The sequence below is a fragment of the Halorubrum sp. F4 genome (assembly GCF_027257195.1).
Lineage (GTDB): Archaea > Halobacteriota > Halobacteria > Halobacteriales > Haloferacaceae > Halorubrum.
Genome location: NZ_JAPDFS010000002.1, coordinates 566,454 through 621,408, shown reverse-complemented (window position 1 = coordinate 621,408; position 54,955 = coordinate 566,454). Strand labels below are relative to the sequence as shown.

Annotated in this window: 55 protein-coding genes (2 of these 55 only partly in view); 21 read left to right on the top strand and 34 right to left on the bottom strand. The window is 70.1% G+C overall.

Annotated features, from left to right (window positions below; all coding sequences use genetic code 11):
- Positions 1–791, bottom strand: partial view of a molybdopterin-dependent oxidoreductase gene (locus OKW78_RS07915; protein ID WP_281194646.1) — the start only. The gene continues 823 nt to the left of window position 1, outside the view; the window shows 791 of its 1,614 coding nt (coding positions 1–791); it begins with the start codon at positions 789–791; its stop codon lies off the left edge, out of view.
- A 164-nt stretch (positions 792–955) separates the two neighbouring features.
- Between OKW78_RS07915 and OKW78_RS07910 the strand changes: the two genes are divergently transcribed.
- The 6 genes from OKW78_RS07910 (at position 956) to hisH (ending at position 6,898) form a co-directional block, all read left to right on the top strand.
- Positions 956–2,344 carry a glycerate kinase gene (locus OKW78_RS07910; protein ID WP_281194645.1) on the top strand — a complete coding sequence of 463 codons (1,389 nt, stop codon included), beginning with the start codon at positions 956–958 and terminating at the stop codon, positions 2,342–2,344.
- Between the two features lie 49 nt (positions 2,345–2,393).
- Positions 2,394–3,053, top strand: a complete 660-nt coding sequence (locus OKW78_RS07905) for a uracil-DNA glycosylase family protein (RefSeq protein ID WP_281194644.1) — start codon at positions 2,394–2,396, stop codon at positions 3,051–3,053.
- A gap of 107 nt (positions 3,054–3,160) precedes the next feature.
- The gene (locus OKW78_RS07900) at positions 3,161–4,246 is read left to right on the top strand and encodes a PhnD/SsuA/transferrin family substrate-binding protein (protein ID WP_281194643.1); all 1,086 of its coding nucleotides are present in this window, start codon (positions 3,161–3,163) and stop codon (positions 4,244–4,246) included.
- A 25-nt stretch (positions 4,247–4,271) separates the two neighbouring features.
- Positions 4,272–5,063, top strand: a complete 792-nt coding sequence (locus OKW78_RS07895; protein WP_281194642.1) for a phosphonate ABC transporter ATP-binding protein — start codon at positions 4,272–4,274, stop codon at positions 5,061–5,063.
- A gap of 22 nt (positions 5,064–5,085) precedes the next feature.
- Positions 5,086–6,162 (top strand): phosphonate ABC transporter, permease protein PhnE, encoded by a 1,077-nt coding sequence (gene phnE, locus OKW78_RS07890; protein ID WP_281194641.1) that lies wholly within the window; start codon positions 5,086–5,088, stop codon positions 6,160–6,162.
- Between the two features lie 76 nt (positions 6,163–6,238).
- A complete protein-coding gene (gene hisH, locus OKW78_RS07885) occupies positions 6,239–6,898 on the top strand; it encodes an imidazole glycerol phosphate synthase subunit HisH (protein WP_281194640.1) in 660 nt (219 codons plus the stop codon).
- A gap of 15 nt (positions 6,899–6,913) precedes the next feature.
- Here hisH and OKW78_RS07880 read toward each other — a convergent pair whose 3' ends face one another.
- The 6 genes from OKW78_RS07880 to OKW78_RS07855 all read right to left on the bottom strand — a co-directional run bounded on the left by OKW78_RS07880 (position 6,914) and on the right by OKW78_RS07855 (position 14,420).
- Complete coding sequence (locus OKW78_RS07880) at positions 6,914–7,927, bottom strand: aldo/keto reductase (protein WP_281194638.1); 1,014 nt, start codon at positions 7,925–7,927, stop codon at positions 6,914–6,916.
- An 80-nt stretch (positions 7,928–8,007) separates the two neighbouring features.
- Positions 8,008–8,979, bottom strand: a complete 972-nt coding sequence (locus OKW78_RS07875) for a permease (protein WP_281194637.1) — start codon at positions 8,977–8,979, stop codon at positions 8,008–8,010.
- The gene (locus OKW78_RS07870; protein ID WP_281194636.1) at positions 8,976–9,371 is read right to left on the bottom strand and encodes a metalloregulator ArsR/SmtB family transcription factor; all 396 of its coding nucleotides are present in this window, start codon (positions 9,369–9,371) and stop codon (positions 8,976–8,978) included. The genes OKW78_RS07875 and OKW78_RS07870 overlap by 4 nt, the downstream gene beginning before the upstream one ends.
- Before the next feature lie 398 nt (positions 9,372–9,769).
- On the bottom strand, positions 9,770–10,216 hold the full coding sequence (locus OKW78_RS07865) for an acyl-CoA thioesterase (RefSeq protein WP_281194635.1): 447 nt from the start codon (positions 10,214–10,216) through the stop codon (positions 9,770–9,772).
- A 106-nt stretch (positions 10,217–10,322) separates the two neighbouring features.
- Complete coding sequence (locus tag OKW78_RS07860; protein ID WP_281194634.1) at positions 10,323–13,388, bottom strand: FAD-binding and (Fe-S)-binding domain-containing protein; 3,066 nt, start codon at positions 13,386–13,388, stop codon at positions 10,323–10,325.
- 123 nt (positions 13,389–13,511) lie between these two features.
- Positions 13,512–14,420, bottom strand: coding sequence for a zinc finger domain-containing protein (locus OKW78_RS07855; RefSeq protein ID WP_281194633.1), 909 nt, complete (start codon positions 14,418–14,420; stop codon positions 13,512–13,514).
- A gap of 165 nt (positions 14,421–14,585) precedes the next feature.
- On the opposite strand from OKW78_RS07855, the gene OKW78_RS07850 reads away from it, so the two are divergent.
- Together OKW78_RS07850 and OKW78_RS07845 are read left to right on the top strand one after the other, a co-directional pair.
- Complete coding sequence (locus tag OKW78_RS07850; protein ID WP_281194632.1) at positions 14,586–17,075, top strand: ATPase, T2SS/T4P/T4SS family; 2,490 nt, start codon at positions 14,586–14,588, stop codon at positions 17,073–17,075.
- Complete coding sequence (locus OKW78_RS07845; RefSeq protein ID WP_281194631.1) at positions 17,072–19,081, top strand: type II secretion system F family protein; 2,010 nt, start codon at positions 17,072–17,074, stop codon at positions 19,079–19,081. Before OKW78_RS07850 ends, OKW78_RS07845 begins: the two co-directional genes overlap by 4 nt.
- A gap of 45 nt (positions 19,082–19,126) precedes the next feature.
- Here OKW78_RS07845 and OKW78_RS07840 read toward each other — a convergent pair whose 3' ends face one another.
- Positions 19,127–19,579: a pyridoxamine 5'-phosphate oxidase family protein gene (locus OKW78_RS07840; RefSeq protein ID WP_281194630.1), complete on the bottom strand. Its 453-nt coding sequence runs from the start codon at positions 19,577–19,579 to the stop codon at positions 19,127–19,129.
- Positions 19,580–19,670: 91 nt separating this feature from the next.
- Here OKW78_RS07840 and OKW78_RS07835 point away from each other — a divergent pair, with 91 nt between their 5' ends.
- Positions 19,671–20,138 carry a co-chaperone YbbN gene (locus tag OKW78_RS07835; RefSeq protein ID WP_281194629.1) on the top strand — a complete coding sequence of 156 codons (468 nt, stop codon included), beginning with the start codon at positions 19,671–19,673 and terminating at the stop codon, positions 20,136–20,138.
- Between the two features lie 21 nt (positions 20,139–20,159).
- Here the strand turns inward: OKW78_RS07835 and OKW78_RS07830 are convergent, their stop codons facing one another.
- Both OKW78_RS07830 and OKW78_RS07825 read right to left on the bottom strand, forming a co-directional pair.
- Entirely contained in the window at positions 20,160–21,368 is a 1,209-nt protein-coding gene (locus OKW78_RS07830) for a hypothetical protein (RefSeq protein ID WP_281194628.1), read from the bottom strand.
- Positions 21,369–21,493: 125 nt separating this feature from the next.
- The gene (locus OKW78_RS07825; protein ID WP_281194627.1) at positions 21,494–22,549 is read right to left on the bottom strand and encodes an asparaginase; all 1,056 of its coding nucleotides are present in this window, start codon (positions 22,547–22,549) and stop codon (positions 21,494–21,496) included.
- 294 nt (positions 22,550–22,843) lie between these two features.
- Here OKW78_RS07825 and OKW78_RS07820 point away from each other — a divergent pair, with 294 nt between their 5' ends.
- The 3 genes from OKW78_RS07820 (at position 22,844) to OKW78_RS07810 (ending at position 25,926) form a co-directional block, all read left to right on the top strand.
- Positions 22,844–23,161, top strand: coding sequence for a hypothetical protein (locus tag OKW78_RS07820; protein ID WP_281194626.1), 318 nt, complete (start codon positions 22,844–22,846; stop codon positions 23,159–23,161).
- Between the two features lie 159 nt (positions 23,162–23,320).
- Positions 23,321–24,997 carry a DUF255 domain-containing protein gene (locus tag OKW78_RS07815; RefSeq protein WP_281194625.1) on the top strand — a complete coding sequence of 559 codons (1,677 nt, stop codon included), beginning with the start codon at positions 23,321–23,323 and terminating at the stop codon, positions 24,995–24,997.
- Between the two features lie 122 nt (positions 24,998–25,119).
- A complete protein-coding gene (locus OKW78_RS07810) occupies positions 25,120–25,926 on the top strand; it encodes a TrmB family transcriptional regulator (RefSeq protein WP_281194624.1) in 807 nt (268 codons plus the stop codon).
- Between the two features lie 36 nt (positions 25,927–25,962).
- Here OKW78_RS07810 and OKW78_RS07805 read toward each other — a convergent pair whose 3' ends face one another.
- From OKW78_RS07805 to OKW78_RS07785, 5 genes are all read right to left on the bottom strand, one after another.
- Positions 25,963–26,208, bottom strand: coding sequence for a hypothetical protein (locus OKW78_RS07805; RefSeq protein WP_281194623.1), 246 nt, complete (start codon positions 26,206–26,208; stop codon positions 25,963–25,965).
- A gap of 126 nt (positions 26,209–26,334) precedes the next feature.
- On the bottom strand, positions 26,335–26,544 hold the full coding sequence (locus tag OKW78_RS07800; protein ID WP_281194622.1) for a CbaC protein: 210 nt from the start codon (positions 26,542–26,544) through the stop codon (positions 26,335–26,337).
- Positions 26,541–28,361 carry a b(o/a)3-type cytochrome-c oxidase subunit 1 gene (locus OKW78_RS07795; protein WP_281194620.1) on the bottom strand — a complete coding sequence of 607 codons (1,821 nt, stop codon included), beginning with the start codon at positions 28,359–28,361 and terminating at the stop codon, positions 26,541–26,543. The genes OKW78_RS07800 and OKW78_RS07795 overlap by 4 nt, the downstream gene beginning before the upstream one ends.
- Positions 28,358–28,864, bottom strand: coding sequence for a cytochrome c oxidase subunit II (locus OKW78_RS07790; RefSeq protein ID WP_281194619.1), 507 nt, complete (start codon positions 28,862–28,864; stop codon positions 28,358–28,360). Before OKW78_RS07790 ends, OKW78_RS07795 begins: the two co-directional genes overlap by 4 nt.
- A gap of 6 nt (positions 28,865–28,870) precedes the next feature.
- On the bottom strand, positions 28,871–29,044 hold the full coding sequence (locus tag OKW78_RS07785; protein ID WP_281194618.1) for a hypothetical protein: 174 nt from the start codon (positions 29,042–29,044) through the stop codon (positions 28,871–28,873).
- A 97-nt stretch (positions 29,045–29,141) separates the two neighbouring features.
- On the opposite strand from OKW78_RS07785, the gene OKW78_RS07780 reads away from it, so the two are divergent.
- Entirely contained in the window at positions 29,142–29,354 is a 213-nt protein-coding gene (locus tag OKW78_RS07780) for a hypothetical protein (RefSeq protein WP_281194617.1), read from the top strand.
- 66 nt (positions 29,355–29,420) lie between these two features.
- Positions 29,421–31,886: a cation-translocating P-type ATPase gene (locus OKW78_RS07775; protein WP_281194616.1), complete on the top strand. Its 2,466-nt coding sequence runs from the start codon at positions 29,421–29,423 to the stop codon at positions 31,884–31,886.
- A 21-nt stretch (positions 31,887–31,907) separates the two neighbouring features.
- Here the strand turns inward: OKW78_RS07775 and OKW78_RS07770 are convergent, their stop codons facing one another.
- From OKW78_RS07770 to OKW78_RS07750, 5 genes are all read right to left on the bottom strand, one after another.
- Positions 31,908–32,639, bottom strand: coding sequence for a hypothetical protein (locus tag OKW78_RS07770; RefSeq protein WP_281194615.1), 732 nt, complete (start codon positions 32,637–32,639; stop codon positions 31,908–31,910).
- A gap of 98 nt (positions 32,640–32,737) precedes the next feature.
- A complete protein-coding gene (locus OKW78_RS07765) occupies positions 32,738–32,980 on the bottom strand; it encodes a SelT/SelW/SelH family protein (protein ID WP_281194614.1) in 243 nt (80 codons plus the stop codon).
- A gap of 53 nt (positions 32,981–33,033) precedes the next feature.
- Positions 33,034–34,458 (bottom strand): heme o synthase, encoded by a 1,425-nt coding sequence (locus OKW78_RS07760; RefSeq protein WP_281194613.1) that lies wholly within the window; start codon positions 34,456–34,458, stop codon positions 33,034–33,036.
- 109 nt (positions 34,459–34,567) lie between these two features.
- Positions 34,568–34,996: an adenylyltransferase/cytidyltransferase family protein gene (locus tag OKW78_RS07755; protein ID WP_281194612.1), complete on the bottom strand. Its 429-nt coding sequence runs from the start codon at positions 34,994–34,996 to the stop codon at positions 34,568–34,570.
- Entirely contained in the window at positions 34,993–35,514 is a 522-nt protein-coding gene (locus OKW78_RS07750; RefSeq protein WP_281194611.1) for a Mov34/MPN/PAD-1 family protein, read from the bottom strand. The genes OKW78_RS07755 and OKW78_RS07750 overlap by 4 nt, the downstream gene beginning before the upstream one ends.
- Before the next feature lie 158 nt (positions 35,515–35,672).
- On the opposite strand from OKW78_RS07750, the gene OKW78_RS07745 reads away from it, so the two are divergent.
- Positions 35,673–37,643 carry a DHH family phosphoesterase gene (locus OKW78_RS07745; protein WP_281194610.1) on the top strand — a complete coding sequence of 657 codons (1,971 nt, stop codon included), beginning with the start codon at positions 35,673–35,675 and terminating at the stop codon, positions 37,641–37,643.
- A gap of 33 nt (positions 37,644–37,676) precedes the next feature.
- Here OKW78_RS07745 and OKW78_RS07740 read toward each other — a convergent pair whose 3' ends face one another.
- Positions 37,677–39,443 (bottom strand): phosphatidylserine/phosphatidylglycerophosphate/cardiolipin synthase family protein, encoded by a 1,767-nt coding sequence (locus OKW78_RS07740; RefSeq protein ID WP_281194609.1) that lies wholly within the window; start codon positions 39,441–39,443, stop codon positions 37,677–37,679.
- Between the two features lie 104 nt (positions 39,444–39,547).
- On the opposite strand from OKW78_RS07740, the gene OKW78_RS07735 reads away from it, so the two are divergent.
- A complete protein-coding gene (locus OKW78_RS07735) occupies positions 39,548–39,742 on the top strand; it encodes a cold-shock protein (protein ID WP_149785329.1) in 195 nt (64 codons plus the stop codon).
- 230 nt (positions 39,743–39,972) lie between these two features.
- On the opposite strand, the gene OKW78_RS07730 is transcribed toward OKW78_RS07735, so the two are convergent.
- From OKW78_RS07730 to OKW78_RS07720, 3 genes are all read right to left on the bottom strand, one after another.
- A complete protein-coding gene (locus OKW78_RS07730; protein WP_281194608.1) occupies positions 39,973–41,403 on the bottom strand; it encodes a HEAT repeat domain-containing protein in 1,431 nt (476 codons plus the stop codon).
- 157 nt (positions 41,404–41,560) lie between these two features.
- A complete protein-coding gene (locus OKW78_RS07725; protein ID WP_281194607.1) occupies positions 41,561–42,178 on the bottom strand; it encodes a hypothetical protein in 618 nt (205 codons plus the stop codon).
- Between the two features lie 49 nt (positions 42,179–42,227).
- Entirely contained in the window at positions 42,228–42,389 is a 162-nt protein-coding gene (locus tag OKW78_RS07720) for a hypothetical protein (protein ID WP_281194606.1), read from the bottom strand.
- A gap of 165 nt (positions 42,390–42,554) precedes the next feature.
- On the opposite strand from OKW78_RS07720, the gene OKW78_RS07715 reads away from it, so the two are divergent.
- Both OKW78_RS07715 and OKW78_RS07710 read left to right on the top strand, forming a co-directional pair.
- On the top strand, positions 42,555–43,640 hold the full coding sequence (locus OKW78_RS07715) for an NADH:flavin oxidoreductase/NADH oxidase (RefSeq protein WP_281194605.1): 1,086 nt from the start codon (positions 42,555–42,557) through the stop codon (positions 43,638–43,640).
- A 127-nt stretch (positions 43,641–43,767) separates the two neighbouring features.
- On the top strand, positions 43,768–44,586 hold the full coding sequence (locus OKW78_RS07710) for a hypothetical protein (protein WP_281194604.1): 819 nt from the start codon (positions 43,768–43,770) through the stop codon (positions 44,584–44,586).
- Between the two features lie 12 nt (positions 44,587–44,598).
- On the opposite strand, the gene OKW78_RS07705 is transcribed toward OKW78_RS07710, so the two are convergent.
- From OKW78_RS07705 to OKW78_RS07690, 4 genes are all read right to left on the bottom strand, one after another.
- The gene (locus OKW78_RS07705; RefSeq protein ID WP_281194603.1) at positions 44,599–45,348 is read right to left on the bottom strand and encodes a sugar phosphate isomerase/epimerase; all 750 of its coding nucleotides are present in this window, start codon (positions 45,346–45,348) and stop codon (positions 44,599–44,601) included.
- A gap of 268 nt (positions 45,349–45,616) precedes the next feature.
- A complete protein-coding gene (locus tag OKW78_RS07700; RefSeq protein WP_281194602.1) occupies positions 45,617–46,204 on the bottom strand; it encodes an NAD(P)/FAD-dependent oxidoreductase in 588 nt (195 codons plus the stop codon).
- 84 nt (positions 46,205–46,288) lie between these two features.
- Positions 46,289–47,362 carry a methionine synthase gene (locus OKW78_RS07695; protein ID WP_281194601.1) on the bottom strand — a complete coding sequence of 358 codons (1,074 nt, stop codon included), beginning with the start codon at positions 47,360–47,362 and terminating at the stop codon, positions 46,289–46,291.
- On the bottom strand, positions 47,362–48,375 hold the full coding sequence (locus OKW78_RS07690; RefSeq protein ID WP_281194600.1) for a 5-methyltetrahydropteroyltriglutamate--homocysteine methyltransferase: 1,014 nt from the start codon (positions 48,373–48,375) through the stop codon (positions 47,362–47,364). Before OKW78_RS07690 ends, OKW78_RS07695 begins: the two co-directional genes overlap by 1 nt.
- Positions 48,376–48,492: 117 nt before the next feature.
- On the opposite strand from OKW78_RS07690, the gene OKW78_RS07685 reads away from it, so the two are divergent.
- The gene (locus tag OKW78_RS07685) at positions 48,493–49,473 is read left to right on the top strand and encodes an ABC transporter substrate-binding protein (protein ID WP_281194599.1); all 981 of its coding nucleotides are present in this window, start codon (positions 48,493–48,495) and stop codon (positions 49,471–49,473) included.
- 14 nt (positions 49,474–49,487) lie between these two features.
- On the opposite strand, the gene OKW78_RS07680 is transcribed toward OKW78_RS07685, so the two are convergent.
- The 6 genes from OKW78_RS07680 to OKW78_RS07655 all read right to left on the bottom strand — a co-directional run bounded on the left by OKW78_RS07680 (position 49,488) and on the right by OKW78_RS07655 (position 53,556).
- On the bottom strand, positions 49,488–50,054 hold the full coding sequence (locus OKW78_RS07680) for a HemK2/MTQ2 family protein methyltransferase (RefSeq protein ID WP_281194598.1): 567 nt from the start codon (positions 50,052–50,054) through the stop codon (positions 49,488–49,490).
- Positions 50,051–51,235 carry a mechanosensitive ion channel family protein gene (locus tag OKW78_RS07675; protein ID WP_281194597.1) on the bottom strand — a complete coding sequence of 395 codons (1,185 nt, stop codon included), beginning with the start codon at positions 51,233–51,235 and terminating at the stop codon, positions 50,051–50,053. Before OKW78_RS07675 ends, OKW78_RS07680 begins: the two co-directional genes overlap by 4 nt.
- 4 nt (positions 51,236–51,239) lie before the next feature.
- A complete protein-coding gene (locus OKW78_RS07670) occupies positions 51,240–52,139 on the bottom strand; it encodes a 16S ribosomal RNA methyltransferase A (RefSeq protein ID WP_281194596.1) in 900 nt (299 codons plus the stop codon).
- A 44-nt stretch (positions 52,140–52,183) separates the two neighbouring features.
- Entirely contained in the window at positions 52,184–52,789 is a 606-nt protein-coding gene (locus OKW78_RS07665) for a DUF655 domain-containing protein (protein WP_281194595.1), read from the bottom strand.
- 118 nt (positions 52,790–52,907) lie between these two features.
- On the bottom strand, positions 52,908–53,264 hold the full coding sequence (locus tag OKW78_RS07660) for an RNA polymerase Rpb4 family protein (RefSeq protein WP_281194594.1): 357 nt from the start codon (positions 53,262–53,264) through the stop codon (positions 52,908–52,910).
- Position 53,265: 1 nt separating this feature from the next.
- Positions 53,266–53,556: a 50S ribosomal protein L21e gene (locus tag OKW78_RS07655; protein ID WP_281194593.1), complete on the bottom strand. Its 291-nt coding sequence runs from the start codon at positions 53,554–53,556 to the stop codon at positions 53,266–53,268.
- 149 nt (positions 53,557–53,705) lie between these two features.
- Between OKW78_RS07655 and mptA the strand changes: the two genes are divergently transcribed.
- Both mptA and OKW78_RS07645 read left to right on the top strand, forming a co-directional pair.
- Positions 53,706–54,632: a GTP cyclohydrolase MptA gene (gene mptA, locus OKW78_RS07650; protein WP_281194592.1), complete on the top strand. Its 927-nt coding sequence runs from the start codon at positions 53,706–53,708 to the stop codon at positions 54,630–54,632.
- 145 nt (positions 54,633–54,777) lie between these two features.
- Positions 54,778–54,955: the 5' portion of a sulfurtransferase TusA family protein gene (locus tag OKW78_RS07645; RefSeq protein WP_281194591.1), read on the top strand. 65 nt of this gene lie beyond the right edge of the window; 178 of the gene's 243 nt are visible here — the first part of the coding sequence; the start codon lies at positions 54,778–54,780; its stop codon lies off the right edge, out of view.

Below are 54,955 nucleotides of genomic sequence, written 5' to 3'. Positions count from 1 at the left end.
TCGAGTATCGGCGGGTTCACGTTGACGTCGACGACGTAGTGCTCGGCCGGCGAGGTGACCGCCGGCGGCATCCCGCCGAAGTCGAACGCGGGATCCCCCGTCGGGGGCGAGACCGATCGCTCCAGCGGCGCGCCCACGCGCTCGCTTTCCTCCGGCCCGCCCAGCCGGTCGAACACCAATCGGAGCCCAGCGAGCGGGACGCCCCCGGCGACCGACAGCCCGCCGACGCGCCGGAGGAACCCACGGCGCCCCCGGAGTCGGTCGGTCCGTGGGAGTCCGCGGGCGACGAGCGCCGGCGGTCCGACAGCGACGAGGGTCCCGACGACGAAACCGCCCGAGGGTGTCGCCCCGGCGGCGAGCAGTAGCGGTACGGTCGCGAGGACGGCGACCGCCGCGACCGCGGTGCCGGTCCTCGCCCGGAGTCGCTCCCCGATCGACGGCTTCCCCGCCCGTTCGACCGCGATCGGGACCAGGACCCCGACGGCCGCGCTCGCGGCGACGCCCCCGACGACCAGGGCGGCCACGAGCGTCGGCGTCGCGTAGAACCCGAGCAGATCGATCGCGATCGTCGAGAGCCAGCCGGGCGAGACGGCGATGACCGCCTCGGCGACCGGCTCGATCCCGAACCCGCCGACGAGCGGCGCGGCGGCGAACAGCCCCGCGAGCCACGCCGCGCCGACGACGGCCCCGCCCAACGCCCGGCGGACGACCGTCTCCCGGTCGGGGGCGTCGCTCCCCTCGTCGCGGTCGGCGGGTGTTCCTTCGGAAGGGGTCGGTGGCGGGTCCTCCATCTACCCTATGTTCGGCTGTTAGCACATAACGTGTCGGGTCCGGACACCGCTGAGGTCCGGAAGGAGAGACGTGTGGATCGGCGGATTCGGTCGTGTTCACGTCCATCCGGCGAGCCGTCCGACCAATGTACGGCTATTTGTGTCCCGCCGATCACGCCTTCGGCATGACCGACGTGACCTTCCGCGACCGCGAGCGGATCGCCCGGACCCCGGCTCACGGCGTCGCGCTCGACTGCCTCGCCGCGGGGATCGAGGCCGCGCTCCCGGAGAACGTCGTCGCCGACGCCGTCTCAGTGGCCGGCGGGACCCTCCGCGTCGCCGGCGTCGACGGAACGATTGGCGAGTACGACCTCGACGCGTACGAGACGGTCCGGCTCGTCGGGGCCGGCAAGGCCGCCGAAGGAACGGCGGCCGCGCTCGCGGACCGACTCGGCGACCGACTCGACGGCGGGGTGGTGATCGCCGACGAGCCGGGAGAATCGGAGGAGGAACGTCCGTTCGACGTCCTTCCCGGCGACCACCCGCTCCCGACGGAGCGTGGCGTCGAGCACGCACGACGCATCGTCGATGTCGCGGCGGCCGCCGGCCCCGACGACCTCGTCCTCGCGGTCGTCACGGGCGGCGCGAGCGCGCTCCTCGCCGCGCCGGCCGCCCCCATCGGCGTCGACGACCTCCGTGAACTCACCGACGCCCTGCTCGCCTGCGGCGCGTCGATCGATGAGATCAACGCCGTCAGGAAACACTGCTCGGCGGTCAAGGGCGGGCAGCTCGCCCGGATCGCGGCCCCTGCCACCGTCGTGACGCTCGCCGTGAGCGACGTGGTCGGCGACGACCCCGCCGTGATCGGCAGCGGCCCGACCGTCCCCGACACGTCGACGTACGACGACGCGCTCGCGACCCTGGAGCGCTACGGGATCGACGCGCCGGCGACGGTTCGCGATCGCCTCCGTGCGGGGGCCGACGGCGAGCGTCCCGAGACGCCGGCCGCGGGCGATCCGGCGTTCGACGGGACCCGGACGTTCGTGGTCGGCAACGCGCGGACCGCCCTCGACGCGGCCGCGACTGCCGCGGCCGACCGCGGATACGACGCGGTCGTCCTGGCGGACGACGTGGTCGGCGAGGCCCGTGACGCGGGTCGGGAGCACGCCGCGCTGGCCGAGGCGTGCGTCGTCGACGGCCGTCCGGTCGCCCCGCCCGCGGTGTTGCTCACGGGCGGGGAGACGACGGTGACGCTCACGGGGGGGACGGACGGCGACCCCATCGAGACCGGCTCCGGCGGACCGAACGCGGAGTTCGTCGCGAGCGCGGGGATCGAACTCGAACGCGAGGGGGTGGTCGTCGCGAGCGTCGACACCGACGGGATCGACGGGGCGAGCGACGCCGCCGGCGGGATCGTGGACGCCGCGACGCTCTCGACGCCGGCCGCGCGCGACGCGCTCTCCCGGCACGACGTGGCCCCGCTGTTGGCGGAGGCCGACGCGCTGCTCCGGACCGGCCCGACCGGGACGAACGTGAACGACCTCCGGGCGGTCGTCGTCACGAGGCGGGAGTGACCGCCGACGATCGTTCGGACTTATGTCTCCGGCACTCGCAGTCGAGGCCATGAGCGAGGACGGAGACGGGAACGTTGCGGGCGGCGGCGTCGACGCGGACGGCACGCTCGACGCGGACCTGCGTGTGGGGTCCTGCCAGCGGTGTCCGGCGCTGGTCGAGTCGCGGAGCCGGATCGTCGAGGGCGTCGGCCCGACTGACGCCGATCTGCTCCTCGTCGGCGAGGGGCCCGGCGCGAACGAGGACGAGCGGGGGGAGCCGTTCGTCGGGCGCTCCGGCGACGTCCTCGACGAGGCGTTGCGGGACGCGGGGCTCGCGCGCGCCGACGTTCGGATCACGAACTGCGTGCGGTGTCGTCCCCCGGAGAACCGCGACCCGACGACCGAGGAGTTGGCCAACTGTCGCGGCCATCTCGAGGCGGAGATCGGCGGGCTCGACCCCGAACTGATCGTCACGCTGGGAAAGGTGCCGAGCGAACACCTCCTCGACCGATCGGTGGGGATCACGTCCGAGTCGGGCGACGTCGTCGACGCCAGGATCGGCGGGACCTCCCGGCGAGTCCTGCTGTCGGTCCATCCGGCGGCGACGCTGTACGACCGGAGCCAGCGGGAGGGATTCTTCGAGACGATCGCCCGGGCGGGCGCACTGTGCGGGATCGTCTCGGACGACGACGGTGGCTCCGGCGGCCAGTCGCGGCTCGGCGAGTTCTGACGGTCCGTCGGTCGATCGGATCGAATCCGTGTGAGTATGGTTTTCAGGGGCGATATCGGTGGAAAACATAGAAAACGATTAGTCACGAGAGCGAAACACCCGCCTGTATGTCCGACAACAGGTGGTCGGCGAACCGGCGGACGTTTGTCAAGACAGCGGGGGCGGGCGGCGTAACCGCACTCGCCGGGTGTTCCGGCACCGGTGACATCGGAAGCTCTGCGACGGAAGTGACCTGGGTCATGAACCCGGCCGAAGAGGAGATCGACATTCAGGTCCAGTACCAACCCCTCTTCGAGTACCTCGAGTCGGAAGCCGACGTGGAGATCGTCGAGCAGCCGACCGCGAGTTACTCCGGGACGGCACAGGAGCTCCGTCGTGCGGAGGAGGGTGACCGGATCTTCGCGGACACCTCCCCGGGTGCGGTCGCGCAGATCCCCGAAGAGCTCGACGTGACCGGAATGCGAGTGGCCTACGGCGCGGAACAGTACTTCTCGCTCATCACGACGCGAGCGGACAGCGACATCGAGTCGCTAGCGGACCTCGAGGGCGAGGTCGTCGCGTCCGCGGCGCCGACCTCCGTCTCCGGGACGCTGTTCCCGCTCTTGATGCTCCGACAGGCAGGGTTGGACATCGGCAGCGCGCCGAGCGGCTCGCCGGAGGACTTCGATCTTCGGACTTCGGACCACACGACCGCACGGGAACAGCTCATCGAGGACGACCGGATCGCCGCCGCGGGGACGGGTGCGTTCTCGACGGCCGCACACGTTCCCCAGGAGCAGTTCGACGAGATGTCCCAGGACTTCGTCGACGTTTCCGCCGAGTACGACGGCGCGGGTGAACGCGACCCCGAGCTTCAGCTGCTTGCCGTCTCCGATCCGATCCCGCGAGCACCGATCGTGAGCAACGCCGCGTGGGAGGAGTCCCTCAAGGACGACCTCCGACAGCTGATGATCGACGCCCCGCAGGAGGCGTTCGAACACGACTCACAGGCGGACATCGCCGAGGCGCTCAACGTCGATCCGGAACTCCTCGAGATGGACGAAGAGGAGCTGTCCGAGGAACAGTTACGGGAGGTCGAGCTGGTCTCGGACCACGAACTCTGGTTCAGCGGCGTCGTGGAGGCGACCGTCGAGGACTTCGACCCGGTCGCCGAGCTCGGTCAGGAGCTCGGACTCGACTGGGCGGACCTCTGAGCGACGGTCCGTTCATTCTCTCGATATGACTTACATCGATGTAGACGGTCTCACGAAACGGTTCGGCGACACGGTCGCGCTCGACGACGTGTCCTTCGAGGTCCCCGAAGGAGAGTTCGTCATCGTTCTCGGCGTCTCAGGCTCCGGAAAGTCGACCCTACTACGGACGCTGAGCGGACTGCTCTCGCCGACGGAGGGTTCCATCACGATCGCCGGCGAGCCGATGGTCGATCCGCGTCCCGGGGTCGCGATGATCTTCCAACAGCACAACATCATCGGCGACATGACGGCGTACTCGAACTCGCTCTCCGGCGGCGTCCACCGCTCCGGATTCCTCTCCAGCGTGTTACAGCTACAGGACGACGACGAGAAACATCGCGCGCTCGACGCGCTCGACACGGTCGGACTGCTCGACGAGGCCGAACAGAAGGCGCGAAGCATGAGCGGTGGTCAACAACAACGCGTCGGGATCGCCCGCGCGCTCGTCCAGCAACCGGAAGTTCTCCTCGCGGACGAGCCGGTTGCGAGCCTCGATCCCGGCAGCGCCCAGAGCGTCATGGGATACCTCCGGAGCGCCTCCGAGGACCGAGGGTTGACCACCTTCTGTAGCCTCCACCAGGTGAACATCGCACGGAAGTTCGGCCACCGCTTCATCGGGCTCCGCGACGGGAAGAAGGTGTTCGACGGCTACAGGGACGAACTGACTATCGACGTCATCGACGACCTCTACGGCGACATCGACACCGAGGGGATGTTCGTGAGCGACGACGGAGACGTTGACGCCGACGCCGCGGTCGACGGCGTCGCACAGTCGTGACGAGAACGGAGCTGATACACGAGTGAACACAGATACGACGGAGCAGGACGGGACGATCGAATCGGACGGAGCCGACGACGTTCCAAGCCGCATCACCGAACAGTTCGAGAACATCAAGCGAACGCGTCGCCGCCGGGCGATCGGCTGGACCGGACTGTTCGCGTTCCTCGCGTTCGCGACCCTCCAGGCGTTCGCCGCGACGGAGCTTTTGGACCCGGATGCGCGACTCGGGACCTTCAGGGATTCGCTGACCGGGTTCTTCCCGCTCACCGACTACTTCGGCGTGCTCCCGTTTCTCGACGTCGGGCGATACCTCGAGTTCATCATCCAGGAGAACCTCCTGTACGACCCCGAGATCGGCGGGTTACTGTTCCAGATCCCGCCGAACCCGGTCGACGTCTACGTGTTCTTCTTCCAGGAGCTCGGGATCTTCCAGATCTTCGGCGAGGCCGGGATCACGCTCGCGATGGGATTCGTCGGGACGGTCATCGGGTTCCCGTTCGCGTTAGTGTTCGGCACGCTCGGATCCGAGCGGGTCACGCCGTTCCCGTTCAACTTCATCTTTCGCGGCACGATGTCGTTCATCCGCGCGATCCCGGCGATCATCTGGACGCTCATCTTCATTCCGTTCTTAGGGCTCGGCCCCTCCTCCGCCGCGATCGCGATCGCGTTCGACACGATCGGGAACCTCGGCCGGCTGTTCGTCGACGAGCTCGAAGAGATCGAGGACGGCCCGATCGAGGCGATGCGGACGACGGGCGCGAGCAAGCCGCAGATCGTCTTCTTCGGCATGTTGAGTCAGGTTCGGACGGCCTTCATCGCGTGGACGCTGTACATCTTCGAGATCAACGTCCGGATCGGCGTCACCGTCGGGGTCATCGGCGCGGGCGGGCTCGGCTACGTCCTCACCTCCCAACAGAACCTGCTGCGGTTCACCAACATGATGGCGACGCTGCTCGCGATATTCCTCCTCATCATCTCCGTCGAGCTGTTCAGCCAGCGGCTCCGGTCGCGGCTCCGCTCCGACGACGTCGAGATGAGCATCTGGGAGCTCATCACCGGGTTCCCGAACCGGATGGCGGAGTCGATGCTGAAGTAGGCCGTCCGACGCGTCGTTTCCACCGACCGACTGCCCCAAGGGAAACCGATTTTTCCGTCCCCCTCCGAGGGATGGTATGAGCACCTTCGAACCGCCGGCGGAGACGCTGGCGGACGTCGTCCTCGTCGACTACGGGCTCGGAAACCTGCGGTCCGCCACCCGCGGACTCGAGCGCGCCGGCGCGGCGGTCGAGATCACCGACGACCCCGAGTCGTTCGCCGCGGCCGACGGCGTCGTCCTCCCCGGCGTCGGCGCGTTCCGCGAGGGGATGGAGAACGCCGGCCCGCTGCGGGAGGCGTTGACCGACCACGCCGACGCCGGACGGCCGCTCTTCGGGATCTGTCTCGGGATGCAGATGCTCCTCACCTCGAGCGAGGAGGCCGACCACGAGGGGGAAGGCGAGGTGACCGGTCTCGATCTGGTCCCCGGAACCAACGTCCGGTTCGACGTGGACCGCAAGGTCCCGCACATGGGCTGGAACGAGCTGTCGGTCGAACGCGATCACCCGATCGTCGAGGGAGTCGACGGAGAGTACGCCTACTTCGTCCACTCCTACTACGCCGAACCCGACGACCCGAACGCCGTGGTCGCGACCGCCGACCACGGCGTCGACTTCCCGGCGGTCGTCGCCAACGAGGCGGGCAACGTCTTCGGCACGCAGTTCCACCCCGAAAAGAGCGGGGAGACCGGCCTCCGAATCCTTCGGAACTTCGTCGAGTACTGCGCGGAACGGTAGTCCGACGGCCTCGCCTTACAGCCCCTCGTAGGGGCTCGCCTTCGCGTCCGTGAGCCGATCGACCTGCTCGTCGGAGAGGTCGATCTCGGCGGCCGCGAGGTTCTCCTCGAGCTGGTCGACGGTTCGTGCGCCCACGATCGGGGCGGTGACGCCGTCGCGGTGGGCGAGCCACGCGAGCGCGACCTGCGCGGGAGAGGCGTCGACCTCGTCGGCGACCGCGTCGAGCTCGTCATGGACGTCGAAGTTCTCGGCCGTGAGGTACGCGTCCCGGAACTGGCTCGAGGACGCCACCTTCGAGTCCTCCGGGAGGTCCTCCTCGCGGTCGTACTTGCCCGTCAGGAAGCCCTGTCCGAGCGGGCTCCACGGGCAGACCGCGAGCCCCTGCTGGCGGGCGAACTCGAGGTAGTCCCCCTCGACCTCGCGGTCGACGAGGTTGTACCGCGGCTGGAGCACGGTGAACGGCTCCCATCCCTCGGCGCGGGCGATCTCGTTCGCGCGGGCGACCTTCCAGGCGTTCGGTCGGTGCGTCGACGCGCCGAGGTAGTGGACCTTCCCGGACTCGACGAACCCGTTGAGCGTCTTCATCATGTCGCGGGCGTCGGTCGCGTCGTCCCAGCGATGGATGTAGAGCACGTCGACGTAGTCGGTGCCGAGCCGGTCGAGCAGCGCGTCGAGGCGGTGGCGGAGGTTCTTGCGGTTCGTCCCGCGGCTGTTGGGGTCGTCGTCGCGGATCTGCCAGTAGATCTTGGAGGCGACCGTGTAGCGCTCGCGGTCGCGCCCTTCGAGCCAGTCGCCGATCCACTCCTCGCAGGTGCCGCCGCCGTACACGTCGGCGGTGTCGACGTAGCGCCCGCCGGCGTCGGCGTACGCGTCGAGGAGCTCGTGGGCTCGCTCCTCGCCGATCTCTATCTCGCCCGCCTCGTTCTCCTTGCCGAACCGCCAGGTGCCGAACTGGAGCTCGCTGGTGTACAGGCCGGTGCCGTCGAGCTTCACGAACTCGAGGTCCATCTCGTCGAGCGTGGACGTCATCGGTTTGCCGTTCGGGCTCTCGAGCCAAAAGCCCGGAGAAAGCGGCGATGGATGTTCTCGTGGTCCGGAAGCTCCGCGCTCTAGAGGAGCCCCGCGAGCACCGTGTTGAAGCTCACGCCGACGACGACGCCGATCGTGACGACCGTGGTCGCGTAGATGACCAACAGCCGGCGCTCGAACAGCTTGTTCAACAGGATCAGGTTCGGGATGCTGATCCCCGCGCCGCCGATGACGAACGCGATCACCGTCCCGATCGGGATCCCCGCCTCGGTGAGCGAGTGGGCGATCGGCAGCATGCCGCTCAGGCTCACGTAGATCGGCGCGCCCGCGAGCGCCGCGAGCGGCGTCGCGAGCGGATTCCCCGGTCCCGCGACCCGTTGGAGCGCCTCCGCGGGGATCGCCCCGTGGATCAGCGCCCCGATGGTCATCCCCAGGAGGAGGTACGGGAGCGTGTCGCGGAAGAACGACAGCGCCCCGCGGCCGGCCGCCGAGACCCGTTCGCCGTGGGTTCGCGAGGAGGTGGTCGCTCCGCCGCAGCCACAGCCGGACGTCGCCGTCCCGCCGTCGGTCGCCACCTCCCGCCCGCCGGCCGTGATCCGGACGTCCTTGACGTAGCGGTCGAGGTCGAGCGTGCCGACGATCAGTCCGCCCACGATCGCACACGCGAGCGCCGCGACGACGTACGCGACCGTCACCGCGGGGCCGAAGAGCCCGAACAGCAGCAGCACCGCGATCCAGTTGACGATGGGCGAGGCCAGAAGGAAGGAGAACGACATGCCGACGGGCGCGCCCGCACCCAACAGCCCCGCGAGCACGGGAACGGTCGAACACGAACAGAAGGGCGTCACCGCCCCCAAACCCGCCGCGAGGACGTTTCCGCTGCCGTGGTCCCGCGAGCGGAGCAGCGTCTCGACGCGCTCGGGCGGGAGGTACTCCTGGGCGAGGCCGACGAGGAAGGAGGCGCCGAGGAAGAGCGGCGTGAGGACCACCGCGAGGTGGACGAAGTACTCCCAGGAGTCGGCGAGTGCCGCCTCGGTGCCCGGCGGGATCACCGTTCCTCCCCCAGCGCGGCGGCCAGGTCGATCAGCTGGAGGCTCGCGGTGTCGGCGATGCGGTAGTGGGTCCACTTGCCGTCCTTGCGCGTCCGGACGATCCCCGCGTCGCGGAGCTTCCGGAGGTGGGTGGCCACCGTCGACTGCGGCGCGTCGAGGACGGCCTCCAGGTCGCAGGCGCAGAGCTCGCCGTCACGGAGCGCGTGGACGACCGCGAGCCGCTTCTCGTTCGCGAGCGCCTTGAACACCGCCTCCTCGTTCGCGACCGTCTCCGGATCGGGTCGACGATCGTCGATGACCGATCCCTCACAACAGGCCTCCTCCTCGAGCCGTCCGAGCGTCGCGCTCGCCGATCCGGTTCCGTCGCGTTCGCCGTTGGATTGATTGGACATGTTCGATGAGTTCTCTCGAGTCGTTCGTTCCGTCACGCCTCGTCCTCGCCGGAGTCGGATCCTACCTCCTCGATACGAACGTCACAGCAGCTTTCGTCCGTTTCACCGTCGCCGAACAGCCGGTTGAGTATCGACATACATATTGGTATATCTCGATTTAACTTTAGTGTTGTGGTCGTTTCTCCCTCGGTAGTCGGTTCGTTAGCAGTCTCGGCCTTATCCGTTCATACCTGCCGTACACTACATCGAACATTCTCGATAAGCCGTATTCGGAGGATCACTCTCGAAGGGCCGTTCTCGAAGGATCGCTTCGGTCGGCCGTTTCGGCGAACCGTCCGCGGTGAGTCGTCGCGATCGACTCCCGGCGATCCGTGGGCGTTCCTTCCTCCCGGCGGCGACTACTTCTCGTCGGGCTCCGCCGCGAGCGCGTCGTCGCGCAGCCTTCGGCAGCGCTCCCCGTCGACGGTGAGTTCGGGGACGGGCGTCGGCGACCCGTCCGCGTCGACGGCGACGAAGACGAAGTAGGAGTCCGTCGTCAGTTCCCGGTCGCCGGTTCGGGGCGACTCGCGGAACGCCCGGAGACGGACGCGTACGCTGGTCCGGCCGGCGGCGTACGCGTACGACTCGATCACGCAGGTGTCCCCCTGCGGGATCGGGCGCTTGAAGTCGAGCTCGCTGATCTTCGCGGTGACGCACGTCTCGCCGGCGTGGCGCATCGCCGACATCGCGCCGACCTCGTCCATCCACTTGACGACGTTGCCCCCGTGCGCGGACGCGTAGTTGTTGGTGTGGGTCGGCTGGACGCGCTGGCGGTTCTCGATGTGGGTGTCGCTGACGCTCGGCATACCGCGAGGAGGGTCGGCAGCGGCAAAGCCCCGTCGTCCGTCGCGCCGGTTCCCCGCGCGCCGTCATCCGCCATCGTCGCGTTCGCCGCCGCGGCCGCTGCCCCTCTCAATCGCCGGCGGCGGTCGCGTTCGCCGCCCCGGTCACCGCCTCGGCGACCTTCTCGATCGGGTGTGGCGGCGTCGACTCCCCGTCGCGGTCTCCGAGCTGCGAGCGACAGGACGCGCCCGGCGCGGTGGCCGTCTCCCCGGGGCTCTCCGCCACCTGGTCGAACAGGATCCGACCGATCGCCTTCGAGAGGTCGTAGTGCTCGGACTCGTAGCCGAACGAGCCGGCCATCCCGCAACACGAGGAGTCGAGCGGGTTCACCTCGTAGCCGGCGCGTCTGAGCACGCCGACCGCGTGGTGGTCCTTGTCCGTCGCCTTCTGGTTACAGTGGCCGTGATAGGTCAGCGATTCGGCCGGCGCGTCGAACGTCAACCGGTCGTCGACCCGCCCGACGTCGAGGTACTCACAGACTCCGTAGGCGGCCGCCGAGACCGCCCGGACGGCCTCGCCGTCGAGGAGGTCGAGGTACTCGTCCTGGAACATCACCGCGTCGGAGGGCTCGACGAAGAGGACGGACGCCCCCTCCCGGACGTGCGGGGCGAGCGCCTCGACGTTCGCCTCGGCTCGCTCGCGGGCCACGTCGAGAAAGCCGGTCGAGAAGGCGGCCCGGCCCGAGGCCGCGAGGTCGTCGGGAACCTCGACGCGCACTCCCGCCGCCTCCAACACCGCGACGGCGGCCTTCCCGGCGGCCGGATAGCTGTAGTTCGTGTAGGTGTCCGGAAAGAGCACGACCGTGTCGGTCGCGTCCGCGGGAGGGATCGTCGAGCCGCCACGCGACGCGAACCACTCCTCGAAGCTCTCGGAGCGGAACGTCGGCAGCTCGCGGTCGGGCGCGATGCCGACGAGGGCGTCCATGAGCCGTCGGGTCCCGGGGAGCTTCGTCGCCGCGTTCGACAGCGGCGCGAGCGTGCTCCCGATCGCCGAGAGGCGATCGATGTCGCGGAAGAGCCGCTCGCGGAGCCCCGCGCCCTCCGTCTCGTGGTGTTCGTGTTTCACCTCCGCCTTCAGCTTCGCGAGGTCGACGCCGGTCGGGCAGTCGCTCTTACATCCCTTACACCCCACACAGAGGTCGAGCACCTCCGACTGGAAGCGGTCGGAGTGGATCTCGTCGTCGTCGAGGTCGCCGCTGATGGCGGCCCGGAGCATGTTGGCCCTCCCACGCGTCGTCTGGATCTCCTCGCCGGAGGCGCGGTAGGTCGGACACATCACGCCCGAGTCGGTCTCCCGGCAGGTGCCACAGCCGTTACACAGCTCCACCAGGTGGGAGAACCCGCCCTCGTCGTCGAAGTCCAGCGTCGTTTGCGGCTCGATCGACTGGTACTCCGCCCCGTAGCGGAGGTGTTCGCGCATGTCCGTGTCCGCGGCGGTCTCCGGATAGCCCCGCTCGGCGGCGGTCTCGTCGTCGACGTAGACGACCTTCCCGGGGTTCAGCCGCCACTCGGGGTCGAACGCCGACTTGAGCTCCTGAAACGCGCTCCAGAGTTCGTCGCCGTACATCTTCGGGTTGAACTCGGTGCGGGCGAGTCCGTCGCCGTGCTCGCCCGAGAACGCACCGTGGTGTTCCAACACGAGATCGGTGACGTCCTCCGAGATGGAGTGCATCCTCTCTATCCCCTCCTCCTCCTTCAGCGAGAGGATCGGGCGGATGTGGAGGGTGCCGCTCCCGGCGTGTGCGAAGTACGCCGCGGAGGTGTCGTGCGCGTCGAGCACGTCCTCGAACTCGCCGACGTACTCCGCGAGCTCCTCGGGCGGCACCGACGCGTCCTCGATGAACGGGTACGGCTTCGGGTCGCCCTCCATGCTCATGAGGAGCGGGATGGCCGCCTTCCGGAGGTTCCAGAGGTCGGCCTGTTCCGACTCGGCGTACGCCTCGATGACGTCGAAGGCGTCGCCTCCCTCGAGGAAGCGTGCGTTCGTCTCGGCGACCGCCGCCTCGAAGTCGTCGACCAGCTCGGAGTCCCACTCGAGCATCAGCGCCGCCGCGGCGCGGTCGGGGATCGGCTCGGCGTACTCCGCGAACTGCGGGGAGCCCGCCGCGAGCCCGAACACCTCGTCGTCCATCAGCTCGACTGCGCTCACCGGGAACTCGAGCGCCTCCGGGACCGCCCGCATCGCCGCCTGAAGCGAGTCGAAGGGGTACAGCGCCAGCGCCGTCTCCTCGGGGCGGGTGACGAGCGACACCTCCGCCTCGACGACGACGCCGAGCGTTCCCTCCGCGCCGACGAACAGCTTCGAGAGGTTGATGACCTCCTCGCCCGCGTCGTTCTCGTAGACGACCTTGTGGAGGTTGTACCCCGAGACCGACCGCTTGAGCGTCGGGTACCGTTCCTCGATCTCCGCCTCGTGCTCCTCGACGAGCCCGCGCACCGTCTCGTAGAGCGCCGCCTCCCGCTCGCCGCCCTCCTCGCCCGCGACGATCGCCTCGTATTCGGGCGAGTCGAGGACGACCTCGCGGGTGTGGATGAGCGAACCGTCCGCGAGCACCACCGTCAGCTCCTCGGTGTAGGCGTCGGTGATCCCGTACCGGACCGAGTGTGCGCCCGTGGAGTTGTTGCCGATCCCGCCGCCGACCGTCGCCCGCGCGGAGGAGGCGGGATCGGGCGCGAACTTCAACCCGTCCTCCGCGAGGCGGTCGTCGAGGCGGTCCTGGACGACGCCCGGCTCGACCACGGCGCGGCGGTCGTCGGGACGGACCGCCACGATCCCGTCCATGTGTCGCGAGAAATCGAGGACGACACAGCCGGGTCCGACCGTCTGGCCGGCGAGCGAGGAGCCCGCGCCGCGCGCGAGCACGGGCACGCCGTGGTCGGCGGCGACCCGCATCGCCTCCCGGACGTCCTCGACCGACCGCGGCGAGACGACGCCCGCGGGGCGCGCCCCGTAGATGCTGCCGTCGGTCGCGTACAGCACCTGTGCGTACTCGTCGAACTGGACCTCGCCGTCGACGCGCTCGCGGAGGTCCGACGCGAGCGCCCGGTAGGCGGGCACGTCCGGCCGGTCGTGGCCGAGCGCCGCCGCCGACGTGTCGAACGCGAACTCCTCGCCCTGCGCCGGATCGGTCGCCATACCCTACCTGGGCGTCGACCGACGAATAAAACATTCGTTCATGATGATCGTCGTGGGCGGTCGTTCCGGACTGGGGGTCGGCGGTCGGCGGCCAGTCGGTCGCGGAGAGTCCCGGCGTCGGCCTCACCCCCGACGGACCGCGACTCCGGAGTAGCCGCAGCCGTCACACGAGAGCGTCTCGCGCGCGCCGAACGCGTACGTCGACAGCGGGTTCCCGCAACGCGGACAGGGGTCGCCGCCGGCGAGCGGCGGGGCGTACTCGACGTCCGCGACGACGACCCGGACGCCGATCTCGTCCTCGACGGACTCGTCGACCGCGCCGCCCCAGATCACGTTCGCGTCCGCGTCGATCCGCTCGCGGACCGCCGCGATCGCGTCGGTCGCGGCGGCGATGCTGGTCTCCGGATCGACCACCACGTCGACGAGCGCGGCGCTCGCGTCCGCGGGATCGACGCCCTCCGGCAACCGATCGAACGCCTCGTCGACCGCGAGCGCGGGCGCGTCGCGGTCGGCGGTCGGGGACCCGTCGGTTCCCGCCGTTCCGATCCCCACCGCGGCGATGCCGATCGAGAGGGCGGTCCGGGCGTCGGCCAGATCCAGGTTGACGAAGCCGGGGCGTTGCACCGCCTCGAGGAACGTCCGGATCGCCTCCACGGGACCTCCCTCTCCGGCGAGTAGCGTCGCGTCGACTCGTCGGCGTACCGCCGCCAGCGACTCGGGAGCGACGCCCGCCGGGGCGACGGCGACGATGAACGCGTCGAGCGCGCCGAGTTCGTCGAGCGCGTCGTGCACCCGATCCGCCTCAAGGGACGAACCCACGACGACCAGCACGGCGGCGACCGCATCGGGCTCGATGGCGTCGTGATCGTCGGCGTCTCCGCTCCCGCCCTCCCCGAGGAGCTCCCCGATCGTCGCGGTGCGAGCGCCGGGGAACCTCCCGGGGGGAACGCCGGCGTCCCCGCCGATCCCGCAGACGACCACGGAGCCGTCGAGCGCGGCGGCCCGCCGCCTGAGGTCCTCGCCCGAGAGCATCTACCGCTCCGGTTCCGCCCCCGACGACAAACCTCTTCGGGCTCTGACGTCCCGGATCGATGGCCCGCGGATCGCCGCGTTTCAGCGGGCTGAAATTACATGTCAGTAAAGGAGAATAGTTATGTCGGATCGTCGGACTCGAGTCGATCAGACGAGCGCAGAGACGTGACGAGTCCCACCCTGCGGATCGGCGGCGGCTCCGAGGACGACGACGCCTCGGTTCCGGCGCCGGTCCCGCCCGACGACCCCGAAGCCTGGTACGCCCCGGACGTCCGCGCGCAGTACGAGTCCGCGCCCGGCGTCGTCGCGACGATCCGCGAACGCGACGGCGGCCGGTTCGGCTACGACGTCCGCGAACCGCCCCTCTCGCCGGCCGACGAGCGCGCGCTCCGGACCGTCCGCGACCACTTCTCGGCGGCCCGCGGGCGTCGGCCGCTCACCCGCGCCGGCGCGGTCGAGCGCGCCGACGCGGGGTTCGAGCCGAAGTACGAGCGGGTGCTCGATCGCCTGCTCTCGGCGACCGCGGCCGCTCGCCGCCGGATCGACCACCACGCGCTGTGTGAGCTCCGGCTGTTCGGCGACCTCACGCCGGTCGCGCTCGACGGCCGGATCGAGGTCGCCGACGTCGGCGACGACCGCGAGCTCGTCGTCCACACGGACGCGTTCGCCCCGCTCGAGACGGGGATCGACGCCGACGCCGAGTACGTCGAGCGCGTCGCCGGCGAGCGGCTCGCGCGGTACGCCGTCGAGTTCGCCGGCTACCCCGTCGACGTGGTGATCTACCGCGAGCGGCTGCTCGGATCCGACGCCTTCGAGACCAAGTACGCCGCGCTCGAGCCCGACCTCCTCCCGGGCGACGAGGCGCTGATCCGCGACTGCGAGCGCCGGATCTGGGAGACTCCCGTGGATCGACTGATAGACGACCGGACCGCGTTCGTCGCCGAGCACGCTCGCCGGTACCTCTCGCGCCGGCTCGCCGGCGGTTCCTCCCCGCGGGGATGGGTGGCGACCGTCCGCGACCGCGCCCGGCGCGTCCTCGCCGATCGAGGCCTGGTTACCCCGAGCGTCGATCCGACGTACGCCGCCGATCGACTCGACGACCTCGTCTACTACGTGCTCCGCGACTTCGTCGGCGAGGGCGTCCTCACCGTCCCGATCCGTGACCCGCATCTGGAGGACGTCGAGGCCAACCGCGTCGGCGAGCGCGTGAAGGTCGTTCCCCGTCCCGCGGTGCTGTCGGGGGCGGCGAGCGGGAGCGATGCGGCGGCCGACGGGGACGCCGACGCGATGGCTCTCGGAGGCCACGCGATGGCCGGAAGGGCCGGCGGAGGGGTCGGTGGAGACGACGACGCCGTGGCCGGAGGTGATGCCGCCGCGGACGACCGGCGCGGGCTCGATCCGCTCGCCGGCGTCGGCCGGATCCCGACGAACCTCGCGTTCACGGACGAGTCGCGGTTCGTCGACGTCGTCACGCGACTGGCGGCCCGCGACGGCGTGGAGCTGAACGCCTCGACGCCCTCCGCGAAGGTCAACCTCGACGTCGACGACGTCCCGGAGACCGTCCGGTGTGCGGTCGCGCTGCCGGTCATCTCCGCGGACGGCCCGCACGTCTCGATCCGGAAGCAGGCCGCCGACCCGCTGACGCCCGTCGACCTGATCGCCCGCGACGCGCTCTCGACTGAGCTCGTCACCCTGCTTTGGCTGTTGTACGAACACCGCGGCGTCGTCCTCTTCGCGGGACCGACGGGGGCGGGCAAGACGACGCTGATGAACGCCCACATGCCCTTCATCCCCTTCGACGACCGCCCGATCTCCATCGACGAGGGCTCCCGCGAGGTGCGACTCCCCCACGAGACCGGCGTGGCGCTGACGACCCGCGACCACGAGAACGATTACAAGGCGGTGAGCATGGCGACGCTGATGACGGAGGCCAATTACCTCAATCCTGACGTCGAGGTGATAGCCGAGATCAACACGCCCGCCAGCTTCGAGACGTTCGCCGAGACGGTGAACACCGGCCACGGGGTCGTCGGCACCACGCACGCCGCCGACGTGGAGACGCTCGTCAATCGCGCGATAGAGCGGGGACTCCCACCGTACCTGCTCCGGGAGGTCGATCTCGTGGTCTTCCCGCGACAGGTCGGCGGGGACCGGTACGTCGCGCAGGCGGTCGAGCCGCTCTCGCCCGCCGAGTACGACGCGCTCGATCCGGCCGCGACCCGGAGCCGGACCGGCGACCCGAAACACGGCGGGGCCGGCGTCGTGGAGCGCGACGACACGGCCATCCACTACAACACGGTCGCGTGGCGCGACCCCGCGGGCGGGTTCCGGATGGACGGCGCGCCGACTGCTGACGCCGCGGGCTCGTATCCCGACGGCGGCAGGCGGCTCCACGCGCTTGCGCGCCTCGCCGAGCGGACCGACCGCGACCTCGACGCGGTCGAAACCGAGTTCGCCGCCAAACACCGGTACGTGGAATACCTCGTCCGCGACGGTCTCACGGACTTCGACGAGCTGTTCGAGTTCCTCGCCGACCTCCGGGCCGACGAGGCCGCGACCGTCGAACGCGCCGCGCGATCGATGCGACACGCGAGCGGTCCCGGCGGACCGGCCGAGGAGGACGACGGCGACGCCCGACCCGGAGGCGCGCCGTGAGCGGCGACACGCGGGGATCGGCTCGCGTCGAACGGGAGACCCGAACCGGAGCCGGCGACGCGCGATCCTCCGGACCCGCCGGGCTCGAGGGATTCGACGGGCTCGCCGGATTCGATCGGGTCCTCCACGCGCTGTTCGCCCGGCACGCCGACGACCGTCGCCACGACGTCGATAGACAGCGCTACCGCGGGGCGGACCCGTCGACGGACTTCGAGACGTACCTCGCGCGGACGTACGCGCTCTCCTGGGTCGTGGGTCTCGCGGCGGCCCTCCCGGCGGTTCTCCTCGCGAGCGCGGTCGCTCCCGAGGTCTCGACCGCCCTCGCGGACGGCCTCGATACGCGCGTGTCGCTCGCGGTTCCCACGCCACCCCCGGTCGCGCTCGCGGTCGGTCTGTCGGCGGTCACGGGCCTCCTCGCCAAGCGGGCGACGGTCCATGCCGGCGGGCTCTACCTCCGGTGGCTGGTCTCCGCGCGCCGGGCGCGGATCGAGCGGACGCTCCCCGGAGCGGTCCGGTACCTCGACGCGCTCTCCTCGGGGAGCGACGACGCTCGAACGCTCGTGGCCAAGGTCGCCGAGAACGACGCCTACGGCGGCGCGGCCGTGTCGTTTCGGAAGGCGCTCAACGCGGCACGACTGACGGGGAGTCTCGACGCCGGGCTCCGCCGCGTCGCCCGCGACACGCCCTCGCGGGACCTCCTCGCGCCGTTCCTCCTGAAGTTCCGCCAGCACGTCTCGGCGGGCGACGAGGCGCTCGCGGAGTTCCTCCGCACCGAGAGCCGCCTCCTGGCGCATCGACAGGAACACGCCCGGACGCGGGCCCGGCGATACCTGAAACCGATCGCGGAGCTGTTCGTGTTCGTGCTCGTGTTGCCCGCGCTGCTCGTCGTCGCCGTCACGGTGACGAGCGTGTTCGCCCCCGACCTCTCGCGGCTGGTCGACACGCCGGTCGGTACCGTCTCGCCGCGAGCGGTCGCCGTCTACGCGTCCGTCGGGTTCCTGCTCGCGGTCGGACTCGTCGGCATCGCCGCCACCGGTGCGCTCCGCCCCGTCGACTCTCGCACGAGTTACCGCCGTCCGGGGAGCCTCCGCGGAGTGCTCGCGTCCGCGCCGTCGAACCCGGCCAGCGCGTCGCTCGTCGCGGCCGTCCCCGCGGCGGCCGTGGCCGTGGCTCTCGCGTACGCAGGGTACCCGCTCGTGAACGTCTCGCTTCTGGCGTACGTCGCGTTCGCGCTCCCGGTCGGGCTGGTCGCTGCCCGGCGCGGACGGATCGACGACGCGAAGGACCGCCGGGTCGCCGACTTCGTCTACGCGGTCTCCGCGCACGCCTCCGTCGGCCGCCCGTTTCCCGAGGCCGTCGCGACCGCCGCCCGCGAGACGGACCTCGGAGTGTTGACCGACGACGTCGCGGACCTCGCGTTCAACCTCTCGCTGACGACCGCCGCCGAGGGTGCATCCGACGCGGACGACGCCGACCCGACCGTCGCCCCTCGTGACGCCTCCGCCGCCGGCAGCGACGTGCGTGTCGTGGCGCTCGACCGGTTCGTCGACCGCGTCGGGACGCCCCTCGCCGTCCGGACGATCGGGCTGGTCGCCGGGGCGTTGAACGCCGGGAGCACCGTCGACGAGGTGTTCGAGACGCTCCAGGTCGAGGTCGACCGGCTGACCCACGAGAAGCGTGCGCTCCGCGAGGCGATGCGCCGGTACGTCGTGGTCGGGTGGGTCGCGGCCCTGTCGGTCGGCGCCGCCGTCGCCGCGATCAACGCCGGCGTGATGGAGACGGACCGTCTGCTCGCGCTCGCGGCGGCACTCGACGCACCGTTCGATCCGGCGATCGTCCACCCCGAACTGGAGCGGTTCCGTCTCTACGTGGTCGCGCAGGCGACGATGCTCGCGTCGGGCTGGTTCGCGGGGGCCGCCGCGCGCGGCAGGTACGGGGCGCTCCTACACTCCGGCGTGCTGGTGGCGGCCTGTTACGTCGGCTTCGTCGCCGTCGGACAGATCTGAGCGCCCGAGCGGTCGTGTCGACTGTCGGCTCGGACGCCCCCGCCCTCACGGATCCATCGGCCGCTCGACGCGAGTCGTGAACCGCTCCGGATCGAGCCGGTAGAACGCGAAGGTCACCTCGCTCGTGGGCTCGCCGAAGACGTCGACGATCGGTATCCTGCCGGTTCGCTCGAGTCCCTCGATGGTCTCCTCGGCCACGCTCTCGTCCGTCGTCGACACCAGTCGGCCGCTCGCGACGACGCTTCGCCAGCGACCGTCGTCCTCGCCGTAGGTCACGAACGTGGCCTCGCGGTCGTCGAGTTCGCCCTTCGTTCGATCCGGGCCGACCGAGAGTCGGAAGTAGAGAACGGACTCCATCGGGTCGTACCCGTAGGAGACCGGGACGCTGTGTGGCGGCTCGTTCCCGGGCGTCGCGAGCGAGATGACGCCGGTTCCGGACCGTCCGAGGAACTCGTCGCGCTCGTCGTCGTCCATGCGGACCGCGTCGATGTCGCCCATACCTCGTCTACGGCGCGTGTCACCATATACCTCCGGCACCCGAACCTCGCCGACCGCAATCTATATTGTTTAGAACACGCAATACTACCGTATGAGCGAATCCGATCGAGGCGACTCCGAACCGAGCGAACGCGAGCGGATCCGCGAGCGAAAGCGTCGGGAGCTTCGCCAACGGCTCGAGGGCGAGGCGAACGGGGGATCCGGCGGCGACGGTGCGGTCGACGTCGGGGACGAAACGCCGAGCGATCCGGTCGAGGTCGGAAGCGCCGAGGAGTTCCAGCGGCTCGTCGGCGAGCACGAGGTCGTGCTCGTGGACTGTTATGCCGACTGGTGTGGCCCGTGTCAGATGATGGAGCCGACCGTCGAGTCGCTCGCGGACGAGACCGACGCGGTCGTCGCGAAGGTCGACGTCGACGGGTTGCCCGGGCTGGCCCAGCAACTCGGCGCTCGGGGCGTGCCGACGTTCCTCGTGTACGCGAACGGCGAGCCGGTCGACCGGTTCGTCGGCGCACAGGACCGAACCACCCTCGAGACGGCGATCGCGAGCAACGCGGCCTGACGCCTCGGTCCGATTTCGACCTCACCCGACGAAGTCGAACGCGACGGCGAGTTCGTCCGCGCCGAAGAAGACGAACCGATACCGTCCGGGCTCGAGGTCCGGACACACCCGGAGGTCGCCGTTCGGGTGGTCGGCAACCACCCCCTCCTCGTCCATCGTGAACGACCACTCGACGACCTCGCCCGGCCTCGTCGAGACCAGTTCGTCGGTGTACTCGAAGCGGCCGTCGTCGCTCCCGCGCACGTCGGTCCACCCGTCCTCGGCCTCCACCTCGAGGGTGTACTTGGCGTGGTTGCCGACGCCGACCGGCCGCGCGGAGACGTTCGTCATCTCGACGCGGAACGGGTCGCCCCGATCGAACCGCAGGGGTCCGCCCCCCTCGTCGGCGTCGTCCGCGCGGTCGGCGTCGTCCGTACCGACGGGATCGTCGCCTGCCTCCTCGCGTTCGGGATTCACGACCCGGAGTTCGAGCCCCGAATCGCCGTCGACGCCGCCGCCCGACCCCCAGTTCACGTCGTCGGAGGAGGAGGGATGCCGCTCGAAGGCGTCGTCCGGACAGTCGAGCGGCGCGGGGACGTTCGGCGGGTCGCCGTCGGGCCGCACGGATCCGCGGAGCGCCGCCGGGTCGCGGACGCCGTCCTCGCCGGTCAGTTCGGCGGTCTCGCCCCGTCCGTCCGTCACGGCGATCCGAGCCTTCTCCGGCAGCGGGTCGGCCGTGACTCGGAGGAACGCCCCGGAGTAGGTGATCGCCTCGCCGCACGCGGTGTCCTCGTCGGCGGTGTCGACCACCGTCGCGTCCGCGGTCAGGGTCCTCCCGTCGACGTCGACGTCCGCGAACTCGAGGAGTCGTTCGCAGGTGTTCCGGCCGACCGACTCGACGTATGCGAGAACCGACTCCTCGAAGTCGGTCCCCTCGACGAAATCGAGCGTCTCGGGACGCGCGTCCCCGAGGAGCCACTCGACCGCGGTGCGGTCGGTGAACAGGGTCGCGAACCCCGGCCGCTCCGTCCGCCGCCACGCCGGCCCGGAGAGCGCGCCGCCGACCCGATGGATCGTCGTTTCCGGGTCGGCGTCGCTTCCGCCGTTCCCGTCGTCCGTGCCGTTCCCGTCGTTGGACCCGGGCGGCGATCCGCCGAGACAGCCCGCGAACCCGACAATGCCGACGGTTCCGACGGTCGCGGCCGCCCTCCCGATGCCGCGGAGCGTCGATCGTCGAGTGGCCCGTTTCATACCCGCCGATACGACGGTGCCGGATAAGGGCTTCGTGGAGGCACAAACGGCTCTCTGTGCTACCCGCGTCGCCGGCGGCGGCGCGCCATCCGGATCGGGCGATCCGCTGTGGATCCGACGATCCGCTACGGTCGCCCGAAGACCCGCGGGAGGTCCTCCCGCCCGACGCCGGCGGCCAGCCCGAGCGCCAGCCCGACGCGGGCCTTCGCCGCCGGGAGGTTTCCGGCGAAGACGACGCCGTGGTCCGCGAGCGTGACCGCCCCGCCCGGCGTCCCGTACACCGGTTCGGTCGGGCCGGCGGGCCGGCCGGCGACGACGACGGGTACCTCGTCGACCGCCTCCGCGACGGCGTCGCCGATCGCGGCCGTGGCGTTCCCGAGCCCCGTCCCCTCGATCACGATCCCGCCCACGTCGGCGGCGAGGGCGCGCTCGATCCCCGCCGCGGTGGCCCCCGTCCCCGAGTGGATCACGGGGACCTCGGGAACGCGGTCGGCCGCCGCGGCCGGGTCCGCGGGATCGATCGGCCCCTCCGGTCCACAGAGCGGGTCGACCGCGACCCTCCGACGCGGCTCGCGGACGAGGTCGGAGGCCGCGCGGGTGAACGTCGCGATCGGAGCCGCCGCCGGAGAGGTCATCGTCGAGAGCGCGTTGCTGTGGCCCTTCACCACGTCGCGGCCGGCGTGAAGCTCGTCGTCGAACGCGACGTGGACGCCGCGCGCGAACCGGTCGTCGGCCGCCGCCCGGACCGCGAGCGTCAGGTTCGCCGGCACGTCGCTCGAGGGCTCGTCGAGGCGACGCTGTGCGCCCGTCACCACGACCGGTGCGGGCAGGTCGGTCAACACGTCGAGCGCGTAGGCGGTGTCCGCGAGCGTGTCGGTCCCGTGGGTGACGACGATCCCGTCCGCGCCCTCCTCGACCGCCTCCCGCGCCGCGGCCGCGGTCGCGAACACGTCGCGCCACCGCACGTCGAACCCCGGCTGTGAACAGACCTCCCGGGCCGACACCGTCGCGTACGTCTCGACGCCGGGGACCGCCGACACGAGGTCCGACCCCGTCTTGGCCGGCGCGGCACCGTCGTCTCCCGGCTCCGACGCGATCGTTCCGCCGCAGGCGACGACACACACGTGTGGTCGCTTTTCGTTTCCGGGCTCTCCGCTCCCGCTGGTCTCGTCGCTTCCCATGGCCGACGGTGGCCGCGGCAGGAGTAAATCGCTTCGCCCCTCGGCAGGCAGGGCGTCACTCCGCGGTTCGACTGTCGCCCCTCGTTCCACTCTCCCGGGGATCTCGTTCGACCCGAATCCGCCGTCGGGTGGAATCGATCACGAGACCCATGAAAGAATCTCCAAATCTGCTTATGAACTTTTTACTGCTTTTTGAGACGGTTTTGAAACGTCGCGAAACACGGTACAAGGTGTGAATTACGCCGAACCCTCGGCGGGCTATATGTGGGTACCACCCGTTGGGGGAAACGTCAGATGTCCACCCGTGTCCCCCTCGAACGGATCCCCCTCACGCTCCCCCTCGCGGAGCGGATGAGCCGCACCGTCAGAGCCGTGGCGTTCTGGGCGGCGATCGTCATCCCGGTCGGCTACCCGTTCCTGCTGTACGCCGGGCTCGACCGAACCAACGGCCTGATCTTCGTCGGACTGTTGGCCGCGAACGCGGTCGCGCTCGCGCTCGGCCACGACTACGATCCCGGATCGACCGACGAGTACGGCGTTTCGGCCGCCTCCGACGTGCGGAACGCGTCCGCCACGTCGGACGACCGCCGCGCCGACGAGACCGACGCCTGATCCCGGCACATCCGGGAACGCCATCCTCAATTTCCAGACCCTCCACTTTCAGACCTTCCACTTTCAGACCCTCCACTTCCGGACCCTCCGCCCTCCGCGAGCCTCCATCCCGCCCGCCGTCTCGAAGCGCTTACCCACCCGCCCACCCGAGCGTGATCCATGACCGACGCGACGCGGGTCGAGTGGCGCGAGTGGGGCCGCGAGGCGTTCGCCGAGGCCGACGAGCGGGACCTGCCGGTCCTCCTCTCGCTTTCGGCCACCTGGTGTGAGGGCTGTCACGAGATGGACGCGACCACCTACGCCGAGCCGCGGGTCGCAGCCAACGTGAACGAGTGGTTCGTGCCGGTCCGAGTCGACGTCGACCGCCGACCGCGCGTCCGCGAGCGGTACAACATGGGCGGGTTCCCCACGACCGCCTTCCTCACGCCCGACGGCGAACTGCTCACCGGCGCGGGGTACCTCGGCATCGACGGGATGCGCCAGGTGCTCGAGTCAGTCCAACGGATGTGGGACGAGGAGGGTCGCGAGGCCGGTCGGATCCCGCGCGCGCTGAACGGCGACCGACCGCCGGCCGGCGAGCTCTCCGAGGCGGTCGAGAGCCACCTCGCCGGACAACTCGAGAACAAGTACGACGAGGAGTACGCGGGATGGGGAACCGACGCGAAGTTCCCGCTTCCCCGCACCGTCGAGTTCGCGTTGAAACGCGACCGCGACCGTGGCCTGCGCACCCTCGACGCGGTCCGCGACCACCTCGCGGACGACGTCGCCGGCGGCTTCTTCCGGTTCGCCGGGACCCGCGACTGGAGCGACGTGGCCTACGAGAAGCCGGCGGACACGAACGCGGCGGTGACGCGGGCGTTCGCGAACGCCTACCTCTACACCGGCGAGGAGGCGTACCGCGAGCCCGCCGCGGCGGCCGTCGACTTCCTCACCGACGACCTCTGGACCGGCTACGGCGTCGGCGGGAGCCTCGGTCCGGGGCTCGGGCGAGCCTACTACGCCGCCCCCGCCGAGGACCGCACGGAGCTCGACTCGCCCCGTCGCGACCTCACCGTCTTCGCCGGCGCCAACGCGCTCTCGGCCGACGCGCTCCTCGCGTTCGCGGCGTACACCGACGACGGCCGCGCCCGCGAGTACGCCGAGCGGATCCTCGACGGTCTCGAGCGCGACCTGATCGACCTCGACACCGGCCTCGTGACCCACTACCGGTCCACGGACGGCGACGACGGGACCGACGACCTCGCCCCGAGCGACCTCCTCGAGGACGTCTCGCGGGTCGTGGACGCGTACGTCCGTGCCGCCGGGGTGCTCGGCGAAGGTGCCGACGTCGCCCGCGCGGTCGCGGACCGAGCGATCGAGGAGCTCCACGTCGACGGCTCGTTCGTCGACGGACCGCGTTCCGGTGCCGGACTGCTCGACCGCCCATTCAGGCCGCTCGACGGCAACGTGGAGCTCTCGTCCGCGCTCGTCGACCTCGCGGCGCTCACCGGCGAGGACCGCTACCGGTCGGTCGCCCGCGAGACCGCCGAGTCGTTCGCGGGCGCGACCGACCGGCTCGGGGTACAGGTCGCGGGGTACGGGAGCCTCGTGGGACGGTTGCTCCGCGGAACGACCGTCATCGTCGTCGGTACCGAACCCGGGAGCGACCTCCACCGGGCGGCCTGGCGGGTCGCCGACCACGAGAAGGTCGTCGTCCCGAACGCCCACCGCGAGGACGCGCCCGCGCCGCGAACCGTCCCCGAGGGATCGGCCGTCGTGATCGCCGGCGACGCCGTCTCCGCCCCCGCGACAACCCCGGACGAGTTGATGAGCCGCGTCGCGGAGACGGCCGAGTGATCCGCGTCGTCGAGCGGCGATCCATGCCTCGATCGCCGTCGGCGTCTCGTCGGACCGTCCCTCCGCTGAAACGAGCGTAAACCTTCGACGCGTTTATATCGACACCGCGACACCGTAGGGGCATGGCATCCCTCCGCGATCTCGGTCTGTCGGAGTACGAGGCCCGCGCGTACCGCGCCCTGCTGCGGACCGGGCCGACGACGGCGAAGGACCTCTCGCGGGCCAGCGAGGTCCCGATGGGTCGTATCTACGACGTGCTCAACAGCCTCGAGGGCCACGATCTCGTCCGGAGCCAGGCGGCGAGCCGTCCGAAGAAGTACGTCGGCATCGAGCCCGACGCCGCCCTGGACCGATTGCTCGAGGAGAAACGACGCGAGCTCGACGCACGGGCCGAACAGTACGCGTCGGTCGTCGAGGAGCTCTCGAGCGAGCTCGACGCCACCGACCCCGTCGACGGCGAGTTCTGGACGGCCGCCGTCGGCGCGGAGGACGCCACTGATCTCCTGTTGGAACGGATCGCGACCGCGGAGCGTCGGATGGTCGTCGTCGCCGGCGCACCCGCGACCGGCTTCGACCTGGGCACGATCGGAGAGCGAGTGACCGCGGAGCTGGAGGCGGCGCTCGACCGCGGCGTCGAGGTCAGGGTGTTGTTGTCGCCGGAGACGGTCGACGCGCTTCCGCGAAGCGTCGGCCGCCGATACAGCGCCGAACTCGCCGACAACGAGGGATTCTCGGTTCGGACGACGCCGGGCGTCGACGGGACGTTCAACGTCTTCGACGGGCTCGAGGTGTGTATCGAGGTGCCACATCCCCTCTCGGGCGAGGAGCCCTTCGCGATGATCGACATCAAGGACGCCGAGTTCGCCGCCAGCGTGAGCGAGGAGTTCGAGCCGCGATGGGCGGAGGCGGAGGCGCTCTCGTTCGGCTGAACGGTCGAACGGCAGCCGCGATCGACGACGCCGACCTCAGCGGTCGGGTACGTCCGGATCGACGAGCGGCGAGTCGGAGTCGGCACACGCCGGGCGGCCGCACACGCCGGCGTCCTCGCCCGCACGCTCGACGCCCGGCGCGAGCGACTCGATCCGCCAGTCGACGGCGTGACCGGTCTCGGCCTCGTGCTCGGCGAGGCTCTCCCGGGCCGACCGGAGCCGGTCGTGTGTCGCCTCGAAGGAACACTCCGCACAGCGGACGACGACGCGCGTTCGATCCATGTCGGACCGACGGGAGAGATCGGCAAAACCGCTCCGGTCGATCGCCCGCCCGACCTCGGCCGTGGCAGAGCCGTTCGGACTCGTCGGCCGTCGTCGGGCCTCGTCGCGTCGCCGGGCCTTATCGAGTCAGCCGGCCTCGTCGGGTTCGGTCCGCCAGCCGCCGGAGAGCACCACGAGCCAGACCGCGATCCCGGCGAGGACGAACACGCCGGCCATGTACGGAACGATCGGGAGGCTGAGGCCGAGGGCGTCGAGAACCGTCCGGAGCTCGTAGACGATGACCCCGAAGACCGCGAGCCCGACGAGCAACCCGCCGCGGGTGACGTCGAAGTTCACGCGATCACCCCGGAGGTGGCCGCATCGAGGAGGCGGGCACCGAGGAACGCGAGCGCGTCGACGAGCGACCACGCCGCCGGTACGGCGACCTCCGCCAGCGTGCCGACCGCCGCGTCGATCCACACGGGATACGTCCCGACGCCGGGACCGAGCAGCCCGCCGTCGTTGATGATCGCCGCGAGCGGGAGCGCGTACGCGAGCACGACGAGGGTCACGGCGATCCCGGCCCAGATCCGGAGGTCGTCGAGCACCTCGGGGGCGTCGTCGGGGCCGGAGAGCGCGGGACGGATCGTCTCCGCGAGCCCGGAGACGCGCGGATTACCCATCGTGAGCACGAGGTTCCCGATGAACAGGACCGTCGAGAGGAACAGCAGCGTTCCGCCGATCGCGATCTGGACGTTCAACTCCTCGAAGCCGCCGAACGCGACCGGGTAGTCGAAGCCGGAGTACTCCGGCTCGGCCGTCCGTCGGGGAGCGCCGAGCAGCCCCTGCGCGTGCATCGCGTTCGACATGAGCGCCATCCCGATGAACCAGAGGACGACCTGGAACAGCCCGATCGATCGGCTGTAGACCGGTTTGTTGGTGATCTGCGGCCACAGCCAGTAGGTCGCGGCCATGAACGTGAGCGCGACCGCGGTCCCCACGGTGAGGTGGAAGTGACCGGGGACCCAGATCGTGTTGTGAATCATGTAGTTGATGTTCATCCCGGCGTTGACCATCCCCGAGAACCCGCCGGCCGCGAACATCAGTCCCGCCAGCATCATCCCGGTGAACGCCGGGTCCCGCCAGGGGAGCGATCGAAGCCAGCCGAAGACCCCGGTGCCGCCGCGCTGGCGTGCGCCGTACTCGACGCTCGCGACGACGGTGAACGCCGTGAGCAGGCTCGGCAACAGGAGGAACATCGTGTTCGTCATCGAGATGAACTTGAAGCCCTCGGCGATGCCGGGGTCGAGGTACTGGTGGTGGATGCCGACCGGGGTCGACAACAGCAGGAAGAGGACGAAGACGACCCGCGCGAGGGGGTCGCTGAACAGTCGCCCGCCGGCGATCGACGGAAGCACGGTGTACCACAGCAGGTACGCGGGCATCAACCAGAAGTAGACCACCGGGTGGCCGAAGAACCAGAACAGCGTCCGGGTGAGCGTCGGGTTCACCGACTCGATCAGCCCGAGCGACCAGGGAAGGAGGAAGATCAGCACCGACGCGGCGACCGCCGAGGAGGCGATGTACCACATGATCATGGTGGTCAACACCATGAACGTCTGGAGCGGGATCCGCTCTCCCGGGTTGTCCTCGCGCCACGCGAGCCACGTGCGGAACCAGTCCGCGCCGGCGAGCCAGCTCCCGACGATGAAGACGGCGAGACCGGCGTAGAACATCGGATGCGCCTGAAGCGGCGCGTAGAACGTGAAGAGCACGTCCGCGCTCATGTCGACCGCGTCGACGAAGCCGGCGAGGATCGATATCCCGGTCATCGTCATCCCGACGACCATGAGCGCGTACCAGGTCCAGGTGATCCTGATGTTCACGAGCGGTCGGTCGAGGCTACGGACCACCGCCCAGGTGAACAGTCCGACGAGGAAGAACGTGGTGAAGCTGAGCGCCAGGAACACCCCGTGGGCGGTGAGGGAGGTGTAGTAGTCGGCCGAGCTGAGGATCCCGCGGAAGAGCCCGGTCCGGTGAAGCGTCTGGATGATCCCGAAGATCGCCCCGAGCGTGAGCGCGAGGAAGGACCCGAGAAGCGCCGCACGGACGACCCTCGCCTCCTCCGGGAACGCGTCGTAGAACGTCTCCTCCGCCTCGAGCGCGTCGCTCATTCGCTCTCACCCCCGGACTCGAACTCCTCCTCCGGGACGACGTGGAGTTTCCCCTCCATGGCGTGGTGGCCGGCCCCGCAGTACTCGTTACAGAGGATCCCGTACTCCCGCGGTTCACCCACCTCGACGGTTATCTCGGAGACCTCGCCCGGCACGACCATGGTGTTCGCGTTCGTCCCGACCACCTCGAAGCCGTGGATCACGTCGCGGGAGGTGATCTGGAACGTGACGGTGCTGTTTTCGGGGACCACGATCGGGCTCGGTTCGAACCCGAACTGGAAGGCGACGACGTACGCCTCGTACTCGTTCTCGCCGACCTGCTCGACGCGAGGTTCGGCGAAGCGGTCGTCCTCGTCGAGCGCGTTCGCGTCGATCTGGGGCTCGCTGTCGGCGACCATTGCCACCCCGGGACCGATCGCGCCGTAGGTGACCGATCCGAGGAGCAACAGGATCAACACGATGGCGAACGCGAGCCAGATCTTCTCGTAGGCGTGAATGTGCATTCCGTTTCACCCCACCACGACCAGGTCACGGCCGAGGAACTCGATGTAGTAGATGTACACCCATGCGATCACGAGGATCGCGAAGTACACGGCGATGAGCGCGAGCGTGCCGACGGGGTCGAACTCCTCGTCGCCGCCCGCGTCGTTCGCCGGCGCGCCTGTCGTCTCGGTTCGGCTCATGGGTCCGCTTACGGACAGCCAACCATATAATATCCACCCGTTCCCGGGGTATGAAAATCCGCTTGGACTATATGGTGACCGCCGTACACGTGTTCGTATGGAATTCTCGCTCCAGCACGCGGTGTTCTTGGTGCTCGGCGGGGTGCTCCCCGCGGCGGCCTACATCGCCTCGCGCGCGGAGTACGTCGTCGCCGTCACGTTCGTCAACGTGGTGCTCATCTGGGCGAGCCTCCGGGTCGCCACCGGCGGCAGCCTTCGTCCCGGCGGAGACGACGACAGGCTCGAGCCGAGCGACATCGAGGACGCGTAACCGCATCCCACCCGCGGTTCGAATCGCCCTCGGCCCGCCACGGCCGACGAACCGGACGCCACCACCATGTCGAACTGTACCCTCTGTGACCTGCCGACGGGATCGGACCCGCACACCGACCCGGACGTCGAGGGCGAGTACTGTTGTCAGGGGTGTCTCGCCGTGGCGCGCTCGCTCGACGACGTGGCGGACGCCGAGGACCTCGAGGAGCGGACGCCGGACGCGGAGCCGCCGGACGACTTCGACGGCGAGACGGCGTTCCTCCACGTCGACGGCATGCACTGTGCGACCTGCGAGTCCTTTCTCGAGTTGACCGCCGCCGAACGCGAGGGCGTCGCGGCCGCGGAGGCGAGCTACGCCACCGACACGATCCGCGTCGAGTACGACCCCGACCGGGTGACCGCCGCCGACCTGCCGGAGGCGCTCTCCGTCGCCGGCTACACCGCGAGCGACCGGGCCGACCCCGAACCCGAGGGCGACGACGTCGACGTGGTTCGCTTCCTCATCGGCGGCGGCTTCTTCGGGATGATGGCGATGCTGTGGTACGTCCTCTTCTTATACCCCACCTACTTCGGCTACGATCCGCTCCTCGACTTGGGCGGCGTGGGCGGGCTCTACCTGTTCACGCAGATCTGGCTTTTCACCTCCATCGTGCTGTTCTACACGGGCTATCCGATCCTCCGCGGCGCGTACGTGAGCCTGCGGGCCGGCCGGCCGAACATGGACCTCCTCGTGTCGCTTGCGGCGGTCAGCTCCTACGCGTACAGCACGCTCGCGATGCTCCTCGGCCGGACCGACCTCTACTTCGACGTGACGATCGCCGTGATACTCGTCGTCACCGCGGGCAACGGGTACGAGTCACGGATCAAGTCCCGTGCGACCGGGATGCTCTCGGAGCTGACGACCGCCGCGGAGACGGACGTTCGACTCGAATCCGGCGAGTCGGTCCCGACGGAGGTGGTCGAGCCGGGGGACCGGCTGCTCGTCAGGCCCGGCGAGCGCGTCCCGTTCGACGGCACGGTCGCGGAGGGGACCGCCGCGGTCGACGAGGCGCTCGTGACCGGCGAGTCGCTCCCGGCGACGAAACGCCCCGGCGACGCGGTCCGCGGCGGCACCGTCGTCACGGACTCGCCGGTCGTGGTCGAGGTAGGCGACGAGGCGACGAGCACGCTCGACACCCTCGTTCGACTGCTCTGGGACATCCAGAGCTCGCGGTCGGGGATACAGCGGCTCGTCGACCGGCTGGCGACCGTGTTCGTCCCGCTCGTGGTCGCGGTCGCGGTCGTCGCCGGCGCGGGCACGCTGGCGCTCGGCGGCGCCCCGACCGACGCGGCGCTCGTCGCGCTCACCGTGCTCATCGTCTCGTGTCCGTGCGCGCTCGGACTGGCGACGCCGCTCGCGATCGCGGCGGGGATCCGCGACGCCGCCCGCCGGGGGATCGTGATCGTCTCCGACGCCGTCTTCGAGGACGGCGCCGGGATCGACGCGGTCGTGCTCGACAAGACCGGGACCCTCACCGACGGGGAGATGCGGTTGCTCGAGACGACCGCGGAGGACGATGAGGAGGGAGGGTCGGACGACGAGCGAGTTCTCGACCGGGCGGCGGCGCTCGAACGCGCCTCCGCCCACCCGATCGCGCGGGCGATCACGGACGCGGTCGACGCGGATCGGGCGGGAAACGATCCCTCGGACCCCACGGCCGTCGCCGACGGCGGGACGGAACCCGCGAGCGGTCCTGCGGGGGATCGCCCCGCCGCCGGAGAGCCGACCGACTCGACCGATTCGGCGAACGACGTGGTCGACGTCACCGTCACGGACCGCGGCGTCGAGGGACGGATCGACGACGACCGCGTCGTCGTCGGCCACCGATCCCTCCTCGAGGAGCGCGAGTGGACCCTTCCCGACCGGCTCCGCGAGGCGGCCGAGCGCGCGACGGCGGACGGAAACGTCCCCGTCTTCGTCGGCTGGGACGGGCGCGTTCGAGGGGTCCTCGTCGTCGGCGATGGCGTCCGCGAGGGATGGGAGTCGGTCGTGACCGACCTCGCGGACCGCGGGAAGCGCGTCGTCGTGCTCACCGGCGACTCGGCCGCCGCGGCCCGCCGCTTCGCGGAGCATCCCGCGATCGACGAGGCGTTCGCGGGGGTGCCGCCGGAGGCGAAAGCCGAGACGGTTCGCCGGATCGGCGCGGAAGAGCGGGTGGCGATGGTCGGCGACGGCAGCAACGACGCGCCGGCGCTCGCGGCCGCCGACCTCGGCGTCTCCGTCGCGAGCGGCACCGACCTGGCCGCGGACGCCGCCGACGCCGTCCTCCTCGAGGACCGGCTCGCCGCGGTCCCGGAGCTGTTCGACGTCACGACCGGGACGAACCGACGGATCAGGGAGAACCTCGGGTGGGCGTTCGCCTACAACGCGATCGCGATCCCGCTCGCGGTGTCGGGGGCGCTCAACCCGCTTCTGGCCGCGCTCGCGATGGGGACGAGCAGCCTGCTCGTCGTGAGCAACTCGGCGCGGTCGGTCGTCGACGGCGAGTGACGACCGGTCCGAATCCGGCGGTCACCCTCCGGATCGGTCGGCCCCGTCGGGGGCATCCCCGTCGAGGCGGGCTCCCCCCGAATCGTCGCGATCCTCCGCGTCCGAGTCGTCGCGGTCCTCCGCGTCCGCATCCGAGTCGTCCCCGCCGCCGCCTGGAAGGAGCCGACGCGCCAGCGCGCCGAGCCGCTTGTACGCGAGGTTGACGTACAGCCCCGCGAGAAAGACCGATCCGACGACGAGGGTGTCGTCGGTCGCCGCCTCCCCGATGACGACCTCGGAGAGCAGAAAGATCCCGATCCCGAGCGGGAGCGCGGCGGGCAGGCGAAAGTTGTATCGGAGCACCTTGCCGACCGGACTGTCGAAGTCGTCGATGAGCGCCGTGAAGACGAATCCGAGCGCACCGAGCAGGCTGAACACGGGGACGTACGGCGGAACGATCCGACCGGAGTCAACGGACAGATCGACGACGTCGAGGACCGCCAGGACGACGAGGGCCGCGGTCGCCAGGACGTCCAGGGCAACGATCGAGACTCCGGCCTTCGAGCGGTACCACGTCCGATCCAGCCACCCGGACCAATCGAGCACGTCGGACTCGTCGGACTCGTCGGATCCGTCGGAGCGGTCCGTTTCCTCCGGGCCGCGCTCGTCGGGGATGGCCTCGTCGGTCGCGGGGGATTCGCCGCTCCCGTCCGTCCGCAGTCCCTCGCGTGTCCCGCCACTCGCGTCCGACTCGTCCCCGACGTGACTCGCCATCGACTCCGCTGTTTGTCAGCGAGGAATAATTAGTTTCCCCCGCGGGCGGTGTGGTCGCCGACCGATCCGCAGCGCGGGGGGATGGAGGGGAAACCGGCCTACGCGGCCGCACCGACGTGCGGTTTCACCGCGCGAACGATCTCGTCGACGTCGTAGCCGTCCTCGTCCTTGTCGAAGACGACCTCACCGTCGACGCGGACGATGAACACGCCGTGGTCGCCGGTCACGAGCGCGACTTCTTCTAGCCCCTCCCCGAACTGCTCGAGGATCGCCCGCGAGACGTCCTGTGCTCGGTCCAGCATGCCGCACGGTACGCAGTACTCGATCTCGACTCGTGTCATACGTCCTCCGATAGGTCCCCGAGCGATATAAAACGGCTCCCCCGCTCCCCGGCTCAGACCACGAGCGCGTCGAACACGACCGCGAACAACAGGAGTCCGAGGTAGGCGTTCGAGGCGTGGAACGCGCGGAACGCCGCGGACTCGTTCCGTTCGTAGTGGAGTCGAACGACGGTCCACAGGAAGACCCCGCCGAGGGCGACGCCCACGGTCGCGTACAGCGCGCCGAGCGGGTCGGCGACGGCCGCGAGCGCGACGGCGGCGACCAGCGTCGCCCCGAGGTACCAGACGATGTGCCGCCGGGTGGCGGTCTCGCCGCGAACGACGGGCATCATCGGGAACCCGCCGCGCTCGTAGTCGTCCTTGTACGCCAACGCGAGGTTGTAGAAGTGCGCGGGCGTCCACAGGAAGATCACGGTCGCGAGCACCAGTCCGCCGCCGCCGACCTCGCCGGTGACCGCCGCCCAGCCGATGAGCGCCGGGAGCGCCCCCGCCGCCCCGCCGATGACCGTGTTCTGGACCGTGTTCGGTTTCAGAACCAGCGTGTACACGACGCTGTAGAACACGATAGCGACCAGCCCGAGCACGGCGGTCAGGGGGTTCACGGTCCAGAACAATCCGAGAGAGACGGCCGTCAACAGCCCGCCGAACGCGAGCGCGTGCGGGACCGGGACGAGATCGGTCGCCAGCGGGCGGTCGTTGGTCCGTTGCATCCGCCTGTCGACGTCGCGTTCGAACACGTGGTTGAACGTGCCGGACGCGCCGATGGAGAGCGCGCCGCCGACGAGCGTCGCCGCCACGACCCGCGGGGTAAATCCCGGACCGCCGGCCAGCGCCATCGCGGCGGCGGCGACGAGACAGAGCAGCCACATCAAGCGCGGCTTCATCAGCCGGAAGTACGCGGCCGCGGTCGCACGCAGCCGCGGCATCGTCGCCGTCGGAACCGACGGCTCGGGGGCGTCCTCGACCGGGGGCAGGTGGTCGGTCCCCGGCTCGAAGTCGGTCTGCGCGTCGTCGGCGTCGCCGGTCGCCGCCTCGAGCCACCACGCCAGCGCGGCGAGGACGCTCGCGAAGATCGTCACGCCGAGTACGAGATGGACGAGCCCGAGCGGGACCGTCCCGCCGAGCGCCGAAAGCGACGCGTCGCCGAGGGCGACGGCCGCGCCGATCCCGGCCTGTGCCGGGAACAACGCGAGCGCGAGGAGGAGCGCGCCGCGGACGCGGCGGCTCGCGCCGTCGCGCCACGCTAGAACCGCGGAGGCGACGACCGACGCACCGACGGCGGCCGCCAGCGCGCGGTGGCCGAGCGCGATCCAGGCCGCCGGCTTCGCGGGGAGCGCGTACCCGCTCCCGCAGGCGGGCCAGCCGCCACAGGCCGCCGCGGCGTCGGTCAGCGAGGTCGTCGCCCCGACGACGACGAGGAGGTATACGCCCATCGCCGTCGCGGCGAGGACCGCGGGGAACCGGTCAGGTATCGTCACGTGGATCGGCTTGGGTGCCGGCCCATATATGTCCCGCGCTTCCGCGGGTCGGACCGGCCGTCCCGAGACTCATCCGCGTCGATCGATGCCGTCGTCCCGATCGACGCCGTCACCCGCGCCGCTCGAGCACCCGGTCGATGATGTCGCCGGTCGAGAGCAGCTCGTCGTCGTGGCGGGGCTCCCGGCCGGAGGCGCGCTCGACCCGGCAGTCGATCCCCCGATCCGCGAGCGCGGCCTCGATCGCGGCCTCGTCGTGATGCTGGTCGAACCCGAGCACGATGACGTCGGGATCGATCGCCTCGATCGGGACGAAGATGTCATCTCTGTGGCCGATACGGGCCTCGTCGACGGCTTCGAGCGCGGCGACCATGTCGCGTCGCTGCCGGTCCGAGAGGATCGGCTTCGCCTTGTGGGTGACGTTCGACCCCCGGGCGACGATCGCGTGAAGCTCGTCGCCGTACGTCGCGGCGTCCTCGAGGTAGTGGACGTGCCCGGGGTGGAGCAGGTCGAAGGTCCCCTGCGCGACGACCCGCGTCATCGTAGCCACGAGAGGAACCCGCCCCGGTCGTCGTTCGCGTCGCCCAGCTCGCGGTCGATGTCCTCCTGGGTGAAATCGAAGAAGTGCTCGTCGGGCATCTCGACGTCGAGCACCTCGAGGGTGCGCTGGTTCCCCTCGTTGTCGAACGCCTTCCAGTCGCCCCAGCCGTAGGGTGCGCCGACGATGATGTGGACTTCGCCCTGACCGAACGTCGCGAGGTCGGCGTCGCTCGGCCGGAGCACGCCGTTCGGGTGCGAGTGAACCGACCCGACCGAGCGCATGTCGTTCGGCTTCATGTGCGAGCGGACCGACGCGCTCGTCGGGTTCGACTCCGTTCCGGGAATGACGAGCACGTCCGTGATGACCTGTCCGTCCCGGTCGATGTCGAGCGCGGCCGCGTCGTCGGCGCGGAGGAACCCCATGTACTCGTTGGGGTGCGTCTCCTCGCTGGCCTCGAGGACGAACTCCATCGTCTCCCGGGCGATCCCGAGGAGGTCGTCCGACCGGAACAGTCGCATGTCTCGAGACACTCGCCGTCGATTGATATGGGTTCCGGACCGGCGAGCCACGTCCCGGTTCATCGGGATCACGCCCCGATCCGTTCGGAGCCTCGACGGTCTCGGTCCCGCGAGCGCGAGATAACAAGCTTAACACGCTCCGATCCCGAACGACGTGTATGAGCGAGCACACCGCCGGGGATTCCGGCATGCGGGACGATTCGAGTCCCGAACCCGACGCCGTGAGGGCGGAGGGGGAACCCGATGACCGAGACGTCGAACCCGACGACCGAGACGTCGTCCACGATCTCGCGCCCGATTGTACCCTCGAGGACGTACGGACCGACGCGTTGTATCACGCCTCCGTCAACGGCGTCGTCGAGTACGGGATCTTCGTCGACGTCTCCGACGCCGTGAGCGGACTCGTCCACGAGTCGAACCTCGCGGGCGAGTACGCGGTCGGCGACCGGCTGATCGTCCGGCTGGTCGAGGTGAAAGAGAACGGCGACGTCGCCTTCGAGGAGGCGTCCCCGGGCGGCTACACGACCGAGACCGTCGAGCACGAGCCGACGATCTCGCGCGTTCGCGGGCTCGTCCCCGGCGACGAGGTGACCGTCGAGGGCGAGGTCGTCCAGACGAAACAGACGGGCGGCCCGACGATCTTCGGCGTCGCCGACGCCTCCGGCGTCGTCTCGTGTGCCGCCTTCGAGGAGGCGGGCGTCCGCGCGTACCCCGCCGTCGAGGTGGGCGACATGGTCCACGTCTCGGGGACGGTCGAGACGCGGGAGGGCGGGCTCCAGCTCGAGGTCGACTCGCTGACGGCCCTCTCCGGAGATCGCGCCGAGGAGGCCCGGACGGCGTTCGAGGCGGCGCTCGACGAACGGGCCGAGCCGGCCGACGTGGACCCGCTCGTCGAGTGGGGGGCGTTCGAGTCGATCCACGACGACCTCCGCGAGTTGGCCCGGCTGCTCCGGCGAACCGTCCTCGCCGGACGGCCGATCCGCGTCCGCCACCACGCCGACGGCGACGGGATGTGCGCGGCGATACCGGTTCAACTGGCGCTCGAACGACTCGTTCGAGAGGTCCACGAGGACCCGGACGCCGCCCGACACCTGTTCAAGCGACTCCCGAGCAAGGCCCCGTACTACGAGATGGAGGACGTCACCCGCGACCTCAACTTCGCGCTCGAGGGACGCGCCCGCCACGGCCGGAAGCTCCCGCTGCTTCTCATGCTCGACAACGGGTCCACCGAGGAGGACGTTCCCGCCTACGAGAACCTCACGCACTACGACATCCCCATCGCGGTCGTCGACCACCACCACCCCGACCCGGAGGCGGTCGCACCGCTTCTCGACGCCCACGTCAACCCGTACCTCCACGACGAGGACTACCGGGTCACCACCGGCATGATGTGCGTCGAGCTCGCGCGGCTGATCGACCCGTCGCTCTCCGAGGAGCTCGAACACGTGCCCGCGGTCGCCGGCCTCTCCGACCGGTCGAAGGCGGAGGCGATGGACGACTACGTCGATCTCGCCGCCGACGCCGGCTACGGGAAGGACGACCTCCTCGACATCGGCGAGGCGCTCGATTACGCCGCCCACTGGCTGCGCTACTCCGAGGGGAAAACGCTCGTCAACGACGCCCTGAACGTCGGCTGTGACGACCACGAACGCCACGAGGAGCTCGTCGAGTTCCTCTCCGAGCGCGCCGAACGCGACGTGGACCGCCAGCTCGAGGCGGTCGACGAGCACGTCGAACACGAGCGGCTCGCCTCCGGCGCGCACCTCTACCGGATCGACGTCGACGAGTACGCCCATCGCTTCACGTATCCCGCGCCGGGGAAGACGACGGGCGAACTCCACGACACGCGGGTCCAGGAGACGGGCGACCCGGTCATTACGATCGGCTACGGTCCGGATTTCGCCGTCCTCCGCTCGGACGGCGTTCGACTCGACATTCCGACGATGGTGACCGAGCTGAACGAGGAGCTCCCCGAGGCGGGCGTCTCCGGCGGCGGCCACCTCGTCGTCGGCTCGATCAAGTTCGTGAAGGGCCGCCGCGAGGCCGTCATCGACGCGCTCGTCGGGAAGATGGCCGAGGCGGAGATCGACGAGACGCTCTCCTCGACCGCCGTCATCGACGACGACTGAGCACGCTCCGGACACCTCCGGACTCCCTCGAACTCAGACGAACGCGATCTCGCGACGCGCGACCGCCCCGGCGACGGCCAGCGTTCCGGCCAGTCCCCCGACGATCCCGACCGGTAGGTGTACCCCGCCGCCGCGCCAATCGGCGGCGTACGCCCGGGCGTAGAAGTCGGCGACGCTCGCGCTCTCGACGGCGAGGAGGACCTCGCGGTTCTCCGTCCTCGCCCCCTCGTTCCAGTTGAGGCTCCCCACGATCGCGGTGTCGTCTATCACGAGCCCCTTGGCGTGGACCTTCCCGTACCGACCGCGCGGCTCCGCGACGGCGACCTCGATCGGCTCGCTCGCGAGCGCGTCGACCAGCTCTCGGTTCGTCTCGCGGTCGTACCACGCGTTCGATACCAGGAGGTGAACGTCGACGCCGCGCTCGGCCGCCCGGCGGAGCGCTCGGACGAGCCGCCCGTCCGGGCCGCCGGTTCGCGGGACGATCGCGAGGACGCGGTCGTCTGCGGCATCGATCCGCTCGACGAGTCGGTCACCCGCGTTGCCGGGGGCGGTGAGTAGCTCAACGTCCGCGGGCGCGGGCGCCGGCGGATCGAACCGCGAGGGGTACGGTCGGCCCGTCGCGTCCGCGAAGCCGTCGGCGCCGTCCGTGTCGCCGTCGATATCCCCGTCGGTCGGCGGTCCGTGAAACGTCGTCTCCTCGCGAAACGCGTCCCACGAACGGGTATCGGGGCCGGTCGCGTCGTTCTCGAAGAGCGCCGCGAGGTCCTCGGCAGCCGCCGGATCGTTCGCGACCACGCCCCAGCCGCGGCTCGACTCGCCGCCGGTCCCCGACCCCTTCCAGTTCTCGGTGAGCACGACGGCACGGTCGTCGGCGACCGCGTACTTCGCGTGGTGGAACCGGAACCGGTTCGGGTCGCCGTCGAGGACGTGCACCTCGACGCCGGCGGCCACGAGCCGATCGGCGACGCGTGCGCCCCGCCGCGGGAAGCCGCCGACTGGAGACCCCTCCACGAGGACGCGCACGTCCGCTCCGCGGGCGGCCGCGTCGACGAGATGGTCCGCGACGCGGTCGGACTCGACGGTATATCCCGCGAGAAGGATCCGCTCGTCCGCGGTCGTGAGCGGTTCCACGGGGACCTCGGGGCTGTCCGGCAGGACGAACGGCGTCACCGCCGCACCGGTGACGTGCTCGGGCACGCGGGGCGCGTACCCGTTCGGTCGCCACTCGTCCCACGTCGCTCGCCAGCGATATCCCTCTCGAACGCGGCCGTACTCGACGACGTCGACGGGCTTCCCGTCACGACGCAGTTCGATCCGGTCACCGCTCGCGGAGAGCGGGAAGTAGCCGTCGAGCGCGCGGACGGGGATCCCGCGGTCGCCGAGGAGCTCCCGCGTGCGGTTCGGCTCCATGGAGAGGGCGACGGAACCGGTCGCGTTCGACGGGATCGACGCGTCGTGGTACCCGTCGGAGAGCGACCAGTTCCCCGGCTTCGGGAGCCGCACGACGAGGTACTCCCCGCGGTTCCCCTCGGTAACGGGGTTCGGATAGAGTTCGACGATCCGTGGATCGGGGGCGTTCGTTGCCTCGACCCTGGCCGCTCTCTCGGCGGGTGCAGTCGCGGCGACGGTAGATGGATCCACCGCGGCGGCGGACGGACTCGCGGCGCCGACGACGCCCGGGGCAGACGAGACCGTCGCGAGCAGGACCGCGACGGCGACGGCGATCCGGACGGCGGACTCGCCCCGGGCGGTGGGATCGGTCCTGACGACCCGACGGCATCGGTCGATCGGCGGACGCATGCGTGCTCTGGCCGCGGTATCCGGGATAAACGGTCGGACGGTCCCCTCGTGGTACCACGACCCTCGCAAGGGTTATCCCCGGATCGCTCGTACGTTTGTTTGCAATGGCAAACGGAAAAGTTGATTTCTTCAACGACACTGGCGGCTACGGTTTCATTTCGGCTGAGGACGAGGACGATGACGTGTTCTTCCACATGGAAGACGTTGGCGGCCCGGACCTCGAAGAGGGACAGGAGTTAGAGTTCGACATCGAGTCGTCGCCGAAAGGCCCCCGCGCGACGAACGTCGTCCGCAACTAAGCTCAGTCGGGCGATCGGCGCCCTGGACCCCACAAGACGACTATCGGGCCCGACCCACCTTCACGGGCGGACACCGGACGCGACCCCGTTTCTCACCCATATCGAACACTGAGCCACCGCCGTGTTCCGGGAGTGCTACTGCCGTGTTTCGCGATCGCTACGGATCGAAGAAAGCGAGCGAGCAACGGAGCGGGCGACTCACGGCACATCCGGCCGAGCGGAACGAGCGACTACGCCGGCGTCGCCGCGGCGTCGAGGGCCGCCTGCGCCTTCTCGGCTTCCGTCTGGACGACGAAGGAGCGCTCGTCGGCGTACTCGGCGACCGCCTCGAGCGCCTCTCGCGTGCCGATCTGTCGGAGTGCCCAGCCGGCGGCCGCACGGACGTCGTCGGAGTCGTCCTCCGCGAGCGCGTCGGCGAGCGGGTCGATCGCCCGGGTGTCGCCGATGAGTCCGAGCGCGCGCGCGGCGAACGGCCGGACGTGGTCGTTCTCCATCGCCAGCTTCTCCGCGAGCGGGCCGACCGCGTCGTCGTCGCCGATCTCGCCGAGCGCCTTGAACGTCGCCTTCTGGAGCTGCGGGTTCGAGTCCTCGTCGACGTACTCGAGGAGCGTCTCGACCGCCTCCGTGGCCGCCATCTTCCCGAGGATGCGGATCGCGAACTGGTCGCGCTTGCCGGCCCGCCCGAGTAGCTCCTCGAGCGACGCCTCGGTCTTTCCGCGCTTGCCCATCCGCTCGAACGCCTCGAGACAGTGGCGTTCCATGAAGTCCGACTGGAGCGAGTCGAGCGCGAGCAGGATCATGTCGACGTTGCCCCGTGCCTCGTGTTCCTTCAGCGCGGCCCACTCGACCGGGTAGTCCTTGTAGTGGCCGAGCACGTCGTAGTAGCCCTGCGCGCGGAGCTGCTCGTGGGTCTCGAGGTCGTCCCACTCCTCGGCGTCCTCCAGGCCCTCCTCGAGCGCGTCGGTCGCCGCCAGGAGATCCGCGAGAATCTCCGCGTCCTCGTCGGGATCGAGTTCCGCGTCCGCGATCCCCGCCGCGACGGCGTCGAGGGCGGCGACGAGAACGGTGACTCCGTCGTCGTCGGTCCCTGCCTCGTCGTCGGCGTCCGTGCCGTCGTCGTCCGCGTTCTCACCGTCCGCGGCGTCCGGATCCGTCTCGATCGCGTCCGCGTCGACGCCGTCGTCGACCGCCTCCGCGGCCGCGTCGACGAAGGCTTCGACCGCGTCGGCCGCGTCCTCGCGCCCCTCGGCGGTCCACTCGGTGTCCTCGAGCGTCGAGACCGACGTCTCGATCGCCTCGACGACGTCCTCGGCGTAGGGGCCGCGGGCCTCCTCGAGCCCCTCGCGGAGCTCCGCGATCCGGTCCTCGAGGTCGCCGCGCGGGTCGTCGGCGTCCTCGTCGTCCTCGTCGGGTTCGGGGAGGTCGGCATCCGCCAGGGCGTCCTCGGCGTCGTCGAGGAGCGCCTCGACGTCGTCGAGGTCGGCCTCGGTCCCGGCGTCGTCGAGGAGCGTCTCGATCTCCTCGAGGTACTCGGTCAGGGACTCCTCGGTCGCCTCGTCGGGGAGCGTCGGGGTGGTCGCCTCGGGCTCGTCCGTGTCCGCCTGGTCGGCGGCGTCGGCCTCCTCGGCGGCCTCCGCCGGCTCGTCGTCGCCGTTGCTCATATACCGGAGAATGCGCGCGTAGTCCATTAAGACGTTTCCCTTCGCGGCGGGGACCGTCGCCGACTCCGTCGTGACCGGCGCACGGTTCGCTCTCGCGACGCCGTGGTCACCGTCGACTGCGACGGTCGGAATACCTCGTTACCTGTCGATACCGGTTCTAGTGATCTTCACCCGGCGGAGCGGTCGCGCTTCCCTCGCGAATCGCGTCAGTGGCCTCGACGAGCAACCGTGCCAGCGCAGCAGTCCATATCGCGGAGGCCGCGTAGCCGACCACGACGGCGACGTGCGAGCCGATCGCCAGCGGGGCGAGAAACAGGAGCGGGACGCCGAATGGAACGACGGCGAAAGCGAGGAGCGTAACGAGCGGTTCGGGGCCGATCCCGCCGATCCGGACGACCGCCCACAGGGCGACGACGCCGACGAACCCGAGGTACACCCGGAGCGTCCGCCAGTCGGGAAGCAGGACCCGCCAGAGGAACGGGTCGTCCGGGTGAGCGACGGTTCCGTGGTCCGGCGAGGACGGGTCGCGGAGCGACGGGGCGACGACCAAGCGACGGACCACGACGGCACACGAGAGGCTCACTGCCGTCGCAACGGCGAACGTCGAGACGACACCGGCGACGTACAGTGGTATCGACGGCTCGGCGTGCGGGAAGAAACGTTCGGTAGAGAGGTTCCGCGCCAGGTAGTGGACGGCCGGAAAGGCGACGACGAAGAACGGGATGACGGCCAGTCGCAGGAGGACGACCGGCGAGTCGTGACGAGCGGAGGGCATCGTCCGCGGGATCCGCCGCGAGTCGAATAGTCGTTCCGGCGCGGGAGCGCTAGCGTTCGAGTTCGACGGTCAGATCGGTCGCGATCCAGCCGTCGGTGTTGCCCTCCTCGGTGAACACGGTTCGGTCCGGCGAGGCACGGCTCGCCGTCACGGCGGGTAGTTGGTCGCTCGAGGGTTCGGGCTCGCGCTCGACGCGTTCTCCGCTGCTCATTACCGGCCGCTCGGAGGCGGGAGGGGTTATAGGTTTCGGTCGGCCTAAACCGTGCGGGCGGAGGTGGGTTCGAACGGACGACCGCGTCGTCGTCGGTGGCGACGATGGCGGCGATCCGGGCGGGCTATCGGAGGGCATTACCGCGACGGCGGCGTCGGTCCGACGATGACGGACTCGCTTTTCACGCCGTTCTCGCTGCGCGGCACGGAGATCCCGAACCGGATCATGCTGTCGCCGATGTGCCAGTACTCCGCCGAGGAGGGGATGCCGAGCGAGTGGCATCGGGTCCACCTCGGCACCCGCGCGGTCGGCGGCGCAGGCGTCGTGATGGCGGAGGCGACGGGCGTCGAGCGACGCGGCCGCATCACGCCCGGCTGTCTCGGGATCTGGTCGGACGAACAGGCCGAGGCGCTGGAACCGATCACGGAGTTCGTCCGGTCGCAGGGCTCGATCCCCGGGATCCAACTGGCCCACGCCGGCCGGAAGGCCTCCCACGCCCCGCCGAGCGAGGGCGGCCACGCACTTCCCGAGGACCACGAAGAGGGGTGGGAGACGATCTCGGCGACCGACGAACCGTATCCGGACGAGGAGCCGGCGGCGACCCGCCGCATGGACGCCGACGATATCGACGACGTGGTCGACGCGTTCGCCGCCGCCGCGGAGCGGTCCCTGTCGGCCGGCTTCGAGATCGCGGAGGTCCACGCGGCACACGGCTACCTCCTCCACCAGTTCCTCTCGCCGGTCACCAACGACCGCGAGGACGACTACGGCGGGAGCTTCGAGAACCGGACGCGGCTGGTCCGCGAGGTCGTCGAGGCGGTTCGCGGGATCTGGCCGGACGACAAGCCCGTCTTCGTCCGTATCTCCGCGACCGACTGGCTCCCCGATCGCGACTCGTGGGACGTGGACGACTCGGTGCGGCTGGCTCCGCTCCTCGCCGACGCCGGCGCGGACCTGATCGACGTATCCGGCGGCGGGATCCACCCGGACCAGGAACTCCCCAACGCGGGACCGGGTTACCAGGTGCCGTACGCCGAGGCGATCCGTGAGGGGACGGACGTGCCCGTCGCCGCCGTCGGCGGGATCACGGAGCCGACCCACGCCGACGCGCTCGTGCGAAACGGTCGGGCCGACCTCGTCGCGCTCGGCCGCGAGATGCTCCGGCACCCCTACTGGCCGCTCGAGGCCGCCCACGAGCTCGACGCGGAGGTCGAGTGGCCCGTCCAGTACCGCCGCGGCCGGTTCGACTGAGGGTCGCCGGACGGACCGGCTGCGGGCCGCCGAACCGCATCGATCGACGACCGCCCGATCGAATCGACTGACGGCCGCCGGATCCCCGCAGCCGAGGTTTTTACCCGCCCGCCGCGTACGCGAGTGTATGAGTTCCCGCGATCCACGCGACGACGACCTCGAGGAGCGGCTCGACGAGCTCGAGGACGTGCTCTCCGAGCTCCGGCGCGACCTCCGGGAGACCGAACGCGACCGCCGCGGTCCCCCGCGCCCGCCCCGCCTCTCGGAGTTGGTGCGGTTCACCGAGCGGTACACCATCCCGACGCTCATCGCCCTCCTGGAGACGACGATCAAGTCGCTCGAACTGCTCCAGGGAACGCTCCGGCTCGCCGATCCCGGCCGGAGCGTCACGGAGGGCGCGGAGGCGACCGGCGACCGGCTCGCGGACGTCCGGGACGGCGCGACGGCCGGGTTCTCCCGGTCGCTCGCGGAGCTGCGGACCGCGCTCTCGGAGACCGACCTCCCCGAGGACGCCGCCTCCCGATCGATCATCGCCGACGCGCGCGACCTCACCGCGGAGATCGAATCGCGGATCGACGAGGGTCGTCGGGAGGCCGACGCGGCGCGGTCCCGACGGGACGAACGGGACGGGAACGGACGGGGGCGACGAGAGGACGGTCGACGGGGGGACGACCGAACTCGGGACGGCGCGGTCCGCATCGACGTGACCGATCCCGATGCCGACGATCGGTCCGGGGGGGTCGAGGACGCGGACGCCGATACGGTGGACGCGGAACGACCCGAGGTCGACGTCGAGTCCGAGTTGGAGTCGATCAAGCGACAGCTCGACGACGACACGGCGGGGACGGACGCCGCCGGCGACGAGGACGCTTCCGCCGCGGACGACGAACCGAGCCCGCCTGCGGACGACGAAACCGGCGGGACCGACGACGCCGACGACCACTGAGACGGGAGGGTCTCACCACTCCGCGTCGAGGTGGCCGGCGACGCGCTCCGCGGAGTCGACGAGCAGTTCGTCGTCGTCGGTGAACACCTCCAGCGCGACGGTGCCGTCGAACCCCTCCAATCCGGCACTCACCGCGTCGTAGTCCACTTCACCGGCTCCGACCGGGATGTGCGTGTCGCCGCGACGGCGCACGTCGTGACAGTGGAGGTGTGAGACCCGGTCGCCGTAGCGTCGGAGGAACCGCCGTATCGCCTCGTTCCCGCCCTCCATGTACGCGTGTCCCACGTCGAAACAGACCGCGGTGTCAGTCTGCCGGGCGATGTCGCCGAGGACCGACAGCTGGATCCCGCGGTGTTGATGGCCCACGTTCTCGACGACGACCTCGACGCCCGCCTCGCGGCCGGCGTCGGCGACGCGCCGGAGCTGCTCGGCCGCGGTCTCGCGGAACTCGACGTCGTCGCGGTCGGCGGACGTGGCGTGGAGGACGGCCTTCTCCGCGCCGAGTTCCCCTGCCCCCTCGAGCAGCCGGCGCTGGTAGGCGACGATGGCGTCGTTGACCTCGCGCGCGTAGCTCGTGAGCAGCTGGCTGTACGGCAGGTGAACGGCCAGGTCTCGGCCCGCGAGCGCCCGGTCGAGCCGATCGGGATCGATCGATTCCGGCGGGAGACTCCCCGCGCCGACGCCGAGCTCGACGAAGTCGAACGCCGCCGGCGACGCCGCCAGTCGATCGAGGTCGTCGCCGACGGTCACGCCGATGTCCATACCGGCGACTGGACCGGCGACGACTTAAAAGTGGACTCCGGACGGTCGACCGTCCAGTCGCTGTCGGCGCGCGTGAAACGGGGACGACCGAAGGGAGTTCCCGTCGCGTGCGAGGGAGCCCGCGGCCGACGAAGGCGGCCGCGGCGAGGTTGGGGAGGGGCGAGGTGCGGTGGCGGTCACCGCGATCAACGACACTGAGACGTCAAGCGACTCGGAGACGACGCTCACGCGCATACGACCGCTCGAAAAAACGTCCGGATCCGGGATTCTACTCCTCGTCGACGAGCGATCCGAGCACGCGCTCGGCGTCGGCGGGCACGTCGAAGTCGTGGTAGTGCTCGCCCTTCTCCTTCGAGAGGACGTTGAGCGCGGCCGCCGCGCCGTCGCCGGCGGAGATGACCGCCTGCCACTCCTCGGCGCGGACCATCGCGCCCGTCGCGTAGGCGTCCTCCACGGAGGTCTCCATGTTCACGCCGACGTCGACCGTGTCGTCCTCGGCGAACGCACAGCCGAGCTCCTCCGCGAGGTCGCGGCTCGCGCCGGTCGCGAGCACGACGTAGTCGGCGTCGTACTCGTCGTCCGCCGTCGAGACGACGAACCCGTCGTCGCGCTCCTCGACGTCCGTGACCTCCACGCCCTGGTGGCGCTCGACGCCGAAGTCGTCGACCTGGTCGCGCATCGTGTCGACGAGAAGGCTGCCGTCGACCGACCCGATCCCGGGGTAGTTGAACAGGTGTGCCTTGTGCATCCACGTGCCGTCGGTGTCGAAGACGGTCGTCTCGAGGCCGTTCTTCGCGGCGAAGAGGGCTGCGCTCAGACCAGCGGGACCGCCGCCGACGACGATGACGTTTGCCATGTCCGATACACGGAGGCGAGCCGCATAAACGTCCGGTAACGGGAGGGTGATCGGGTGATCTGCGGGGAATCGGACGGCGACCCGTCAGTCGTCCGCGAGCGGCGCGTCGAGGTCGATCTCGCCGGCGTCGATCTCGGTTTCGACCTCCCGCGCGGCCGTCACCATGTTCTCGGTCTTGCCGTAGGCGATCTCGCGGGGAAGCAGCTTCAGCCCGCAGTCGGGCGAGATCGTCAGCTTCTCCGGCGGGACGACCCGGAGCCCCTGGCGGATGTTCTCCTTGATCTCCTCGACCGGCTCGATCTCTGCGGTGTGGGCGTCGACGACGCCGAGCGCGAGGTCCGGTGCGAACTCGGGGTCGGTGAAGGTCGGGATCTGCTCGTAGTCGCCGTTACACAGCTCCACGTCGAACTCGTCGATCGGATAGTCGTTGATCTCGGGGTAGATCCGCGAGTAGTCGCCGTAACAGACGTGAAGGCCGATCCGCACGTCCTCGTCGATGCCCGAGACGATCCGGTCGAGCGCCTCGCCGACGATCGCGTGGTCCTCCGGGGTCGTCGCAAGCGCGGGCTCGTCGATCTGGATGTACCGTGCACCCGCCTCAACCAGCTTCTCGACCTCCTCGTTGACGAGGTCCGCGAGGTCGTAGACCAACTCCTCGGTGGAGGGGTACGCCTCGTTGAACGCCCAGAAGCCGAGGGTGTACGGCCCCGTGATCGGCACCTTGACGGGTCGCTCGGCGACGTTCGTGGTGAACGCGAACTCGTCGACGAGCCACGGCTCGTCGTAGGAGACCTCCTCGACGACGCTCGGTTTATCGAAGTAGTTGTGGCCCCACACCTTCACCGGGCCGTTGAACTCGTAGCCGTCGATGCGCTCGGCGAAGAACTCCACCATCTCGTTGCGGCGCATCTCGCCGTCGACGACGGTGTCGAGCCCGGCGCGCTCGTGTTCGTGAGTGATCAGCCGACAGGCGTCGTCGTGGGCCTCCGCGAGGTCCGACTCGTCGAACTTCGAGTCGGGGTCCTCGACGAGCTCGTCGGCGCGGTTCAGCCACTTCGGCTTCGGGTACGAGCCGACGACGGTCGTGAGCAGGAACGCGTCGTTCGGGTGGTCGGTCGGGCGGAACTGGTCGCGGTTGGCGGCTGGGTTTCGGACCATTACTCGAGCACCTCCGTGGCGGCGGCGAGGGCGGACAGCTTCGCGCGGTACTTGTTCTCCGGCAGGTAGAACAGCTCGGTGTTCGGCGTCAGGTACGTCGTCTCGAAGTCGGCGGCCAGGACCTGTCCCTCGAACCACTCGACGCGCTCGGCGATCGTCTCCGGCTCCTCGACGAGCGTGTTCTGCCCGTCGACGAGCCCGAGCGCGAGCGAGTCGGTCGACCCGTACTCCTGAACGTTGTACACGGTGTCCTCGCGGTCGCCGGCGACCAGGTCCAGCCCGAGCGCGTCCGCGCCCGCCTCGTCGACGAGGTGGGCGTACAGCTTCTCGTCGAGCGCCCCGTAGAAGGTCTGGACGACCACGTCGGCGTCGGTCGCGTCGGCGACCGTCGCGATCGCGTCGGTCGCGCGCTCCTCGGTCCCGTCCGCCGGCGGGTTCGTCACCAGCGACGGCTCGAGGAGGAACAGCGTCTCGTGGGCGGGGAAGGCCTCGAGTTCGCCGGCGAGGAACTCGGCGATCGCGGCCCGGAACTCGTCGTCGTCCCCGTAGTGTTCGTCGGTCGCGAGCTCGGCGAGGGAGTACGGTCCCGGCAGCGTCGCCGCGAGCGGGGCGTCGCCGGAACCCGCCTCCTCGAGCAGCGCGCGCGCCGACTCAAGTTCGTCCGCCACGTCCCCGGAGAAGTCGAGCTCGCCGACGACCCGCGGGTCGCGGTAGAAGTTGTTGTTGTCGTAGTACCGCACGATCCCGCCGGTCTCGACGTCGTCGTGGATCGTGAGCGGATGCGCGATCATGTCGTCCCAACGGCCCTGCCCCTCGACGACGCGGTCGAGACCCGCCTCGATCTGGTCGTCGACGAACTCCGTGCGGACCTCGTCGTACGCCTCGGCGATCTCGCCCCCCTCGTCGCCGCTGAGGAGGTCGCCCTTCTGGTGGCCCTTCAGGTCCGACAGCGTCCCTTTCGCCCAGTCCGGGAGCGGATAGATCCCCGGCGTGGCCGCGACTCGTTCGGTCATCACCGAGCGTTGGATATGCCGTTGTATAATATTTGCGAACCTGGTTTATGCTCCTCAGTTATTCCCTCGGAACGGGCGAGCCGAACCCTTACCACCGGTCGCGTGGAATCACGGTCCATGTCAGTCGTCTCGCTCTTTCCCTCGGCGACGGAGGTCGCGGCGGCGCTCGGCGTCACGCCCGCCGCGGTCTCCCACCAGTGCGATCACCCGCCCGCGGTGACCGACCGGCCGACGCTCACCGGGCTCGTTCGCGACCTCGACGGCGACCCCGACCAGGTCGACCGGATCGTCGCCCACGACGACACGTACTACCTCGACGGCGACGCGCTCGCCGCGGCCGATCCGGACGCGATACTCACGCAGGGCGTCTGTGCCGTCTGTGCGCTCGACGCCGAGCTCGCCCGCCGGGCGGTCGAGCGGCTCGACCTCGACGCCGCGGTGCTCGACGTCCACGCGGACGACCTCGCGGACGTGCTCGCGAACGTCGAACGGATCGGCGAGGCGGTCGGTCACCCGGAGACTGCGGCGACCCTCCGCGCGGACCTCGAGGCCCGCATCGACGCCGTCGCGGACGCGGTCCCGGGCGAGGTGGCGAGCTCCGGCTCCCCGGCGACTCGCGACTCCCGTCCCCGCGTCGCCGTCCTCGACTGGACCGACCCGGTCCGCCACGGCGGGCTCTGGATCCCCGACCTGCTCCGGCTCGCCGGCGGGGAGCCCGGACTCGTCGCGGCCGGCGAACGGTCCCGGAAGGTCGACCCCGAGGAGTTGCGCGCCTTCGACCCCGAGGTCCTCGTCGTGGGTCCCTGTAGCGCCGACGTCGCCGAGGCCGGCGGCCGGGCTCGGGAGCTGCTGGAACGCGAACCCCTCGACGACGTGGCCGCGGTGCGGGACGGACGGGTGTACGCGATGGACGGCACCGCCTATCTCAACCGCCACAGCCACCGGGTCGTCGACACGCTGGAGGCGCTCGCGGCCGTGATCCACCCGGAGTCCTTCGGGGAGACGGACGGGAGAGTCAGACCCGTTCCGACCGGATCGGAGGGGACGGGGAATCCGACCGCCGACCGCGACGCTCCCGACGAGCGAACCGCGGACTGACCCGGAACTCCGACCTATCCCGCCCGTTCGAGCCGTAACACGGTGAGGGTCTCGAACGGGAACGACTCCTCGACGGCGACCGCGTGATCGAAGCCGGCGTCCTCGACGAGCGCCAGCACCTCCTCGTACCCCGTCAGCGACGAGACGAGCAGGAGGACGGTTCCGCCGGGCGCGAGCACCCGGGCGACGTCGGTGAGGAACGGCTCGATGAGCTCCCGCCCGGACTCGCCGCCCGAGAGCGCGTGCTCCATCCAGTCGTCCCACTCGTTCTCCGGATCGGTCGGGAGATACGGCGGGTTGAAACACACCGTGTCGAAGGCGTCGGCGCGGAACGGGTCGAGGAGGTCGGCGACCACCGCCTCGACGCCGCGGTCGGCCGCCTCCCGCGCCGCGTGCGGGTTGTAGTCGCTGCCGACGACGCGGAGCCCGCGCTCCTCGGCGATCCGTTCGGCGACCCAGCCGGACCCGGTGCCGACCTCCAGTACGCGGCCGTGAGCGTCCTCCAGGGCCGCCTCCGCCAACAGCCCGGAGTCCTCGGCGGGCTGATACACGGTCGGTCCGTCGCGGTCGAGGGCGGTCACGCTCCCGGTCCCTCCGACGACCCCGATCCTCCCGATGACGATCCCTCGTCCGTCTCACCCGACGGTTCGGGCTCGCCCTCGCCCCCGCCGATCCGCGCGTTCAACTCGGCGTCCGCCCCCTTCGTTCGACTCGAGAGCGTCTGCTGCGGGAAGGGGATCGTGATCCCCTCGGCCTCGAACTCGGCCTTGATCGCGGCCATGACCGCGGTCTGGGTCCGCCAGCGCTTCCGCATGCTCGGGTTCGTGATCCAGTAGCGGACCCCGAGGACGACCGACGAGTCCGCGAACCGCTTGGTCACGACGTCGGGCTGTGGCATCCGGGCTACGCCGTCGACCCCGGTGATCGCGTCCTCGATGACGTCCACGGCCACATCGAGGTCGGTCGTGTAGTCGACGCCGACCTCGATCTCGATGCGGAGGCGGTTGCGACGCGACCGGTCGACGACCGCGCCCGCACGGACCTCGTCGTTCGGGAGGGTGACGACCTCGCCGTCGAACGACCGGAGCCGCGTGTTGATGATCGATATCTCCGTGACGGTCCCCTCGTACTCGCCGATCGAGACCCAGTCGCCGACCTCGAACGGCCGCGAGAACATCAGGACGAACCCGGCGAGGGCGGCACCGAGGGTCTGTCTGGCGGCCATTCCCACGACGATCCCCAGGAATCCCGCCCCGACGAGGAGGCTGCCGACGTTGTCGGTGAAGAGGCCGATCGTCACGAGCACGACCAGCGTGTAGACGGTCAACTGGACGATCCGCCGGAGCACCTCCTCCTGGTGTTCGGAGACCGTCGTGCTCTCGACTGAGAGCTCGCGGATCACGTCGCCGAGGAAGTCCGTGACCGCGTAGGCGCTCGCGAGCAGGATAACCGCGAGCACGACGTTCGACAGTTGGTCCGCGATCGCGGCGGACTGGACCGCGTCGACGAGCGCCCCGCTGCGCTCCCAGACGACGAGAAGCGAGAGCACCCCCGCGGCGGTGGCTCCGGCGACCGTCGTCGAGAGGAGCAGCCGGCGCTTCGAGGAGAGCTCCTCGTTCCGCCGCTTCACCCGCCCGACGACCAGCCGGACGACGACGACGGCCGCGAGGATCGCCACCGTGAGCAGGAGCCGGCGGAGGTTCCCGCTCACGATCCGATCGAGCTCGGCGAGCGCGCCGAGGAGGGCCCCGATCCCGGTCATCGTCTCACGCCTCCGCCGGGGACCCGTGCTCGCGAGCGAGCTCGGCGAGCGCCGCGAACGCCGAGGGGTCGAGCGTCCCCGGTCGGCGCCCGAGCAGGTTCTCGTCGACCGCGTCGACGACCGCGTCCGGCGCGTCGAGCCCGGAGATGTGGGCGGTGTTGCGGATCGCGTTCCGGACGGTCTTGCGCCGCTGGGTGAAAAGCGCCTTCACGAATCGGAGGAAGAACGCCTCGTCACCCACCTCGTAGTCGGGATCCCGCGGCGTACACCGGACGACCGCGCTCTCGACGGCGGGTTGGGGGTCGAACGCCTCCTTCGGGATCCGCTCCACGATCTCGACGTTCGCGTAGTGCTGGGCGGAGACGGAGAGGCGACCGTACTCGGAGTCGCCGGCCGACGCGACCATCCGGTCGGCGAACTCCGCCTGGAAGGTCAACACGAGCGGCCGCTTTCGGGGCAGCAGCCGGAAGGCGATCTCCGAGGAGATCCCGTACGGCAGGTTCGCGACGCAGGCGGTGAAGTCGGGCAACTCGACCTCGAGCGCGTCGCCCTGGATCACTGCGAGGGTCCCGGCGTCGACCGCGTCGGCGAACTCCTCGCGGAGGAACGCCGCGAACGGCGGGTCGCGTTCGATGACGGTCACCCGACCGGCTGGCGCTTCCTCGCCCGCGCCGACCGCCGCGAGCAGCCGGTCCGTGAGCGCGCCCGCGCCGCCGCCGACCTCGAGGAGGTGGCTCCGGTCGGCGTCCGCGGGGAGGTACGTCGGCAGCCGGTCGAGGACGCGGTCGTCGACGAGGAAGTGTTGATCGTTGTCGGGGTTCGCGCGGGTGCCGGCTCGCCGCGCGAGCGCGTCGGGGTCGCGGGTTCCGTACGCGTCCGCGGTCCCCGCCGATCGATCGGTCATGGCCGCGCTACACGGTGGTTCGGGGTAAAAGTCCCGTTTCCGAGTCACTCCTCGCGGCCGACGAACGTCCGGTACTTCAGGTCGTCCTCGCGGATCTCCTCGACGATCCGCTCGAGGATCACCTCTCGGGGGCGGTGAAGTCCCGATATCCGACTCGAGACCTCCTCGAAGCTCTCGAAGGGGCCGCGCTTCCGTTCGTCGAGGACCCTGTTCCGGAGCTTCTTGCCGATCCCGGGCAGGAGGTTGAGTTGGTGGAGCCGGAGCGTTATCGGCCCCGCCTCGTTGTAGAAGTCGACGAACCGACGCTCGTCGTCGTCGACGATCGCCTCGACGGCGTACTCGACCTCGGCGGCCGCGTTCCGCGTGAGGTCGTCGAAGGCGACCTCGCGGTACCGCGAGACGTTCGGCCCGTCGAAGTCGACCCGGTCGCTCACGGCGACGTCGGCGTCCTCCTCGAGCGACAGCTCGTACAGCCCGAACGACGACGCGCCGAGCGCGTACGCCACCGGGGACTTCTGATACCCCGGCCGGCCGTCGTCGGGTCGGCCGTTCGGGAGGACGTCGAGGAGAACGCCGATGGAGCGCTCCTCGATGCCGCCTTCGGAGGCCGAATCGCGGTCGCCGTCGGCGTCCGTCGCGTCGTCGGTCATGTCAACAGGTAGCGCGTCCGAGCGGTAAAAAACCGCTGCCGTCGGGGGAAACGTCGGCTCCCGTGGATCCGACTCGGCTTTCCGTTCGGATCGGACCGGGTCGGCGCTTCGTACCGGCCTATGCGTACTTCGCGACGACGTCGAGGACCTCGTCGAGCTCGTCGCCGTCGAGCGAGTACCGCTCCTGGGCGAAGACGGAGCGGAGTTCGGTGCGGTCCTCGGGGAGGAGGTCGGTGATCTTGACCGCCGTCGGAACGTCGATCCGTTCGAGCTCGACGAGCTCCTCGACGAGCTCTCGAGACTCGTCGGCGTCGAGGTGGCCGAAGCGGTTCACGTGTTCGATCGCGCGGGCCAGCTCGTATCGAAGCTCGCGCTCCTCGTCGGCCGCGCGGTCGGCCTCGATCTCGGCGAGGATGTCCTTCGCCTCCGCGGTGGTGAGGTACTCCTCGTCGAGTTTCTCCTTGAAGATAGTCATCTTACTGCTGACGGCTCATGTGGGCGGCGCGGACGACGAGCGTCTTGGTCTTGCCGCCGTCCGTGATCTCGACGGTGAACGCCGCGCCCTGCTTGCCCGTCACGGTGCCGGTTCGACCGTCGAAGCGGGGGTGAAAGCGCCCTTCCTGGACGCTCGGGTCGATCTTGAGGTGGACCCGGCTGCCCGCCTCGAACTCCTGGATCGCGCGCTGGGGCGGCGACGTTCCGCGGTCTCTCGGCTTGTTCGACAGTTTGTCTCGAGTGGCCTTCTGGGGTCCATTGGAACTCGGCATGGTCGTTGGGGTACGGTTCCGCTGCCGCAGTTATAAATGGTGCGTTACGCGCCGGAGCGACGCGAGACGTGGCGGTACTGCCGCGGAAAGCCCGACGCGACCCCCGTCATCGAAAGCCCTAATCGCTCGTCTCCCCTGATACGTTCGTAATGAGTCATCAGCTGCCGGACGTACAGGCGTCGGCTCCGGACGTCACCGTCGGGCTCTCGCAGGTCGGCGTCACCGGCGTGGAGAAGCTCGTCAAACTCGCCCGCGGCGACGAGCGACCGATCGTCCTCATGGCCGAGTTCGAGGTGTTCGTCGACCTCCCGAGCGGTCGGAAGGGGATCGACATGTCGCGGAACCTCGCGACGATAGACGAGATCCTGGAGGAGATCACCCGCGAGGAGGCCTACCGCGTCGAGGACGTCTGTGGCGACGCCGCGGAGCGGCTCTTAGAGAAACACGACTACACCACCACCGCCGAGGTGTCGATGACGGCGGAGCTCGTCACCCGCGAGGACACGCCGGCCTCCGGGCTCGAGACCCAGAGCACGGCGACCATCCTCGCCAGCGCGACCGCGACCGACGAGGGGACCCGCGCCGAGATCGGCGCGGAGGTCACCGGGATGACGGTGTGTCCCTGCTCGCAGGGGATGTCCGAGTCGCGCGCTCGCGAGGAGCTTCACCGGCTCGGCGTCGACGAGGAGACCGCCGAGGCGTTCCTCGATGCGGTCCCGCAGCCGGGTCACTCCCAGCGCGGCCACGCCACGCTGACGATCACCACGGACGGGAGCCCGGAGGTCGACCTCCGCGACGTGATCGACGTCGCCCGCGACTCGATGAGCGCGCGGATCTACAACATGGCGAAACGCCCCGACGAGGACCACATGACCTACCACGCCCACGCGAACGCGAAGTTCGTCGAGGACTGCGTGCGTGCGCTCGCCGAGGGAACGCTCTCGGAGTTCGACCACCTCGCCGACGACGCCGTGATCCGCATGAAACAGTCGAACGACGAGTCGATCCACCAGCACAACGCCCACGCCGAACGCGAGGTCACGATGGGCGACCTCCGCGACGAACTCGGCGAGTAGTCGTCGCCGTCGCTCGGACGTCGCTTCTCGATCCGATCCGGTCCAGTAGCTTCAGTCTCTGGTATATAATTTTGGGTAGTATTCCATATTTTTGGAACTCCTATACAATATTATCTCCGCGGGGATCGAACGTCCGACCGTATCCATGACCGATCTCGACATCGAACCCACCGACACCGTCGACGCGCGCGGGGCCGCCTGCCCCGGGCCGCTGATGGACCTCATCGGTCGCGTCCGCTCGGCGAGCCCGGGCGACGTGATCCTGCTCTTGAGCGACAACGACCAGTCCCTGACGGACGTCTCGGAGTGGGTCGACGAGACCG

Bases quoted from the DNA above. Each gene is read 5' to 3' on its own strand.
- OKW78_RS07910 (WP_281194645.1), top strand. From the start codon at position 956: ATGACCGACGTGACCTTCCGCGACCGCGAGCGGATCGCCCGGACCCCG.
- OKW78_RS07905 (WP_281194644.1), top strand. From the start codon at position 2,394: ATGAGCGAGGACGGAGACGGGAACGTTGCGGGCGGCGGCGTCGACGCG.
- OKW78_RS07900 (WP_281194643.1), top strand. From the start codon at position 3,161: ATGTCCGACAACAGGTGGTCGGCGAACCGGCGGACGTTTGTCAAGACA.
- OKW78_RS07895 (WP_281194642.1), top strand. From the start codon at position 4,272: ATGACTTACATCGATGTAGACGGTCTCACGAAACGGTTCGGCGACACG.
- hisH (WP_281194640.1), top strand. From the start codon at position 6,239: ATGAGCACCTTCGAACCGCCGGCGGAGACGCTGGCGGACGTCGTCCTC.
- OKW78_RS07880 (WP_281194638.1), bottom strand. From the start codon at position 7,927: ATGACGTCCACGCTCGACGAGATGGACCTCGAGTTCGTGAAGCTCGAC.
- OKW78_RS07870 (WP_281194636.1), bottom strand. From the start codon at position 9,371: ATGTCCAATCAATCCAACGGCGAACGCGACGGAACCGGATCGGCGAGC.
- OKW78_RS07865 (WP_281194635.1), bottom strand. From the start codon at position 10,216: ATGCCGAGCGTCAGCGACACCCACATCGAGAACCGCCAGCGCGTCCAG.
- OKW78_RS07860 (WP_281194634.1), bottom strand. From the start codon at position 13,388: ATGGCGACCGATCCGGCGCAGGGCGAGGAGTTCGCGTTCGACACGTCG.
- OKW78_RS07855 (WP_281194633.1), bottom strand. From the start codon at position 14,420: ATGCTCTCGGGCGAGGACCTCAGGCGGCGGGCCGCCGCGCTCGACGGC.
- OKW78_RS07840 (WP_281194630.1), bottom strand. From the start codon at position 19,579: ATGGGCGACATCGACGCGGTCCGCATGGACGACGACGAGCGCGACGAG.
- OKW78_RS07835 (WP_281194629.1), top strand. From the start codon at position 19,671: ATGAGCGAATCCGATCGAGGCGACTCCGAACCGAGCGAACGCGAGCGG.
- OKW78_RS07830 (WP_281194628.1), bottom strand. From the start codon at position 21,368: ATGAAACGGGCCACTCGACGATCGACGCTCCGCGGCATCGGGAGGGCG.
- OKW78_RS07825 (WP_281194627.1), bottom strand. From the start codon at position 22,549: ATGGGAAGCGACGAGACCAGCGGGAGCGGAGAGCCCGGAAACGAAAAG.
- OKW78_RS07820 (WP_281194626.1), top strand. From the start codon at position 22,844: ATGTCCACCCGTGTCCCCCTCGAACGGATCCCCCTCACGCTCCCCCTC.
- OKW78_RS07815 (WP_281194625.1), top strand. From the start codon at position 23,321: ATGACCGACGCGACGCGGGTCGAGTGGCGCGAGTGGGGCCGCGAGGCG.
- OKW78_RS07810 (WP_281194624.1), top strand. From the start codon at position 25,120: ATGGCATCCCTCCGCGATCTCGGTCTGTCGGAGTACGAGGCCCGCGCG.
- OKW78_RS07805 (WP_281194623.1), bottom strand. From the start codon at position 26,208: ATGGATCGAACGCGCGTCGTCGTCCGCTGTGCGGAGTGTTCCTTCGAG.
- OKW78_RS07795 (WP_281194620.1), bottom strand. From the start codon at position 28,361: ATGAGCGACGCGCTCGAGGCGGAGGAGACGTTCTACGACGCGTTCCCG.
- OKW78_RS07790 (WP_281194619.1), bottom strand. From the start codon at position 28,864: ATGCACATTCACGCCTACGAGAAGATCTGGCTCGCGTTCGCCATCGTG.
- OKW78_RS07785 (WP_281194618.1), bottom strand. From the start codon at position 29,044: ATGAGCCGAACCGAGACGACAGGCGCGCCGGCGAACGACGCGGGCGGC.
- OKW78_RS07780 (WP_281194617.1), top strand. From the start codon at position 29,142: ATGGAATTCTCGCTCCAGCACGCGGTGTTCTTGGTGCTCGGCGGGGTG.
- OKW78_RS07775 (WP_281194616.1), top strand. From the start codon at position 29,421: ATGTCGAACTGTACCCTCTGTGACCTGCCGACGGGATCGGACCCGCAC.
- OKW78_RS07770 (WP_281194615.1), bottom strand. From the start codon at position 32,639: ATGGCGAGTCACGTCGGGGACGAGTCGGACGCGAGTGGCGGGACACGC.
- OKW78_RS07765 (WP_281194614.1), bottom strand. From the start codon at position 32,980: ATGACACGAGTCGAGATCGAGTACTGCGTACCGTGCGGCATGCTGGAC.
- OKW78_RS07755 (WP_281194612.1), bottom strand. From the start codon at position 34,996: ATGACGCGGGTCGTCGCGCAGGGGACCTTCGACCTGCTCCACCCCGGG.
- OKW78_RS07750 (WP_281194611.1), bottom strand. From the start codon at position 35,514: ATGCGACTGTTCCGGTCGGACGACCTCCTCGGGATCGCCCGGGAGACG.
- OKW78_RS07745 (WP_281194610.1), top strand. From the start codon at position 35,673: ATGAGCGAGCACACCGCCGGGGATTCCGGCATGCGGGACGATTCGAGT.
- OKW78_RS07740 (WP_281194609.1), bottom strand. From the start codon at position 39,443: ATGCGTCCGCCGATCGACCGATGCCGTCGGGTCGTCAGGACCGATCCC.
- OKW78_RS07735 (WP_149785329.1), top strand. From the start codon at position 39,548: ATGGCAAACGGAAAAGTTGATTTCTTCAACGACACTGGCGGCTACGGT.
- OKW78_RS07730 (WP_281194608.1), bottom strand. From the start codon at position 41,403: ATGAGCAACGGCGACGACGAGCCGGCGGAGGCCGCCGAGGAGGCCGAC.
- OKW78_RS07725 (WP_281194607.1), bottom strand. From the start codon at position 42,178: ATGCCCTCCGCTCGTCACGACTCGCCGGTCGTCCTCCTGCGACTGGCC.
- OKW78_RS07720 (WP_281194606.1), bottom strand. From the start codon at position 42,389: ATGAGCAGCGGAGAACGCGTCGAGCGCGAGCCCGAACCCTCGAGCGAC.
- OKW78_RS07715 (WP_281194605.1), top strand. From the start codon at position 42,555: ATGACGGACTCGCTTTTCACGCCGTTCTCGCTGCGCGGCACGGAGATC.
- OKW78_RS07710 (WP_281194604.1), top strand. From the start codon at position 43,768: ATGAGTTCCCGCGATCCACGCGACGACGACCTCGAGGAGCGGCTCGAC.
- OKW78_RS07705 (WP_281194603.1), bottom strand. From the start codon at position 45,348: ATGGACATCGGCGTGACCGTCGGCGACGACCTCGATCGACTGGCGGCG.
- OKW78_RS07700 (WP_281194602.1), bottom strand. From the start codon at position 46,204: ATGGCAAACGTCATCGTCGTCGGCGGCGGTCCCGCTGGTCTGAGCGCA.
- OKW78_RS07695 (WP_281194601.1), bottom strand. From the start codon at position 47,362: ATGGTCCGAAACCCAGCCGCCAACCGCGACCAGTTCCGCCCGACCGAC.
- OKW78_RS07690 (WP_281194600.1), bottom strand. From the start codon at position 48,375: ATGACCGAACGAGTCGCGGCCACGCCGGGGATCTATCCGCTCCCGGAC.
- OKW78_RS07685 (WP_281194599.1), top strand. From the start codon at position 48,493: ATGTCAGTCGTCTCGCTCTTTCCCTCGGCGACGGAGGTCGCGGCGGCG.
- OKW78_RS07675 (WP_281194597.1), bottom strand. From the start codon at position 51,235: ATGACCGGGATCGGGGCCCTCCTCGGCGCGCTCGCCGAGCTCGATCGG.
- OKW78_RS07670 (WP_281194596.1), bottom strand. From the start codon at position 52,139: ATGACCGATCGATCGGCGGGGACCGCGGACGCGTACGGAACCCGCGAC.
- OKW78_RS07665 (WP_281194595.1), bottom strand. From the start codon at position 52,789: ATGACCGACGACGCGACGGACGCCGACGGCGACCGCGATTCGGCCTCC.
- OKW78_RS07660 (WP_281194594.1), bottom strand. From the start codon at position 53,264: ATGACTATCTTCAAGGAGAAACTCGACGAGGAGTACCTCACCACCGCG.
- OKW78_RS07655 (WP_281194593.1), bottom strand. From the start codon at position 53,556: ATGCCGAGTTCCAATGGACCCCAGAAGGCCACTCGAGACAAACTGTCG.
- mptA (WP_281194592.1), top strand. From the start codon at position 53,706: ATGAGTCATCAGCTGCCGGACGTACAGGCGTCGGCTCCGGACGTCACC.